The sequence below is a fragment of the Bacillus sp. BML-BC051 genome (genome assembly GCF_019656175.1).
In the GTDB taxonomy this organism is placed as follows: Bacteria; Bacillota; Bacilli; order Bacillales; family Bacillaceae_G; genus Bacillus_A; species Bacillus_A mobilis.
Genome location: NZ_BPLI01000047.1, coordinates 1 through 43,844, shown reverse-complemented (window position 1 = coordinate 43,844; position 43,844 = coordinate 1). Strand labels below are relative to the sequence as shown.

Here is a 43,844-nt window from a genome sequence, read left to right as displayed (position 1 = left end):
CTATATCCTGTATAGTACAAATAATGATTTATATAAATAGAATTAACGGAGGTTTCATATGGTTAATATCGTAAAAATTAGAGGGAGTGTATTTGCACCGTATGCGTTGCTGAAGCCTATTAAGGACGCTGCAACAGGAAGAGTTTTTGAATACGCCGGAGATGCACGTGAATTTACACCGTACGCTGTAAATACAAAGCGTTCAAGATTAGAACAAGAAGTAATTGTTGATTTTTATAAAAGAGAAATTTTCTCATATGTAGATGCTTGTATCGTTACTGTGAAAATTACAAATTCAGATGGATCAATTGAGTATCAAAAAGGAGAAACAAGTACAGAAAACATTGTATGTACTAATATCGTATGGGCGGAGGATGAGGTTTCATTTGAAATGAGAGCAAGTGCAAGTAATCCGTTAAATGCGGCGGCACCCGCAGCAGATTATTTTTTGGTTATAAGAGTTAATACAAGTGGTATTGTGCATGTTGAAGGTTTACATGATGGTTTCCCTTGCTATGAATTTTATAAACAAATAGATTTTGGTTCATTTGAAAAAATATATACACATGATTTCAGAGAAACGAATGATACCCCAGCAGCACTAGCTGGAGAAATGGAATATAGCTTTAAAACGAAAATCTAGCTATAAATATAGCATCATTTGTAAGAAGGAAGTAGCCAACGTAAAAGAGAAAGATTTTAATTATGTGACTGAAATGGTGTTTTTTATTAAATAATGCAGTATATAAAATTAGAATTATAGAGGTATTTCTTATGACTAATATCGTAAAAATTAGAGCTAACGTATTTATTCCAATGTTTTGGACAGAACCACAGAAGGATGTACAAACAGGGAAAGTAATACAATTCGAAGGTGATTCACGTGAATTTACACCGCATGCGGTAAATACTATGCGCTCTAGAGTTGAGCAAGAGGTAGTAGTGGATTTTTATAAAGAAGAAGTGTTTTCATATGCGAACACAGGTATTACGACAGAGAAGGTTATGAATCCAGATGGTTCTGTGAATAAAAGAACAGGAAAAGCGAGTACTGAAAATATTGTGTGTACGAATATCGTATGGAATTCTGATAGTGTGCAATTTAAAATGAGTGCGAGCGCAAGTAATCCATTAAATATATATGCACCTCCTGTAGATTATGTATTACATGTATGTGTGAAAAAGGATGGTAGTATAGATGTTCAAGGAGAGCATGATGGATTCCCTTGTTTTGAATTTTATAAGCAAGTAGATTTCGGTTTATTTGAAAAAATATATACACATGATTTTAGAGAAACTGGTGATACAGCTGCAGCACTAGGCGGGGAAATGGATTATAGTTTTACAAAGAGATTATAGGAAGTATGACAATGGAACGATGTGTTGCTTCGTTTGTAAAGAACTTGGAGAAGTCTAAGTTCTTTTTTATTTGTTTCAAATTTGTGAAAGAAAGACATATATATTGAAAATGCTTTTTTTATATTTTATTATATACCCATACGGGTATGAGTTTTATTTTTGATACATTGAGAAAATAAATCATATGGAGGTTTGAAATATGTCTAAAAAAATTGTAGTAGTAGGTGGAGTTGCGGGCGGGGCATCAGTAGCTGCAAGGCTTCGTCGTTTAAGTGAAGAAGATGAAATTATTATGGTGGAGCGCGGTGAATATATTTCATTTGCAAATTGTGGCTTACCATACTACATTGGCGGTGTTATTACAGAAAGACAAAAGTTATTAGTACAAACTGTTGAAAGAATGTCAAAGCGTTTTAATCTAGATATACGTGTATTGAGTGAAGTAGTAAAGATTAATAAAGAAGAGAAAACAATTACTATAAAGAATGTAACTACAAATGAAACATATAACGAGGAATATGATGTTTTAATTCTTTCACCAGGGGCAAAACCAATTGTTCCACCTATTCCCGGTATTGAAGAAGCGAAGGCGTTGTTTACGTTACGAAATGTACCTGATACAGATCGTATTAAAGCGTATATTGATGAAAAGAAACCACGTCATGCGACGGTTATTGGTGGTGGATTTATTGGAGTTGAAATGGTTGAAAACTTAAGAGAACGAGGAATTGATGTTACTCTTGTAGAGATGGCAAATCAAGTAATGCCACCAATCGATTATGAAATGGCAGCATATGTACATGAGCATTTGAAAAAGCACAATGTTGAGCTTGTTTTTGAAGATGGTGTAGATGCATTAGAAGAGAACGGGACTGTTGTACGTTTAAAAAGTGGCTCAATCATAAAGACAGATTTGATTATTTTAGCAATTGGTGTGCAACCAGAGAGCAGTTTAGCGAAGGATGCAGGGTTAGCACTAGGAGTTAGAGGAACGATAAAGGTAAATGAGAGTTTTCAAACATCAGACCCACATATATATGCAATTGGTGATGCAATTGAAGTAAAGGATTTTGTTACAGAAACAGAAACGATGATTCCTTTAGCGTGGCCAGCTAATCGTCAAGGTCGCATGTTAGCAGATATTATTCATGGTCATACAGATTCTTTATATAAAGGTACGATGGGAACCTCTATAGCTAAAGTTTTTGATTTAACAGTTGCTGTGACGGGAGTAAATGAGAAGATATTAAAACGATTAAATATACCCTATGAGGTAGTACATGTACAGGCGAATTCTCATGCTGGATACTATCCGAATGCTACGCCAGTGCTAATAAAATTAATTTTTAATAAAGATAGCGGGAAAATGTATGGAGCACAGGCGTTAGGGCGTGATGGTGTAGATAAGCGTATTGATGTTATTGCAACGGCAATGAAGGCAAATTTAACTGTAATCGATTTGCCAGATTTAGAATTATCATATGCTCCGCCGTATTCTTCTGCAAAAGACCCAGTAAACATGGTAGGGTATGCAGCAAGTAATATAGTAGATGGTTTTGTGGAAACAGTACAATGGCATGAAATAGATCGTATTGTTGAAAATGGTGGATATCTTATTGATGTTCGAGAGCCTAATGAACTCAAACAAGGAATGATGACAGGCTCTATTAATATTCCGTTAGATGAATTACGTGATCGTTTGGATGAAGTGCCGGTAGATAAAGAAATATATATTACTTGCCAACTTGGTATGAGAGGGTATGTTGCATCACGCATGTTAATGGAAAAAGGATATAAGGTAAAGAATGTAGATGGTGGCTTTAAATTGTATGGGACAGTATTACCAGAACGTATTGTATATTAATATTTTTTCATCTTCCACTTCAAAATTTGGTGGAAGATGAAAGCCTATATAGTAAGGTTTCACTTCTTGTTTTACGCACATATAAGATAAACATTAAAAATAGGGGTTTACAAAATACCCCGCAGGGTATAATATGTTGTCATAAGCTATAAATAGTGACATAATGGTAATGAGGTGACTATAGAATGGAATATAATCAAGATATGAAAAATAGATTGAAACGTATTGAAGGTCAAGTTCGTGGTGTACTTCGTATGATGGAAGAAGGAAAAGATTGCCGAGAGGTTATTACACAGTTAACGGCATCTCGTTCTGCACTTGATCGTACAATTGGACTTGTTGTTGGGACAAATTTAGAGCAATGTTTGCGTGAGCAGTTTGAAAGCGGTAATGGTTCAAATGAAGAGTTAATTAAAGAAGCTGTTCAATTACTTGTAAAAAGCCGATAATCTGTCAAACATAAGTGTTGACAGATTTTCAAAAACATTTTAATATACCCCTACAGGTATATGTATATAAGTTATGGAGGAATCGAATATGAGTATAAAAGTGGATATGAATCTAGATTGTAAAGGTTTGGCTTGTCCGATGCCGATTGTAAAGACGAAGAAGGCGATGGAAGGGTTGACGTCAGGGCAAGTGATTGAAGTTCAGGCAACAGATAAAGGGTCTACTGTAGATATACAAAGTTGGGCGAGTAAAGTAGGTCATCAATATATAGGGAAGAAACAAGTAGGTGATGTATTGATGCATTACGTTAGAAAAGCAAATGAGCATGAAATGAATGAAATAGTGAAATATCCTCATACAATTACGAATTCGGAATTGGAAGAGATATTATTAAGTGGTGAAGAGTGTATTGTAGTAGATGTTCGTGAAGCGGCGGAATTCGCTTTTGGTCATATTCCATCGGCTGTTTCCATGCCTTTAGGAGAATTAGACAGTGCAGCGTTAGATCAGACGAAGCAAATTTATGTTGTTTGTCGAACTGGTAACCGTAGTGATGTAGCTTGCCACATGTTGAAAGAGAAAGGCTATGCAAATGTGAAAAATATCATTCCAGGCATGTTAGAGTGGCAAGGGAATGTGGAAAAATAAAGTGAAACTTTAATCAGTGAAGCGGGTTTTAATTTTCCAAATGAAAATATACCTATGGGGGTAATTAGATGGATGTTAAAGCATTACAAGCAAAAGATGTTGCAGAGAAAGTTTTATTCGGGGAGTTATTTATTTTAGATGTTCGTAATGAGGCGGATTATGAAGATTGGAAAATTGAAGGAAAAGAAGTTACTTCAATGAATGTGCCGTACTTTGATTTATTAGAGGGTGTAGATCATATTGCCAGTGAACTACCTAAAGATAAAGATGTTTTAGTAGTATGTGCAAAAGAAGGGTCTTCTATATTTGTGGCAGAGCAATTAACAGAGGCTGGATTAGAAAATATTTATTATTTATCTGGTGGTATGAAGGCTTGGAGTGAATATGTAAAGCCTATAAAAGTGGGAGATTTAAAAGATGGCGGAAGTATGTATCAGTTTAACCGTCTTGGAAAAGGTTGCTTATCATATATGGTTATTTCAAACGGTGAAGCAGCAGTTATTGATGCAGTAAGAACAGTTGAAGCGTATGAAGAGTTTGCGAAAGAGCATGGTGTTACGATTACGAATGTAATGGATACACATTTACATGCAGACCATATTTCTGGCGGACGTAAGTTAGCGGAAAAAGTAGGTGGTACGTATTGGTTGCCGCCAAAAGATGCGGAGGAAGTTGTGTTCTCATATAAACCACTCGTTGAAGGATCTGTTATTACGGTGGGGGGTACTAAAATTGAAATTGACGCATTATACTCACCAGGGCATACGATTGGAAGTACGTCATTTATTGTAGATGATTCCCATTTATTATCAGGCGATATTTTATTTGTAGATTCCATCGGGCGTCCAGACCTTGCTGGGAAAGCTGAAGATTGGGTAAGTGATTTACGTACTACTTTGTATAGCCGATATAAAGAACTATCTCAAAACTTAGTTGTGTTACCAGCTCATTATTCAAAAATAAGTGAAATGGATGAGAATGGTGTTGTGAGCGCAAAGTTAAAAGATTTATTTACGTATAATGCAGGGCTAAATATTGAGGATGAGGGAGAGTTTCGTAAAGTGGTAACAGAGAATTTACCACCTCAGCCGAATGCATATCAAGAAATTCGCCAAACAAATATGGGGCGATTAAATCCAAGTCAAGACGAAGAGCGTGAAATGGAGATTGGTCCAAACCGTTGTGCAGTTCATGAATAATGAAATAAACAAATAAAAAATGGAGGAATAGATGATGAATGTAAAACAAGTATTAGATGCGAAAGGTTTAGCATGTCCGATGCCGATTGTAAGAACGAAGAAAGCGATGGATACTTTACAAACTGGAGAAGTGTTAGAAGTACATGTAACGGATAAAGGGTCAGTTAAGGATATTCCAGCGTGGGCAAATAAAGGTGGTCATGACATCGTAAAGCATGTAGAAGAAGCTGATGTGCTGAAGTTTTGGATTAAGAAGGCGTAGTAGTTTCATAAATGTAGAGAGGTTGGTTATATGAATACAATATTAAGTACGCTCTTTATTGTACTGGCTGCAGGATTTGTTATTTCACGTTTTTTACCGGTAAAAGGTGTTCAAAATATAAGTGGAAAAGAATTAAAGAGTATAGCGGGAAAAAAGGGAAAACAATTTATAGATGTGCGTACAGTAGGTGAGTATAGAGGGAATCATATGAAAGGGTTTCAAAATATCCCACTAAATGAGTTAGCGAGTAAAGCAAATCAGTTAGATAAAAATAAGGAAGTAATCGTTATTTGCCAGAGCGGGATGAGAAGTAAGCAAGCAGCAAAGGTATTAAAGAAATTAGGGTTTCAGCACGTTATCAATGTTTCAGGTGGTATGAACGGTTTGTGAGGAGGGAATTAAAAATGAAAGAAATGACAGTAAAAGAATTAGAAGAAAAATTGTTGCGTAAAGAAGCAGTAAATATCGTAGACGTACGTGAAGTAGAAGAAGTAGCCGAGGGGAAAATTCCAGAAGCAAGTAACATTCCACTAGGACTATTAGAGTTTCGAATGCATGAGTTGGATAAAAACAAAGAATATATTATCGTTTGTCGTTCTGGCGGAAGAAGTGCACGAGCAGTTCAGCTTTTAGAGAGCTACGGTTTTCAAGCAATCAATATGGCAGGTGGTATGTTAGCGTGGGAAGGTAAAATCATATAGTGAAGTAAGTGATTTGAGCCTTTTTATAAACAGATAAATACCCCTACAGGTAATCGGAGGGAGAACAGCATGGAACAACAGAAGAAAACAACAATTGTTTTATTTAGCGGAGATTATGATAAAGCGATGGCTGCTTATATTATTGCAAATGGTGCAGCGGCGTATGATCAAGATGTGACTATTTTTCATACTTTTTGGGGCTTAAATGCTTTAAGGAAAGATGAACATGTGAAGGTAAAGAAAACGTTCATAGAAAAAGTATTTGGAAAAATGATGCCGCGTGGTGCGGATAAGATGGGATTATCAAAAATGAATTTTGCCGGTATGGGACCAAAGATGATTAAAGGTATTATGAAAAAACATAATGCGATGCCTTTACCAGATTTAATGGATTTGGCGAAAGAACAGGGGATTAAACTTGTCGCTTGTCAAATGACGGTAGATTTATTAGGGTTAAAAGAGGAAGAGATTATGGAAGGGGTAGAGTTTGCAGGAGTAGGAGCATATTTAGCAGATGCTTCGGATGGGAATGTGAACTTATTCATTTAAATCACCTTCTTTTTAGAAGGCGGGGGATATAAGGTGAGTTTAGTCGTATTACTTTTTATAATTGGGTTTATAGGATCGTTTATATCAGGAATGGTTGGAATTGGCGGTGCGATTATTAATTATCCGATGATCCTATACATTCCGGTATTGCTAGGATTTACTGGCTATACGTCACATGAAGTGAGTGGTATTACAGCAGTGCAAGTATTCTTTGCAACTTTTGCAGGGGCATGGGCCTATCGGAAAAGTAATGATATGGATAAAACGCTAGTTGTGTATATGGGAGCTAGTATATTAGCAGGAAGTTTCATAGGGAGTTTTGGTGCTAATGTATTAGAGGAACATACGGTCAATGTTGTTTATGCAGCGTTAGCAACAATTGCTGCTATTATGATGTTCGTACCGAAGCGAAATATTGGTGATAAAGTGAAATATAATAAATGGTTAGCAAGTTCGCTAGCGTTTATTGTAGGCGGAGCATCAGGCATTATAGGTGCTGGCGGTTCTTTCTTATTAGTACCGATTATGTTAGTGATTTTAAAATTGCCGATACGTACAACAATAGCGACATCTATTGCTATTACGTTTATTTCCTCAGTAGGGATTACGACTGGAAAAGTGATAACTGGGCAAGTAGTTGTAATTCCAGCTCTCATTATTGCGATTGCAAGTATCTTTGCTGCGCCGCTTGGAGCGCGAGTTGGGAAGAGGATCAATCAAAAAGCACTGCAATATATGTTATCGATTTTGATTGTAGGTACTGCTGTTAAGATGTGGATTGATATGATATCGAAATAAAAGGATGGGCTGCTTGCAGCCCATCCTTTTATTTATCTCGCTATTTGAAGGTAGTAAACGCCCGATTGGTGCAGGCTGATTTACGCCCAAATAACTTTCATTAAGTTTTTATATTCGTCATTTGCTAATTTATATAGCATTCTCGTATGTTCAAAGACAAGTGCTGGATTAAAGTTTGGTTCTGAGAATGCAAGTGATGCTGAAATATCAATTGCATTTTGCTTATTTAATGTGAATTTTGCAAATCGATAAGATGTGTTTAATTCATTGATAACGTGCAAAATATCATTTGTTGATGTTGCATCAGGTACGTGAGCAACATTGAAGCAGTATATATCTACAGTAGGATGTTCGTTTTGGAAAGCAGCGATTAGTTGAATTTTTGCGCCAGCTTCTGTCTCTAATCCTACTGAAAAATGAACAGAACCATCATTTTCATCTATATTTTCTTCCATGTATATATCGTTGGATTTTAAGTAGTCTTTAAAATCTGAGATGTTATGTTTTACTGCAGCTTTCATATGTATGAGCCCCCTGATAATTGGAATAGATTGCTACTATTTATTATAATTTAAAAATATTAAAAAAGATAGTTAGAAAGTTCTGATTTTTAGTTTCGGATAAATAAAAAAGAAGCAGTACTCTACCTCCATAGAGAACTGCTCCTTTTTTATTCATTGTCGTTAGACGATGTTTCTGTGTCTTCACTGCTATTTTTATTCTTATTTTTAGATTCGTTGTTACTTGATTCGCGTTCACTTGAATTTTCGGACTTAGATTCTTTTGTTTTCTCTGTGCTTGTTTTCTTCGAATCAGAGTCTGTTTTTGTATATGCAGGTAATCCAAGGTGAGCACGAAGATCGTTTGTAACTTTTGCTAATTCTTTTTTATCTGGATTGTAGTAATACGTTCGGCCGCCACCAGCAGATTTGCTACATGTATCGTCACCTTTTTCCATATAGCAGTCTTCACCTTGAATTTGTAATTTCTCAATTTCCGAGTCCGATCCGTACTTGTAGAATGAAAGCATATCATCGAATGTTAAGTTAGTAACGAATTGTCCGTTAATATCATCAATGATGTTACCAACTTTTGTTACAGATCCAACGCTTGTTAGTTTCTTTAAAATTGCTTCAATAACGAGTTGTTGACGTTGTCCACGCATTGCATCACTATCGATGTGGCGCGTTCTAGCAAGAGCAAGAGCTTCTTCACTATTTAGCTTTTGAACACCTTTTTTCAGATGAATTGCATCAGCATTATCATTGCTATCTTGTTCAGTAAATTCAACTGGTACATCGACTTCAATGCCGCCTAAATCATCGACAATTTTCATAAATGATTTGAAGTTAAACTTTACAAAGTAATCGACAGGAACATTCATTAATTTTTCAACTGCATCAATACTTGCTTGTGGTCCACCATCTTTTCCGTTTTTAGTAGAACCGTATGCATGAGCGTGTGTAATTTTATCTTTTTTCTTTTCCACTGGAATATAAGTATATGTATCTCGTGGAATGCTTAATAGTTTTACAGTTTTGCTATCTTTATTAAACGTTGCAAGTAATAGTGCATCCGTTCTTATAGCTTCACCATATTCTTTCCCGCGGACATCGCTTTCATCAACACCCATGACTAAGACAGAGACGTTATTTGCGATAGGTTTTACAGCTTTATCACGTAAATCAGATTTATCACCGCGTGCTAAATCGTGTGCGGCATTTCGAACAGCAGAAGATGCTTTATTTACTAAAAACCAAGTATAACCGCCACCTATTATTAAAAAGAATAGAATAACGCTTATAATAATTTTTGTTTTTTTCTTACCTTTTTTCGGTTTACTGCGTGTATTTTCTTGCAAAGATGGGTTTTGCTCCATTTCTTGTACTCCTTCATTTGGATTGAAATACGACACTCATATCCACTTATTATAATGAAATTTGACGAAAAAAAACATTACAAATCATTTACATTTCGTAAAAATTCAATATATTTATAAAAAGTCAGATTTTTTATATTTTATTTTTGAGATGTAGAATAAGTATAAGTTGTTTTAGTAGAAATGAAAATATGTATTGTGAGAAAGTAATAGAGAAGTAAGATTTGTTGAAATATAGCCAAGAAGAAATGAGTAGGTTTACTTATTTCTTCTATATAATAAAGAAGAAATTTACGGATAAAGGAGAGAGCATAATGAATCATACATCATTCCGAGCAATCGTTGTGAACGAAACAGAAAGTAAGCAGTTTGTAAGAAACGTTGTAGAGAGAGAAGTAAGTAGTTTATCTGAGGGAGACGTATTAATACAGGTTCATTATTCTTCATTAAATTATAAAGATGCTCTTTCAGCCACGGGTAATAAAGGTGTTACGAGAACATACCCTCATACGCCAGGGATTGATGCAGCAGGAGTGGTTGTGAGTAGTGCAGATGAAACCATTAAGGTAGGAGACCAAGTTATTGTAACGGGATATGATTTAGGGATGAATACTTCTGGTGGTTTCGGAGAGTATATTCGCGTGCCAGCATCTTGGATCATCTCTTTACCAGAGGGAATGTCATTAAAGGAAAGTATGATGTACGGGACAGCAGGTTTTACAGCTGCTTTATCAGTATATAAGCTTATTGGAGCAGGCATCACGCCTAATATGGGAGATGTGTTAGTAACGGGTGCCACAGGCGGCGTGGGGAGTGTAGCTGTTAGTATTTTAAGTAAGGTAGGATTTAACGTAGTAGGAGCGACAGGGAAAATGGAAGAGAAAGAGATGCTACTACGTCTAGGAGCGAAAAAAGTGATTCATCGTACGGAGTTGAATGATGAATCAGGAAGACCAATGTTAAAAGGGATATACGCCGGGGTTATCGATACTGTAGGTGGAAATATGCTAGAAACCGCTTTAAAAACAGTAAAGTATGGTGGTTGTGTAACGACATGCGGTAATGTGGCAGGTCAGGAATTACAAACAACGGTATATCCGTTTATTTTGCGAGGTATAAGCCTATTAGGGATAGATTCTGTGCAATGCCCAGTGGATGTGAGAAGAGATGTGTGGACGCTCTTAGCAAGTGAATGGAAAAATAATGAGTTACTATCTTATACAGAAGAATGTACATTAGAAGAGTTAGATGAGAAGTTTACACTTATATTGCAAGGAAAGTTAAAAGGAAGAACGGTTGTAAATATGAAATGAAAAAAGAGACGCTTAAGTTAGCGTCTCTTTTTTATTATAATGATTGTTTTAAATTGATTTTACCTTGTTCACCTAAAACACCATCGGCAATATTTACAGCGTGATCACCAATACGCTCTAAGTTGCTTACCATATCAACATAGATGATACTTGCATCACCTGAACAGCTACGTTCGTTTAGACGTAATACGTGACGTTTACGAAGAACACGTTCCATTTGGTCAATTTTACGTTCTTTTGCAATAACCGTTTGCGCTAGTTCAGTGTCGAAGTTAGTCAAAGCATTGATTGCATCTTGTAATGTTGAAATTGTTAACTCAAGCATTTCATTTAATTCAGCTAGTGCTTCGTCTGATAGTGAAACACGGTTTGAAATTTGGAAATCTACAAGTTCTACAAGGTTTTCTACATGATCACCGACACGTTCAATATCTCCAACGACACCTGCTAGAACTGAATGTTTTTCGGAGTCTGTTGGTGAAAGTGGTTTTTCTGATAGTAAGACTAAATACTCGATAATTTTTTTATCTAAATTGTTAATAGCGCCCTCTAATTGAGTAGCCATATCAGCGTGCTTTTTGTCTTGTGTATTTAAGAACTGGTTTGCTTCTTTTAATCCATTTAATGAAAACTCAGCCATACGGATGATTTCTTTTTGAGCTTCTGTTAAGGCAATAGCTGGAGATTGCTCAATAAAGATTGGGTTTAAATGTTGTGGTTTGAAATCGATAGCAGAATCTTCACCACGAATAATTTTCGTTACAATCCATGCTAATACAGCAATGAATGGGAATTGTATTAGTGTATTCGTTACGTTAAATGTTCCGTGTGCAAATGCAATTGTCATTTCTGGATTTAAGTTTAATGACGTTTGGAAATATTGAATTAAATTCGTAAAAGGTATTAATAAAATTGTAAAGACAACTGTCCCGACGATATTAAAGATAACGTGAACTAATGCTGCACGTCTTGCGGCAATTGAAGTACCGATTGCTGCTAATACAGCTGTAATTGTTGTACCTATGTTATCACCGAACAATACAGGAAGCGAAGCTTTTAAATCGATTGCGCCTTGACCGAATAGTTCTTGTAAAATACCGATTGTTGCGCTTGAACTTTGTACAATTAAAGTGAACACTGTACCAACAACGATACCTAAAATTGGATTATCACTCATGCTAATCATTAATTCTTGGAATGATTCTAAAGAGCGAAGAGGCTTCATACCTGTGCTCATTAATTCTAAACCGAAGAATAACATACCAAAACCGAATATAACTTGTCCGAAAGAATGTACTTTTTTATTTTTAAAGAAGAATAGTAAGATAGCTCCAACTGCCATAATTGGAAGTGCGTATTCTCCGATTTTAATTCCGATAATAAATGCAGTAACTGTCGTTCCGATGTTCGCACCCATAATAACACCGATTGCTTGTCTTAATGTCATAAATCCGGCACTTACAAGTCCGACTGTTAAAGCGGTTGTTCCTGAACTTGATTGGATTAATACTGTAACTAACATACCTGCTAGTACACCCATAAGTGGGTTTGTTGTAAAGCGATCTAGAATATCGCGAAGACGATCTCCAGCTGCTTGTTGCAGTCCATCGCCCATGTATTTAATACCGAATAAGAAAATACCTAATCCACCAATGAACTGGAAGATCATATCTTGAATATTGTATTCCACGCATTCCACTCCTTAAATTTCATGTACGATGTAATTATTAACTAAACCTTGAGGGACTGTAAACGGTTTACTAGTAAAATTTACACTAAATTTACAAAGGGATAAAAAGTTTACAAATCTTTAAAGAAACAGCTGGATTTAATTGGTTTAACCCCTATATAGACAGTGTTTTTTGTAAAGAAATCACACTTTTTAGAATAGTATTGTTTAGTTGAATATGAAGGAAAGCGTCTGCGAGTTCATCGTATATTTTTTGATGAAAGTTAAAAAAATATGTAGAAAAATGATTTTATTAATTTATTTCTCGTTACTCATCCCGTTTTTGCACATAAAAAAAGCTACTGAATTATCCAGCAGCTTTTTCTCTGTTTTTATCTCCATACTTTTGCTTTCTTATACTTGTGATGTAAATGAACAGGAATGCAATAAGGAGTAGAGAGGAATAGCGATATACAGTTGCGTAGTTTGTAAAATGTGCAATGAATCCAAAAATAATTGCGCCAGCGCCAATTCCAAGGTCAAATGCTGAGAAGAATGTAGCTGTTGCGACTCCTCGTCGGTGCGGTGCTACTCGGTCAATCATCCATGCTTGTAGTGCAGGTTGAATCGCTCCAAAACCACTTCCGTAACATGCCGCTGCGATGATTAGACTCGGAATGGTAGTTGTATACGACAATAAAATAATACCTACAAACGTAATAATAACTCCTGGAATGATAACGAATGTATGACCTTTCGCATCGTATAACTTCCCAGAAAACGGACGAGTGACAGCGATTGCCAGTGCATTAAATAAGAAGAAGAGGCTAATATCAGCAATTCCGACTTCCGTAGCGAATAATGTAATAAAGCTCCCGATTCCTCCGTACATTAATGTAATACATAATATTAATAATGAAGGAAGTAAAGCTTTGCGCTCGATAAATCCATCGAGGAAGGTACCAGATGTTTGCTGTGGTGGTTGCGGCGATTTTTTGATTTGAAGTAGTTTCGTTAATATTAATGAAACTACTGTACAGGAAAGTGCACATAAAAAAAGAATTGTGAAGTTATATGTTTGCATCAGCCAAAGTCCGATAAGTGGACCAAGCGCCATTGCAATCGTTCCAGAAAGGCCGAAATATCCCATACCTTCACCGCGGCGAGCTTGCGGAATTAAATCTGAAACGACAGTCCCATATGTAGTCGTTGTAATACCAAAACCAGCTCCGTGTAAAATTCGAACGGCAAGCAATAGGAAGACGGTTGAAGCGAAAAGATAACTGCCCATAGCGAGTAAACAAATAGCAGTACCGATCATTAAAATGATTTTTTTGTTGAACTTTTGCAAGGCATTTCCAGTTAGCGGTCTAACAAAAAGTGCCGCCACGGTAAACATACCGACAACAAATCCGATATTGGAACTTGTGCCGCCAATTTCTTTCACATAAACAGGTAACGTAGGAATTAACATTTGAAATCCTAAAAACATACATAAGTTTGCTAGAATTAAAGCAACAAACTCTTTTGTCCATAATGGTTCTCGTTTTACGAGTATTGCTTCTCCCATATATTCATCCCCTATATAAAATTTCTCTGTTCTTTCGAGTATATGTATTGGTCAATGTAACAGTCAAGGAAGGTGCCTTGAAAACGTATAACAATTTTTGCAGTGAAAAAACTGACAAATTTGTGTAAAAGCTACACAACTATGAAAAAAAGATGTAAAGTATAGATGTATAGACTTGTAGTTGTTATGAATGATAGAAATTGTTTTTTCTTTAAAGAAAGCGGATTCAAAAAGTAGTGAATGAGAAGGGGATATATACTTTTTCACTACATATATTTGAAAAGGTTTACAAAACAATGAAGAAAGAGGCGTGTACATATGAGACGATTAGGTATTTCTATTTATCCAGAACATTCAACAGTAGAGAAAGATAAGGAATATTTAACATTAGCAAGTAAATACGGATTTAATCGTGTATTCACATGCTTATTGTCTGTAGATGGAGAAAAAGAGAAAATTATAGAAGAGTTTAAAGAAACGATCTCTCATGCAAATGCATTAGGGTTCCAAGTATTAGTTGATATTAGTCCATCTGTCTTTACACAATTAGGTATTTCATATAATGATTTATCGTTCTTCCATGAGCTAGGAGCGTACGGTATTCGTTTAGATGTCGGTTTCTCTGGCTTAGAAGAATCAATAATGACTTACAATCCATACGGCTTAAAAATTGAAATTAATATGAGTAATGGTACGAAATATGTAGATAACATCATGAGCCATAGACCAAACCGTGAAAATTTAATTGGTTGCCATAATTTTTATCCACATCGTTATTCAGGATTATCATACGATCATTTCATTAAATGCTCGAAACAATTTAAAGATTACGGTATGAGAACGGCTGCGTTTATTTCATCATTTGATGCAACATACGGACCTTGGCCAGTAACAGAAGGCTTATGTACGTTAGAGCAGCATCGTGAATTACCGATGACAACACAAGCGAAGCATTTATTTGCGACAGAATTAATTGATGATGTTATTATTGCGAACGCGTATGCATCAGAAGAAGAATTACAAGCACTAGGTGCATTGAATAAAGAAAAACAAACTTTTGATATAGAGTTATACGATACAACAACAAAATTAGAAAAAATTATTGTATTAGAGGAACCGCATTTTTATCGCGGAGATGTATCTGAATATATGATTCGCTCGACACAAAGTCGTGTGAAGTATAAGAAAGAAGAGTTCAAACCACATAATACACGCGAAATTAAACGCGGTGATCTTTTAATTGATAATGAACAGTATGGTCAATATAAAGGTGAGTTACAAATTGCTTTAAAAGATATGGTGAACACAGGAAAAACAAATGTAGTTGGCCGAATTGTAAAAGAAGAAATTTTCTTATTAGATTATTTACAAGCATGGGATAAATTCGGGTTTACATTAAAGAAATAGATTAAATAAAAAAGGAAAAAACTACTGACCTCAGCAGCTTTTTCCTTTTTATATATAAATTGTGAGAGGAAGAGCTATGACAAAAGTGCATCAGCGATTAGTTTCTATTTTAGAGGAGTTTTTAGAAGAGAAATCGATGTTAAATCGAGCTTTTTTAGCGAGCCGTTTACATGTATCAACGAAGACGATTCAAAAAGATATAAAGTTATTGAATGATATATTGGAAGAAAACGGAGCGAAAATTGAATCGCAAAGAGGGACTGGATACGAACTAGAAATTATACAAACGAAGAAGTTTGAAGAATTTTGCGTGAATCTATTTCAAAAACAGACGGAAAAGATCCCAACTTCTTATGAAGAAAGGATAGCGTACATTCTGCAACGTATTTTAACGACAGATGGGTATGTGAAGCTTTCACAGTTAGCAGAGGAGATTTATGTAAGTAAATCGACTGTAAATTTAATTATGAAAGATGTGACAGATATATGTGGTCGCTATAAATTACAAATTGAAAAGAGACCGTATTATGGTATACGTATTGTGGGAGAGGAGTTCAATATTCGTTCTTGTTTATCACAATATGGTTTACCGCGTTATGACCATACTCCGTTTCATGAGCAATTTGAGCAAAGTAATACATATGTATCGTTACCTCATATACCGCTTATCCGTTCGGTTATATTAAAGTATATTGAAGGAGGAACGATATATTTATCAGATATAGAAGTTGATAATTTAGTCATTCATATTGCGATCGCGTTAAAGCGTTGTGACGATCAACATTATATGAAAGGGCTAAATGCGGAGCAAGCTGAACTTATCATAAAGAAAGAATATAAAATTGCGAAAGAGATTTTAGGGGATTTAGAGAAAGCGTTACATCTTTCATTTCCAGAAGAAGAAGTTTTATATGTGACAATGCACTTATTAAGTACTGCTGTTACAGCAAAAGATCGTTATGAAAATGTGGAAGAATTATTAGGGAAAGATCTATATGCATTCATGCAACATATTCTTTTTAAAGTAGCGGAAGAACGGAATCTTATTTTTTATTATGATGAAGAATTATTATTTGGATTTGGTGTTCATTTAAAAACGTTATTAAACCGTTTGAAGTATAAGTTAAATACGAGAAATCCTCTATTGGCAGAAGTGAAAAAGAATTATCCGTATGCTTTTGAAATTGCGGTTCTCGTTGGAGATATAATTGGTGAATATACGGGAGAGTCGATTCCGGAAAGTGAAATTGGTTATATTGCGATTCACTTCGGCGGAGCGATGAGCCGTTTACAGGAAGAGAATCAAAAGAAAAGATGTTTATTAGTTTGTGCGACTGGTCAAGGCAGCGCCCAGCTATTAAAATATAAAATTTTATCACAGTTCCGAGATAAATTAGAGATTGTGGGAATTACAGGTTATTATCAATTGAAAGTGGAGGACCTTTATAAAGATAAAATAGATTGTATTATTAGTACGATTCATATACCGAGTGGCTTGCCTATTCCAGTTATAAAAGTGAACTCAATATTTGATGATAAAGAGATTAAGTTAATCGGTCAGCAATTGTTTACGCATGTGAATACTAGTGTGCAGCAATATATAAAGGAAGATTTAATCTTTTTAAATCATAGCGCTTCTACGAAAGAAGAAGTTATCCAATTTTTATGTGAGAAAGCCGCTGAGAAAAACTATGTACCAGAACACTTTTATGATTCTGTTATAGAAAGAGAGAATACATCTCCTACAGCGGTTGGGAATTTAGTTGCGATTCCTCATCCGATGCAGTTATTAAGTGAGAAAACATTTTTGATGTTTTGTACACTTGATAAAGCGGTTGACTGGGGAGATAAGAAAGTACAAGTTATCATTCTATTTAGTGTAAAGCGTAATAATAATGAGGATTTACAAAAGCTGTATGATTTTTTATATGATATTATGTCTAGTCAAAATACGATGGAGAAATTAGCTCAGGCTAAAGCGATTGAAGATTTTCAAGAGATATTATTATCGTTATAAGAAAAGTATGTAAAAACTTCCGTTACACAACGGAAGTTTTTTATGTTTAATTGTATGCGTTTTCATAATAAGATAACAATATAGAAAAAAGATAGCTTGGGGGAATTTAAAATGACTGATATGCAAACTCCATTTGCGTTAATTTTACATGGTGGCAACGCGAGAAGCGCGTCACTGGAAGCAATTGCTTTTGCAAGACAAGGAGATTTTGAGAATGCGAGTGAAAAGATGACACTTGCTAGTGAGGAAATTTCAGCAGCTCATCGCATTCAAACAGACTTAATTCAAGAAGAAGCAAGAGGAAATCATGCAGAAATCAGTTTACTGTTAGTGCATGCACAAGATCATTTAATGAATGCAATTACAGTGAAAGAACTTGCTGAAGAATTTATTACTCTTCATAAACGAGTAGAAGAGAAAGTGACAGTATAAGATGTACATTTTATTATGTTGTGCAGCAGGCATGTCAACGAGTATGGTTGTAAGAAAAATGCAAGAAGAGGCAATGAAACAGGGGAAGAATTATAAAATTAAAGCAGTTGATTCAGAACTTGTGAAACTGGAGATAAAAAATGCTGATGTTGTTTTAATCGGACCACAGGTGAAGTATTTGTTTCCAGCTGTAGAGTTTCTTGCGAACTCATACGATATACCGGTTGCAATTATAGAGCAACGAGATTATGGCATGTGTGACGGTTTAAAAGTATTGAAACAAGCAGAACAATTAGTTTTAGCATAATTATATTTTTTAAAATATAAACATTATAATGTTATAACTTTATTTCGTTCTTTCGTAGTAAAGAGAAAGAGGAGGGGTATTGATGAATGGTTTTATGAGTTTTATGGAACGAAAAATTATGCCAACAACGCAAAAGATTGCAGGACAACGACATTTATTAGCAATTCGAAACGGAGTTATTTCTACATTGCCGTTAACGATTGTCGGATCATTTTTCGTTATCTTTTTAAATTTACCAATTGATGCATATATGGAGTGGATTGCACCGTTTCGCCATATTTTAGATATTCCATTCCGATTTACAGTAGGTTTAATGGCGTTATACGCAGCATTTGGGGTAGGAGCTTCACTCGCGAATTTTTATCAGCTCAATCAGTTAAGTGCAGGATTGTTATCTGTACTTGCCTTTTTACTAGCATCAGTTGAACCAATTCAAATTACGAAAGCTGTACCAGGTGTTATTGATGCAGGTAGATACATTTCAGTAGGAACATTAAGTGCAACATCTTTATTCGGAGCAATTGTTACAGCTTTAATTGCAGTAGAAATTTATCACTTTATGATTAAGCATAATATCTCGATTAAATTACCAGATAGTGTACCACCAGCAGTTTCAAATTCGTTTGCAGCATTAATTCCAACTTTAGTCGTTATTCTTTTATTCTGGGGTATTCGTTACGGTTTAAAATTTGATGTAAATACAACAATCACATATTTAATCGCACCACTAAAATCCGTATTAGTAGGAAATAACTTATTCGGCGGTTTATTAACAGTATTCTTAATCGTGTTCTTCTGGTCATTCGGTATACATGGCCCTGCGATTTTAGGACCAATCATTCGTCCGATGTGGGATTCAGCAATTCTTGAAAATATGGAAGTATTCACAGCTACAGGAAATGCACATCAATTACCAAACTTATTTACAGAGCAATTTATTCAATGGTTCGTATGGATCGGTGGATCAGGCTCAACGTTAGCTTTAGTTATTATGTTTATGTTCTCTAAATCTAAGTTCCTAAAAGAGTTAGGTAGATTATCATTCGTGCCAGGCTTATTCAATATTAACGAACCGATTATTTTCGGGGCACCAATTGTAATGAACCCAATCTTAATTATTCCATTCGTTATTACACCGTTAGTGACAACGACAGTATCATATTTCGCAGTTGTTTCAGGGATGATTCCGCTAATGATGGCGAAATTGCCATTTACGATGTTAGCACCAATTGCAGCGGTTATTAGTACGGACTGGACAATTATGGCTGGTGTACTTGTACTTGTTAACTTTGTTATCTCATTCGTTATTTACTATCCGTTCTTCAAAATGTATGAGAAACAACAAGTAGCAGGAGAGGAGAAAGAAAAATGCTCGGAGCAATTATCATCTTAATTACATTCGTAGCGGGGCAGTGTATTGCACATTATTCAAAATGGGTACAAAGTAAATCTTTATTAGTTTTACTACTCGTATCAATTTTATTTATCGGTTGTTCAATGGGTGCCTATGTAATGTTAGGATTACAATCACCATACGTAATTATTGTACCAACGATTTTATGTGCAACATGTTTATCTGCAAAATATAGATTTACGAGCATGGCATTAATACAACGTGTGAAGGAGATGCAAAAGCATGGAGCGTAAATTAGGAATTTCACTTTATCCAGAGCATTCAACGAAAGAACAAGATATGGCATATATTTCGGCAGCGGCACGCCACGGTTTTTCAAGAATATTCACATGTCTATTATCTGTGAATCGTCCGAAAGAAGAGATTGTAGCTGAATTTAAAGAAATTATTAATCATGCAAAAGATCATAATATGGAAGTTATTTTAGATGTAGCTCCAGCGGTATTTGATCAACTTGGTATTAGCTATAGCGATCTATCATTCTTTGCGGAGTTAGGGGCAGATGGTATCCGTTTAGATTTAGGTTTCGACGGTTTAACGGAAGCGAAAATGACGAATAATCCGTACGGCTTAAAAATTGAACTGAACGTAAGTAACGATATTGCATACTTAGAAAATATCCTTTCGCATCAGGCGAATAAACCAGCTTTAATTGGTTGCCATAACTTTTATCCGCAAAAATTCACTGGTCTTCCGTATGATTATTTCATTCGCTGTAGTGAACGTTTTAAAAAACACGGTATTCGCACGGCAGCATTTATTACGTCACATGCAGCTAACATCGGTCCATGGGATATTAACGACGGATTATGTACGTTAGAAGAGCATCGTAACTTACCGATTGAAGTACAAGCGAAACATTTATGGGCGACAGGGCTTATTGATGATGTGATTATAGGAAATGCTTATGCGAGTGAAGAAGAGTTAGAGAAACTAGGAAACTTAAATCGTTACATGTTACAGCTAAAGGTACACTTTGTAGACGAAGCGACTGAAGTAGAGAAGAAAGCAACACTGCAAGAATTACACGTAAGACGTGGCGACATAACCGAATATATGGTGCGTTCTACAGAAGTGCGTAAAAAGTACAAAGACTATGACTTCCCAGTGCGCGAAAGTGTATTACAGGAAAGAGGGCAAGTTGTAATAGGTAACAACTCATTCGGAAAGTATAAAGGTGAACTGCAAATCATTCTAAAAGAAATGCCGATAGATGAACGGAAAAATATTGTCGGTACAATTGCAGAAGAAGAGTTATTCTTACTAGATTATGTAGGAGCTTGGACACAGTTTACTTGTGTGGAATAGAGAAGTGCAAGAAGAGGATGCTGTGGCATCCTCTTTTTTCTTTTGAAATGGTAGTCTATCGTATATAGAATTGGACGGGAGTGAAGGAGAAAGAATGTAAGAATCATAAAAAAAGAGTCAGCCTCAATAATGAGACTGACTCTTTTTTATACGAACTAGTTTAATACTTTAACTGTAACTGTTTTACGTCCCCAGTTACTAGATGTGCCTTTATCTGGCATTAAAACGTCGATTTTATTTCCTTTAATAGCTCCACCAGTATCACCAGCGATTGCTACTCCGTAACCTTCAACCCATACTTTTGAACCTAATGGAATGACACTTGGGTCAACTGCAATAAGTTTCATATTTGGATTAGCTGTTAAGTTGTGACCTAAAGCTGATTTTACTTGGTCGCCTGCTTTATAACCATTTTCAAGTGGATCTGCTGTGTAAGCTGTTGCTACAACGCGTAGTTCACGAGAAGATGAAGGTGCACTTGTTTCAGTTTCTTTTGCAACAGGTTGTTGTGTAGCAGGTTTTTGAGCTTCAGCTGCTTCTTGAGCTTTAGCTGCTTCACGAGCTTCAGCCGCTGCTTGAGCTTTAGCTGCTTCACGAGCTTTAGCTGCGTCCTCGGCTTTAGCCGCTGCTTGAGCTTCAGCTGCTGCTTGAGCTTTAGCTGCTTCACGAGCTTTAGCTGCCTCCTCGGTTTTAGCCGCTGCTTGAGCTTCAGCTGCTGCCTGAGCCTTAGCTTCTGCTTGAGCTTTAGCTGCTTCACGAGCTTTAGCTGCCTCCACGGCCTTAGCTTCTGCTTGAGCTTCAGCTGCTTCACGAGCTTTAGTTGCTTCTTGAGCTTTAGCTTTTGCTTGAGTTTCAGCTGCTTCACGAACTTTAGCTGTATCTTGAACTTTAGTTGTTTTTTCAGCTTTAACTACTGGTTGTACTTTAATTGGAGCTTTACCTGTTAAGTAAGGAACATGAACATAAGCTGTTTTTCCGTTATATTCAAATTGGATCCAATCATTTTCAACTTGGTGTGTTGTTTCAATTACATCATCTTGTTTCAATTTACCAAGAATTTCTGAGTCTGTGTTTGCACCAGCACGTACGTTTAATACGTTAGCTGTTACGTAGTAAGTGTCTTTTGTATAGTCAGCGCTAATGAAAGCTTCTTTACCGCTATTCAATTTCACTTTTGACCATCCGTTTTCTGTATGTAAAACATTTACTTTATATCCATCTAATAATTTTCCTACAACTTTTGATTCAGTAGTTGGGTTTTCTCGTACATTTAGTACATCAGTCGTTACGATTGTTTCTGCTTTAGCAGATGTTGTGAAAATCCCAAGACCAAAAACCGCTGCTGTTGCTATACCCATAAATTTTTTCATAATAGCCTCCATTGCATTTGTTTTCGTTGACCTCATTATAGCAACCATTATTTTCTTATTTGCGGAAAACATAAAATTACAAAGGTTTCGTAACGGGTCATTAATATTCTGTAATAATTCCAGTAATATCCTAAAAGCGCTTTCTTATAGTTTATAGGGGAGGTTAGAGCATACAATGCATAAAAAGAGGAGTATTTCAATTTCTAATCTGTTAATTATGTTTCGGTATTATTACGTAATTGTTTCGTAACCGTTACAAAAATGGCGTATTTTGCTGCTGGGACAGAAAAGTAGTTATGTAAAAATAACTATTTTGGTAGTGTAGAAATATAAATGAGGTAAAAATCAATGAAATATCGCTATAATTGTTACAAAATAAGTCGAGGTATGGAAAAAATTACGCCTTGATTTTAGTTTGTCACATATTATTTTTGCAATAATAGGATTCTATAATAGCTTTAGTACTTTACAATAGCTAAAGGTATGTATAACGTAAAACATATATAATAGAAGAAACACGATTTAATAGATAAATAAAAAAACGTAGGAGTGTAAATTCCTACGTTTTTGTTTATTCATATCGTAAACATTCAATTGGATCCAGTTTTGCAGCTTTGTTAGCTGGTAGTAGACCGAATATAATACCGATTAACATGGAGATACCTACTGCAAGAAGTCCAAGTTCTTTTGAGACAACGAGTGGCCATCCGGCAAAGATGGAAACGATCCAAGCGAAGAAGATACCGAGCATGAATCCGATGAATCCACCGAGTCCTGTTAAAATACAAGATTCAATTAAGAATTGTGTTAATACTTTACCGCGTGTTGCACCAAGTGCTTTACGAATACCAATCTCACGTGTACGTTCTGTTACAGATACAAGCATAATGTTCATTACGCCGATACCACCAACAAGTAATGAGATAGCAGCAATACCACCGAATACCATTTTCATCATACCGATTGATTCATCTAATTGCTTCGTAAATTCACCTAAGTCTTGTGCTTTGAATTTATTTTCAAATTTAGGAGCTTTCATTTCGTTTAAAACGGAAACGGCTTGTTTTTCTACACTTTTACGTTCTGTTGGTGAGGTCATTGTTAATTTTACAGAGTCATACTCAGTTACTCCTGAAATGACAGGGACATTTTCAAGTGACGTATACCCTTCAGGCATAGGCATTCCGAATTCATTTTTCGTTTCGTAAACACCGACTACCTTATACGGCTTTCCTTTTATATCAGTGTATAAGTTTGATTCCCAACCATTAAATAATTTATTGAAAGCTTCTTCATTTAATATAACAGCAGGGATTGCTTGTTTTAATTCGCTGTCGTTTAATTCGCGACCGTGAACTAATTTTATTTTCGAATCTGTCATGAAGTCGCCTGTTCCACCTATTAAATCAAGAGAGACATCTTTTGAACCAGAAGCTGCTTTTACTTTCATACGTACATCTGGATACACATCCTTAACGCCTGGAACAGTTTGAAGACGTTTTAGCATATCAGCTGTAATTTTGGCAATATCTGTTCCATAGTCAGAGTTGTCGTAGTAAATCGTTATTTCATTATCTTTTCCTTGGCCTAATTCTTTTTTAAACTTTGCGTTTGTACCATCACCCATTGAAATGATAGTAATAATGGCACTAATACCGATAATAATTCCTAGCATCGTTAAGATAGAACGCATTTTATGGGCAAAGATAGAGGAAAGGGCCATGCGTATATTTTCACTCGTGTTCAAAATTAACCTCTCCAATCTTGGACGATATTTCCGTCACGAATTACAATTTGACGTGCTGCAGCTTCCCCAATTTCACGATCGTGGGTAATCATAATGATTGTTGAGCCTTGTTTGTTTAATTCGTAAAAGAGGTCCATAATTTGTGTACTTGTTTTCGTATCAAGTGCCCCCGTAGGTTCATCGGCTAAAATGAACTTTGGATTATTTACAATTGCACGTGCAACTGCGACACGTTGTTTTTGTCCACCTGATAATTCGTTCGGTAAGTGAGTAGCGCGATCAGCTAAACCTACTTTTGTTAAAGCGGCTAATGAGCGCTCACGTCTTTCTTTTTTATCAACTCCAGCGTAAATAAGAGGTAGCTCTACATTTTGAAGTGCTGTAAGTCTCGGTAATAACATGAAGTTTTGGAATACGAATCCGATCTCCTTATTACGAACGCGTGCAAGTTCTGTTTCAGACATGTTTGAAATGTTTTGCCCAGCTAGTTCGTACGTACCTGTCGTTGGTTTATCTAAACAACCGATAATGTTCATTAATGTTGATTTACCAGAACCAGATGGTCCCATAATAGAAGTGAATTCTCCTTGGTTCAGTGTTACGTCAATTCCGTGTAATATTTGAACGGATTCTGCACCATTTTGGAAGGATTTCGTGATGCCTTTTAAGTTAATCATTCAACGACAACCTCCATACCATCTTTTAAGTCTTTTTCAGGTTTAGAGATAATTTGTTCTCCTTTTTTCACTCCAGCAACTTTTGCTTCGCTATCAGTCTCGAATTCAACAGTAACTGCTTGTTCTTTCGCTTTACCGTCTTTTACAACGAAGACAACATTTTTGTCACCTTTTTTTACGATGCTGCTTTTCGGAACAATTGTACCAGTTGCTTCGCCAGATTTACTTGTTACGTAAACGTGGAAGCCGTTTTGTAATTCTTCACTGTTGTCTAATGTAACAGTAAATTGATAGTTAGAAACAGTTTTGTTTTCGTCCATGCTCTTTAATGGTGTAGAACCGATTTCTGTTACTTTTCCTGTCCAAGTCTTACCAGCGACCGTTTTTGAGGAAACAGTTACTTCTTGCCCAACTTTCATACTAGCAAGCTCATATTCAGAAAGTTGACCTTTTACTTTAAATGGACCAGCATGACGAAGTGTAATGCCGCTCATACCTGTTTTTTCATCAGCAGTTTTTACGATATCATCAATTACGCCATCAGTAGGGCTCGTTACAGAAAGTGTGTTTACTTTCTCTTTTGCTGCTTTAATCATTTCATCAGATTTTTCAACTTCAAACTTTTTCATTTCAAGTTGTGATTCTAATTGTTGTACTTCGATTTCTGATGCTTTTAATGCTTCAGCAGGAAGGCCCGCATTTTTCTCTTTTTGTAATTTTTGTTTCGCTGCATCAATTTGTTTTTGGAACAATGTTACTTCTTTTTGTGCGATTTTCTTTTGCATTTCTGCTTCTGTTACACCTTGTTTCGCAGTAGGGTCATTATATTTAAAAAGGAGTTGCCCTTTTTTTACTTCATCACCTTTTTTTATAGCTAATTCATACGTACCTTTTGTTGGATCAAATGAAATTGTTTCGATGCCGTTTGGAATGACTTCACCGCCAAATTTTTGCGCGTTTTCAATTTGTTTTTCTGTTACTTTATATCCGCTATATGCCATTGCTACTTCTGAACCACCGCCACCAGCAAATGCAAAATATGATCCAGCTGCAATACCGATTGCTACTACACTAGTAATTAACACTTTATTTTTCTTCTTCATCTATTTATCACCTTTTCGTTCGTTTTAGTATCTACATTCAGTATAAAAGAGGTGAAGAATCTGACAAATCGTTTTAGCTTACAATAACCTTACAGTTTTGTAAGGTATGAATATGTAAATGTAAGGTAGAGTTTGTCCAAGTGTGAGCAAATGAATTGACTCGTTGTTTCTTTCTTACAATAATATTGTATGAAGGAGAGGAGGAGGCAAGATGGAAGCTTATTTTAGTGCGCATCCATTAAAACCATTTATTCCCTACTCAAGGCAACATGCCATTATATTATTTATTATGTTGGTGGGAATCGTTTTTTTATATCAATACCAAGATGTATTACGTCAAAATGAGTGGAATATAACGGTTCGATATGCGATTGCATTTTTATTTATAGGGAGTGAAATTGGACTGCATATGTGGGAGTGGAAAGCAGGGATTTTTGAGCTAGCCACTTCATTACCGTTTGAGTTATGTACGATTAGTTTATTATTAGCGTCGATTATGATTATAACGAAAAGTTATCGCATATATGAGATTGTATTTTTCACAGGAATTATTGGTGCATCACAAGCCATTTTAACACCGAACTTGCAGTATGCTTTTCCGCATTTTCGATTTATGGAATATTTTATCGCGCATATATTGCTCATTTGGGCACCGCTCTTTATGACTTGGGTAGAAGGGTATCGTCCTACATTACAATCTATTAAACGTACGATGATCTTTTTAAACATATTGATTCCGATTGTTTCGTTTGTAAATTACAAAACAGGTGGTAATTATATGTTTTTAGCTCATAAGCCAGAAACAGCTTCCTTACTTGATATGTTAGGACCGCATCCTTACTATATTATTTCATTAGAAATAGCTGCGCTTATTGGATGTTTTATTTTATATATGCCATTTGCGAAAAGAGAAAAACAGTTACACAAAGAATCGTTAGGGTCATAACCTAGCGATTTTTCATGTATTAAATATTTACAATTCAGAAAATTAAGAATAAAATTAAGGGGTAAATTATAGAGAGAGAAGGGCGAAAATGGTCAAAAAAGTATTTTTGAATGGGATGGAAGTGACGTTTCAATTTCTTATTTCGATTTTGGGTATTATTTGTTTAGGCACATTGCCGAAACTATTTTATGGATTTGAGCTGCATGCATCACAGTACATAAAGAGTTTACAAGAAGTGTTTGTGAATTTAATGGACATCTCCAATTTTAAATATGTGGGAGATAAATTTTTATTTCCACAGTTGTTTGTCCATTATAAAGAAACAATTATTATATTTTTAGCTGCTTTTTTCATTTCATTATTTGTAGCATTTTGTATTGTTTATGTAATTATGAGTAGTTCACCACGTATACAACATCGAATTAAATCATTTCTTATCTTCCTAGAATCCATTCCAGATATCCTTCTTATTTTAGTATCACAAATTTTAGTTGTATGGTTTTTTAAACAAACAGGTTTTTTACCTTTTCAAATTGCTTCAATTGGAGGCGAGTCGATTAGGGGGTTGCCAATATTGTGTTTGAGCATCCCGACTACGATTATGTTTGTAAAAATGGTCGTGCTTCGTTTTGAAAATGAACTAGAAAAAGATTATGTACTATTTGCTAAGGCGAAAGGGCTGGGGCGCTTTCATATTTTAAATCGTCATATTTTACGAAATGTGTTGCTTAGTACATTATTCTTTGCGAAAACGAATATCTTTTTTATGTTATCTAATTTATATATTATAGAATGGATTTTTAATACGGGTGGTATTTTTATGTTTTTGAAATCGTATTTCGGTATTAGAGTTGAGGTTTTCATCGTTAGTGTGCTTCTTATATATATTCCGATTTTTATTTTATTTAAATTGTTTCATTATCTCATTCCGGCTGCGATGAAGGAGAGATTATAATATGTGGACGTATATAAAACGCGATAAAAGATTTTGGATAAGCATTGGGTTTCTTCTCCTATTAGTTCTTTTGAGCATCGGAAATACGTTATGGAATGATGGACATATTAGACAAGTTACATTGCAATATGATGCGGATGAAAATCCACAAGTGCCACCGTTTCCACCTTCATTACAATTTTTACTCGGGACAGACCGGAAAGGGTATGACCTGTTACATTTAGTCATTGAGGGCGCGAAGTGGACGATTGGTATATCTATTTTAATTGCGGCACTTAGAATGGTAATAGGTGTGTTTTTCGGTGTCGTACTCGGAACGTATATAAAAAGAGGATTTTCAAAAATTGAGGCTTTCTTTGATAGTTTTACAGTTATTCCGACAGTTATGATTGCGTATTTTTTTCTTCAATCTGCAAATGCATTTGGAAGCGGAGAGGAGACAACAACCTTTTTTGAAAGGGCTTCGTTTCAAGTGGTATTACTTGTACTGCTTGTAATGCCAGTTATTGCACTGTATGTTGCGAAGGAAGTTCGTAAATTGCGAACGGAAGAATTTGTTGATGCCGCACGCATATTAGGTGGATCGAGAAGACATATTGTTATAAAACATCTTTTTCCGCACCTCTATATGACGTTTATACTCGTATTTCTTCAGCAGTTTACGCAGACTCTTACTATTTTACTGCACTTAGGATTACTTGAAGTGTTCTTTGGTGGGACTGTAATGTTTGGTGGACAAATAAAAGAGGTGGAATCTTATACGCATGAATGGTCAGGTTTAATTGGAGTATACTTTAGGTCATTAACAGTGAATCCGTGGATTCCGCTTGTTCCGATTACATTTTTTGGACTTACTATTTTTTCAGGAAATATGATTGTAAAAAGTATAGAAGAGGCGATGATGAAAGTAAGGTTAGGAGGAGAGATAAAGAAGACGGATGTAGAAGAGGATCAATCTGCTGTGCAGTCAAAAGAAGAGTTATTTACTTTTAAACATACGATGTGAAAAGAAGCAAGCATGTATTTCATGCTTGCTTCTTTTCTTTATTTTGTAGAAACTTCACCTTCAGCTTCTGTTTGCGGAATATAGTATCCGATTATACCACCGATGATTGCTGGAATAATCCAGCCGATTCCTAAGTTATAAAACGGAATAGTGTGTACGATATTAGTGATAAAACCTGGTATCAATTCCACATTATCAAGTGCATGAATACAGCTAATAATGAATGCTGCGATCATTGCTCCGATGTAGACAGAAGGTTTACGTTTCGTATATTTATCAATAAATGATACGAAAATTAAAATGATTGTAATTGGATACAAAATGATTAATACAGGTAATGTAATTTTAATTAATAAACTTAAACCTAAGTTTGAAATCACGAAGCTAAAGATACAAACGTATAGTACGAGTTTCTTATATGAAACATTTGTTAGTACTGTTGCGAAATAGTTGGCGAATGCACTTACAACACCAATTGCTGTCGTTAAACAAGCGAAGATAATGGCGATACTTAATAAAACATTACCGCTTGTCCCAAAGAATTGATACATAACAGTAGCTAATAGTTGACCACCGTTTTCGAATTGTCCTAGATTGCCGTTTGAAGCGCCGATATAACCGAGTAAGAAATAAACAATTGTTAAGAATAGGGCTGCAATGCTCCCGCAAATAATTGTATATTTTGCAATCGATTTCTTCTCTTGTATACCATTTTGGCGAATTGCATTTACAACAATTGTTGATAATACAAGTGCTCCAATTGCATCTAACGTTAAAAATCCTTCAAGAAATCCTTTGAAAAATGGAATTTCTTTATAGTCACCAATAGGTTCTGCAAACGTTCCTGGTGAAAGAATCGCTTTTGTTGCCATAATTGCAATAATTCCAAGTAAAATTGGCGTTAATATTTTTCCGATATGATCTACTAATTTTGATGGATTTAATGATAAGAAGTAGACGACTGTAAAGAAAATCGCACTAAAGATTAACATAGAGTACCATTGGTCCGGGAAAAGTGGTGCAATCCCAATTTCGTAAGATACAGATCCAGTTCGTGGAATAACAAATAGTGGGCCGATTGAAAGATAAATAATGATAGCGAATATTGCTGCAAATTTTGGATGAACACGGCTTGCTAAAGTGTTAAAACTACCACCGGCAAGGGCAACAGCGACGATAGCTAGTAAAGATAAACCGACGTCTGTAATAATAAATCCTGTAATGGAGACCCACATATTTTCTCCGGAAGAAAGACCGAGAAGGGGCGGGAAAATCATATTACCAGCACCGAAGAAAACTGCGAATAGTAATAAACTAATCGAAAGTATTTGCGCTGGTTTTAAAGTTGTACGCATATAAAGAAAATCCTCCTAATGAGTATTTTTGTCGAAAATTCAAACAATTTGTCGAGTAACTGTTACTATTTTAAAGGTCTGATGACTAGAAAGCAATAGGGAATTTTGAAAAAATTAAAAAATAATGCATTAAATCGAATAAATATACTATTTATATGTTTAATAGGAAGGATTTAACTTTAAACGTAAAAAAACACATACCGCTAGGATACGTGTTTTAAAAAAATATTTTTTTATCACGTTCTTCTTTTAAAATTTCTACCGCTTCTCGGAAACGTTGTGAATGGACAATTTCTCGTTCACGTAAGAAGCGTAGGCTGTCATTTATATCTGGATCATCTGATAAGTTAATAAGCCATTGATATGTTGCGCGTGCTTTTTCTTCAGCCGCAATATCCTCATATAGATCGGCAATTGGATCACCTTTAGCTTGTATATAGGTTGCAGTAAATGGAACACCAGCAGCGTTATGGTAGTGAAGTGCACTATCATGATCAGCGTAATGAGGGTCAAGACCAGCAGCTTTCATTTGTTCAGGAGTCGCATCTTTCGTCAGCTTATAAACCATCGTAGCAATCATTTCAAGATGTGCAAATTCTTCTGTACCAATATCAGTAAGGAGACCAATGACTTTATCAGGAATTGTATAACGTTGATTTAAGTAACGGAGTGCAGCAGCTAATTCTCCATCTGCACCGCCATATTGCTCAATTAATAATTTTGCAAGTGCTGGATTGCAAGTTCCCACTTTAACGGGGTATTGTAATTTCTTTTCATAAATCCACATAGTTTCTCTCCTTTATATTTGCCATGGCCAAGGACCTTTGCTCCATTCCCAAGGGGCATTCGAATAACTGTTTCCAAACTGTTGGAGTGGTCCGTATTTTTCTTCCATCTTTTGTTTTAATACTCTTCGTTTATAGGAAAAGTCATTAAATTGATTAATTGCAGCGGTGTCATCTGGATGTGTATCTAAATAAAGAGTGAGTTCAACTAGTACAAAGTCCAGTTCTTGAAGCTCCAGTAAAAGTTGATAGTATTCTTCTGGTAGCGATTGATTCACGTCAGTAGTCACCGCCCTTTTTTATAAGGATTTTCATAATAGTCATAAAAAACAGGCCATAAAGTCCCTTTTTGTAACGCTTCTTTTGGTGTGAATTGTGGTAAGTTTGGCGGTTGAAAGCCTAAAAATAAATTAGGAGGAGTAGAATAATATTTTTTTCCGATAGGAGGACAAGGATCAAGAGGGCTATGATAGGGCACGAATGATCTCATATATTTATTCACGAATAAACCTCCTTACATGTTCATTACTACGTATTGTATTCAGACATAATGAGCATTTATGACACATATAAAAAAGTAATAGGTACGGGGGGAATGAATGTGGAGACTGTGAAACAATTCATTGTATTGGAAGTAAAGAACTTAAAGGAAACTCTGTATTTTTATGAAGGGATTTTAGGGATAACACCTAGTTCAGAAAGGCCGCAATTAGATATTACAGGGGTTTGGTATGATACCGATTCAACGAGAATTAGTTTTGTGATGAATCGCAGTTTGGGCGGGCGTGAGAAGAGTGTTACGGACTCAGTTGATGTTCTAACGTTTTCAATTTCTAACATAGAGAATGTAAAGAAGAGGTTAGTATTTTATAAAATCGCATATACAGAAAAAGAAAGTGAGAAAAGTATTGTAGTACAAGACCCGGATGGATATAAACTTCAAGTGGTAGAGAAGGGTGAATAGACGGAGGGGATTTAGTGGAGAGAAATTATGAAGAAAGTGCGTTGTTTGAGCATCAATTTTGGCTAAAGGTACTTACTGATCATGCACAATTTTTACTGGATGCATTAGCTCCGAAGGAAAAAGAGGATATAAAGAAAGCTACTTACTTTGTTGAAACATTTACGAATTTGTTAAATAAAGTTCGGAATGTAAATCTGATGGCATTCTCAAAAGAGGCTGAACAAGCTGCTAAGGAAATTCGGATGTTTAAATTAAATATTATACAGAAGCAGTTGGAGGGGAAGATTACTATTCATTTTACGCCAACTTTTATTAATCATATGGTAAACGAAGTGGAAGAGTATATAACGGTTTTAGAGTTTTTGAAGAAGGGGGAAGTTCCGCCTGTTTTTCATGAATTGCATTATCATCTCGTTTGGTTAACGGATGCGGCTGGTCATGCGGGTTCTATTTCTGGTGGGCTAGATCTTGTTGAAAAAAGATTGAAAGAGAAAAGCGAAGAATTTACGAAGCATTTTGAACAATTTTACTTAAAGGCAGTTGAGATGACTGGGTATTTACGAACGGAGCTTCATCATTTTCCAGCATTAAAGAAATTTACAAAAGATGTTTCACTTGAATTGAAATTATTTTCGCATTTTTTACATGAAGTGGAAGAGCTCGAGTTATCGAATGAAGTATTAAGTGTATTATCAGCTAGAATGGCAGATCATATGGCAAGAGAGGAATGTTACTACTTATTAAAACTAGCTCAATCGTCTGGACTTGAAATGCCGAAATGTAATCCGCTTTAAAGAAAAAAGAGGCCAATTTTATTTGGCCTCTTTTTCTGTTTTATTGTCTCTTTTTATTTTTGCTTGTTCAATACTTGCCTGTAATGTCTCCATAATATTAATGATGTTCGGAGCTGGAGAGATTGTTTCAGTTTTTTCCTGTTGTTCAATTTTATTCTCGATTAATTCGGTAAGGGCCTCTTTATATTCATCTGTATACATTTCTTGTTCAAAAGGATTTGTAAGATGGTGGATTAAATTAATTGCTGCGGTGAGTTCTTGTTTTTGTATAGGATAATTTTCGTTACTTGGTAAGTTAGGTGTATTTGCTATATCGCGAATTTCATTAGGGTAGTGGATGGTTTGTAACATTAGTCCATCTTCAAAGTTACGGATAATGGCTAAATGTTGTTTTTTTCTAATAGAAATATGAATAAGCCCAAGTTTATTTGTACGTTCAAGAGCTTCTTTTAATAATAAATAGGATTTTTCATGTCCTGGGGTAGGGCCTATGAAATAAGAACGGTCATAAAGAACAGAATCGATTTCGTTATTTTGGATAAAAGATATAATACGAATAGATCGTGGTTCGTGAGCTTTTTGCAACGCAGCTAATTCTTTTTCATCCATAATAATGTATTTATGAGGTGCATATTCATAGGCTTTTACAATATCTGTATCATCAATTTCTTCATCCGTACAATCAGGAGCAAATTTTTTATATTTAATAGGTGTTAAACATTCTTTATGGAGGCTTAAAAATTTTATATCGCTTTCTTCTACGGCACTGTATAGTTTAATTCCTATATTTAATAGTCCAAGTGAAAGTGCACCTTTCCAGACGGTATGCAAATGAAACATCTCCTTTCGTTCAAAAATGATTATGTATATTATGAGATAGTAAGAAATTTCCTATACGTTTTTTGTTTTTTACGGAAGGGATTGGGATATAAAGTGAAACTTTAATCAGTGGGGGTGGTGTTCTTACTGCCCGTTAAAGCGGGATAAAATATATTGACAAGCCCTCTGAAATATTTTAATGTGAGTGTATAAAATTGTGTATAAAGGGGAGTAACTTATTACAATAAAGTCGTCATTACAGGGAGAAACCCTCGGCTTTATTGGCAACGTTTCGTTGTTAGTGAGACCTTTACCAGCAATGGTAAAGGCCCCTTTCTGTCTTTTTGAGGACCCTTACCATATTTGGTAGGGTCCTTTTTGTATACAAAGAGAGGAGAAATAAAAATGAAAAAACTTATTAGTAGATTAAGAGTTGTATTTCATGTCCGTCGTTTCGTTCCATTCCTATTTGACTTTTTTACTTCAAAAGAGGTTTCAATAAAGAAGAAAATTTTATCTATTGCTTTTTTAGTTGGGTATGTTGTAATGCCGCTCGATTTAATTCCAGACTTCCTGCCGTTTATCGGTATTTTAGATGATATTGGAATTGTGTTATTCATTTTGAACCGAATTGTAAAGATGGCGCCAGTGCAATTGCAAGAAAAGCATAATGTAAATATCGGATAGGAGTTAAAAATATGGAGCAAATTATTTTAGATATAATCGAGTTTTTAAAGCAGTTTTCTTATTTTGGAGTTGTATTAGCATTAACGTTTGAGTTTATTCCAGCAGAAGTAGTTTTGCCCATGGTTGGGTATTGGGTATACGAGGGGGATATGAATTTTTGGTTAGCTGTATTAGCTGGGACACTTGGCGGAACGACAGGACCGTTAACATTATACGCACTCGGTTATTACGGTGGCCGTCCTCTATTAATAAAGTACGGGAAATACTTCTTTATTAAAGAAGAGCAAATTCAAAAAGCCGATGATTTCTTTGAGAAATATGGACCAGTTGTAGCATTTGTTGGACGCTTTGTACCAGGAGTTCGAACGCTTATTTCTGTTCCATGTGGTATGGCGAAAATGAACATATGGAAATTTAGTATATATACATTTGTAGCGATGTTCCCGTTAACGACTTTATATGTCTATTTTGGAATGAAATTAGGTCCGCATTGGGAAAAAGCGGCGGATATTGTTGGACAATATATGCTACCGATATTACTAGTCGTAGTTATTGTTGTAGGTGGTATTTTAATCTATAAATTTATGAAAAAAAGAAATAGAACGGAATCTATCTAGTCATTAGTACACGAGTTGTCTTATTTTTTGAAAATAGATGAATAGTACAGGCAAAAGACTCTGAAGGACATACACATATAAGGAATAAGTACGAGAGAGGGGAAACTTCTATGTCTTGTGAATGCTCAGGGGCGGCATTAACGTGTTGTCCAGATAAAAATTATGTACAAGATAAAGTGTGTAGTCCGTGGTCTGCTACTGTAGTTGCAACAGCAATTGATAATGTTCTTTATACAAATAATATTAACCAAAATGTAGTTGGTACTGGTTTTGTTAAATATGATGTTGGTCCAGGTCCAATTACTGTAGAAGCGCTTGATTCTGCTGGGGCTACAATTGATACACAAACATTAAACCCAGGAACGAGTATTGCTTTCACGTATCGTCGCTTTGATAGTATACAAGTTGTGTTACCTGCAACACCTGCTGGAACGTATCAGGGAGAATTTTGTATTACAACACGTTATTCACTTTCATAGCAGAATAGGAGAGAATCAAAATGGGAATGAGAAGTTCCGGTTTGTCTTGTTGTTCTAATAAAACACTTGTGCAAGATCAAGTATGTACAGACTGGTCTATTACAGGTGCTGGTACTCAAATTGTATATACGAATAATATTACACAAGAAGTATATGGTTCAGGTTACGTGAAATATGATGTAGGGGCTGCTCCGATTACAGTTGACTTTTTAGTAGGTGCAACAGTAGTTGATACAATTACTGTACAACCACAAAGTAGTGGTACTTTCACTGTACGATATTTTACGACTGTCCGAATTACTACGACAGGAACAACTGTTAATCAAGGAGAGTTTTGTATTACTGTACGTTATCCAATTTCATAAAAAAGCATACCGTAAATGGTATGCTTTTTTTATTAAGGAAGTAATGAAATTGGTATTCTATAAGCAACATGTAAATTGGCAACAGTACTTACCTTCTAAATATAGTGAAGGATTACTTTGTATATTGATAATCCTGACTGACTCTAAGTCTTTTCCTGTGTACGATATTGTATTACCAGGAAACACAGTGAAAACATTAGTTACTGCTCCAACAATTTGAATTGTAATTGCTTCTGTGCTGCTAGTACTATTGTAAACTGAGACATTACCTGATATAAGTAGTATCCCATCACTTTGCCACAGTATCATTGATTGTGATGCATCTTTGACAGAGGGGATGGTGTTATTCGTTATGAGGAAATTCCCTGCAAATTCATTAGTTACTCGCTCACAACTTGGATTTGGAGGAGGGGGCGGTGGACAAGGGTCTGGACAAATGATAGATAAAGGAGCGAAACAGCCAATATTTTTTTTGTTCTTCAATACAACCCCTCCTTTTAAGTTGTCTTTTACTATTATTAAATGTAGAAGCATGGCCGATGTGTTAAAAAAAGAAGGAAATGTTAAAAATTAAGATTGTCTAATAGGCTTAAACCTTAACTTATCATTAGTGTTATAGAAAAGATTATATGTGAATAGTCATAGGAAAAGAATGATCAGACTCTTTTAGACAAAAGGTGGTTGTATACAATAGTACGAGGAATGTTGGACTTAATTTCTAATTAACTGTATATTTACAAAAATCTAATAAAATTCATTTGTTATTTAAACGACATTAACATGTTTTAGATAAAATAGCTCTTGTAATGAATCAATTATTATGAGGAGGATTCACGTGGACAGAACAGATTTACGAAAAGTAAAAGGTCTTATTGGATTATTAATGGTTTTTGTATTAGCATTCGTATCATTTCCGTGGAGTACGTCAGTCAAAGCGGAAGAGAAAAAGCAAGAAAAGGCACCAAGTGAGAAGAAGATAGTTTTTCCAGTTGTAAGTGATGTACATATTAAAAATAGTGGAACAGATGATACGTTTCGCTGGAAAAGAGCGATTGAACAGTTCAATACGCTTGCACCTAAACAAGATGCGTTCGTAATTGTGGGAGATTTTACTGATTCAGGATCGGTACAACAATACGATCGTTTCATGCAAGTATATAATGAAAATGCAAATAAAGATGCGGTACGAATGAACTCTCTTGGTAATCATGATTATTGGAATGGTTTATCTGTAGAAGGAGCACAGAAGCGTTTCTTAGAAAAAACAGGAATGAAATCAATTTATTATCATAATGTGGTAAAGGGTTATCATTTCCTTGTTATGTCTCCAGAGGATGGAACAACTCATGGATATTATTCGGACAAGCAAATTAATTGGTTAAAAGAAGAGATGGCAAAGGCGCAAAAAGATGATCCGGAAAAACCTATTTTCGTATTTTTACATCAGCATATTAAAGATACAGTATACGGTAGCCAAGAATGGGGAACAAAAGATAGTGCGAAAATTAATGAGGTATTAAAACAATACCCACAAGTTATTACGTTTTCTGGCCATTCACACTATCCGCTAGATGATCCAAGATCGATTCACCAAAAAGACTTTACATCAGTTGGCACATCTTCAGTAAGTTATATGGAGGTTGAAGGTGGTAAAGTACAAGGAAATATCCCGTCAGGAGCTAGTACATTAAGCCAAGGTTTATTAGTAGAAGTAGATGATAAAGAAGTAACGATTAATCGCCGTGATTTCCATACAAATTCTTGGACAGGCGAACCGTGGAAAATTCAGTTGCCATCAAAGAAAGAGACATTTACACATGTAGAAGATCGTGATAAAGAAAAGCCTTACTTTGCAAAAGGTGCGAAGTTATCGGTATCAAATGTAACAGAAAATGCAGCAACAGTAACATTCATGCAAGCGTTGGACAACCTTCTTGTTCATTCTTATCGTGTACAAGCTAGAGATAAGCAAACTGGAGAAATAAAAAATAAATTGTTAGCATTCTCAGAGTTTTATCGTGACCCAGTGCCGAAAGAACTAACATTTACACTGGCAGGATTAGATGGTGGGAAAACATATACACTTGAAGTCGTTGCGATTGATTCATTTGGCAATGAAAGTGTACAGCCGTTAACAGCAGAAATTACTACGAAAAAAGATAATATTGACCCGAATGTAAAAGTGCCAAAGGCAGATGTTTTTGATGTGAACTTTGCAGATGGTACATTTAAAGACAATTCATCATTTGGTACAAAAGGTGATGTTAAAGGCAATGTGGCTATTGAATATGATAAAGCATTGAAAAAGAATGTTATGAAGCTAAACGGAAAAGCAAATACATTTGGATATCTTCCGTTTTCAGCAGCACAAAAAGAGAAAGTAGCAAATACGTTTACGTTAGAAACTGTATTTTCAATGAATGAACTCCGCGGGCAAGGTATTTTACAAAATACAGAGAGCGGCGGAATTGGTTTTGAATCTACAGGAAGTGGATATGTTGAATTATGGGCTCATATTGGCGGTAGCTATAAGCGTGTTGGGGTTCAATTAGCGGCCAATAAAACGTATCATTTAGCAGGAACGTATAATGGAAGTGAAGTAGCTATTTACGTAGACGGTAAAAAAGTAAATAGCCAGCCAGCTACAGGGAAAGTATATCACCCGAACGTACCGTTTGCTCTTGGTGCAGATCCAGATAGCAATGGGAATGGTGGTATTCCGTTAAATGGACAAATTGCGCTTGCGAAATTATATAGTAAAGCGTTAAGTTCTTCAGAAGTATTAGCAGCGTATAATGAGTTTTCTAACCGTACAAAGTTAGAGGAAGTAAATGCGTTATATGAAGAGATTGGAAAAGTAAAAGAAGTGTTAGCTGGTACGTATGAGTTTGGTGATAAGCCAGGTCAATATTCAAAGGAAGCATTTCAAGAATTAGAGAAAAGCTATAATAATACAAAACAAGTGTTTGAAAATGTAGCGAGTACGGGAGAACAAATTGTTCAAGCGTATAATGAATTAAAAACTGCAAATCAAACATTTATACAATCTAAAGTAGTAGAACAACCGAAAACACTGAAAGAAAAATTACAAATGAATATTGAATCTGCAAAAGCAGTAGTGAAAAAAGCGCAAGCTGCAAATGTAACGGACGGTTCAGTGAAATCATTGAGTCAAAAAATTACAGTGGCAGAATCTGTGTTAAAAGATGCGAAAGTAAAAGATGCACAAGTAGAAACGATGAATCGTACGATGGAATACGCGATTTCACTCGTTGAAAAAAGCATAAACAAATAAGAGAGAAGAAAAGAAGCTTATCATGATAGGCTTCTTTTTTGTTATACTAAAAATAGTATAGAATGAAGGAGCGAATAATTTGGAAGAGAAAAAGCTAAAAAGAATTCTTGAATATGTATGGATCGCGGTTGTGCTCCTTGTAGGATATTATTTCTTAAAAGAGAAAAGTATATGGATTTTATTTTTAATGACGTTTTTATTAGCGGGTTTAGGCACGTTATTTATTAATTTCTTCTTTGATAGTTTAAATGCATGGAAGAAGAAAAAGAAGGGAACGAAGTAAAGGAGGAAACATATGCAAAAGTGGAAGCTCCTATATCAGGTGATCATTTTCATCGTGCTTGTAGGTATTGGAATTTTTAAATACTCAACACCAATAGGAAATTGGGCATCGTTTACAGCTTGCATCGGCATATTTTTCATTTTACAATCGTTAACGAAAAAATATAATAATACAGAAAGATAGCTCGCCGTTTTATCGGCGAGCTATTTTGTTATGCTTTTTTCTCTTCATCATTTGTTTTTTCAGTTGCTAAATGACTATGTTTTCTAGAGTAGAAGAAATAGAAGCATAAGCCGACTATAAGCCAAGCTATAAAGCTAATCCATGTCGTTTTAGACAAATTAATCATTAAATATAAACAGCAAAGAATCGCGACAACTGGTAATACAGGTACGAAAGGTGCGCGGAATCCGCGTTTTAAGTCAGGGTGTGTTTTTCGTAAAATAAGTACCGCGCAGCAAACGAATGTGAATGCTGTTAACGTACCGATGTTTACTAAATTCGCCAGTAAATGTAAGTCTAAAAGTCCTGCTAATAAAGCGGCAACAACACCAGTGATCCATGTGTTTAATAAAGGGACTTTTACTCTTTTATTTACACGTGCTAGTGCTTTTGGAAGTAGTCCGTCACGGCTCATCGCATAAGAAACGCGAACTTGTCCGTACATAACGACTAAGAGGACGGTTGTCATTCCAGTCATCGCTCCAACAGCGAGTAGTCCTGCAATTGTATCTTCACCAACGAAATGTAAGGCAAATGCAACTGGATCAGAAACATCTAATTGTGTATATGGAACCATACCTGTTAAAACGAAAGATACAATCATGTATAAAACAGTACAAATAAGAAGGGAACCGATAATGCCAATTGGTAAATCGCGCTGTGGTTTTTTCGTTTCTTCTGCAGCGGTTGCGATTGCATCAAAGCCTAAGAAGGCGAAGAATACAGTGGCAGCCCCAGTAATAATACCGTCGTACCCGAACGGAATGAACGGTGTCCAATTTTCAGGTTTTACATATTTTGCGCCTGCTACGATAAAGGCGATAATAACAGCTAGCTTGATAAGAACCATAATATTATTAATGCGTGCGCTTTCGCGTATACCAAAACTTAAAAGCCCTGTAATGAGTAGTAAAATACAAACAGCCGGTAAATCGATAATGCCACCTTTTCCTACGCCAGGTGCCGAGGCGATTATGGCGGGCAGATGGATGTTAAACCCTTGTAGTAAAGATTGTAAATAACCAGACCAACCGACAGCGACTGCTGCGACTGCAAGTAAATATTCGAGCATTAAACACCAGCCGACGATGAAAGCAACGACTTCTCCGACTGTCATGTATGCGTAAGTATACACACTTCCTGAGACAGGAATCGAAGAAGCAAATTCGGCATAACAAAAGGCTACACAAGCACAAGTAAATGCAGCAATAAGGAATGATAGCATAATACCAGGACCAGAATGTTTCGCTGCGACAATACCTGTTAATACAAAGATCCCTGTCCCAATTACGGCGCCAATTCCTAAAAATGTTAAATCGAGTGCGGTTAATGTTCTCTCTAACTGCCGTGGTGATTCAGTACTAAGCGGTTTTTTTCGTAATAATGACTTCACTTTGGACTCTCCCCCCGTTTTTTCATTTCCATAACTGCGGATATAGTAGGAGCCCACTAGAAAAGAGTATGTAAGTAAATGGAGGTACAGTTATGGTATTATAGTCTTTAAAATTGCTGGATTAATCTTAATATAATTCAGAATATTTTGTCAAATAAAATTTTGACAAATAAAATGCGAATGAATAGGGGAAACTACTTGCAGGAATGGGCGAGGGTTACCAATCTACTTTGGATAGAGAAAACCCACTCATTAAAGTTAAAGTAGGAGCAGATGCTATGTTATTTTATTTTGAACTTGTCGTCATTTTACTTTGTACGAAATTAGCTGGTGATATTAGCGTAAGACTCGGTCAGCCTTCTGTACTTGGTAAATTACTTGTCGGTATTATTATCGGTCCAGCTGTACTTGGTATTATTAATAGCTCTGAATTGATCGATGAACTGAGTGAGATTGGTGTTTTACTACTTATGTTTATGGCAGGGCTTGAAACAGATTTAGAAGAGTTAAATCGGAATTTGAAATCATCATTTGCAGTAGCGGCCGGTGGAATTATTTTTCCTTTTATCGGCGGTTATGTAACAGGATTGCTGTTTGGATTAATGCAATCTCATGCGATTTTTTTAGGGTTATTACTTTGCGCAACGTCAGTTAGTATTACGGTGCAAACGCTAAGAGATTTAGGGAAAATGAATACGAGAGAAAGTACAACGATTTTAGGTGCTGCTGTATTTGATGATGTCATCGTCGTTATTTTATTAGCTTTTGTTATGAGTTTTTTAGGAACGCAAGATGTGAATATAACACTTGTTATCGTAAAGAAAATTATTTTCTTTGTCAGCATTGTTTTTATTGCATGGAAAGTTGTTCCGTGGATTATGAAAATGCTTGTGCCACTTCGCGTAACAGAAGCGTTAATTAGTGCGGCTCTTATTATTTGTTTCTCATTTTCGTATTACAGTGAAATGATGGGGATTGCAGGTATTATTGGAGCATTTGCAGCTGGAATTGCCATTTCTCAAACAGAGTATAAGCACGAAGTAGAGCATAAAATTGAACCAATTGCTTATGCGATATTTGTACCGGTGTTCTTCGTAAGTATCGGAATGGAAATTACATTTCAAGGTATTGGAAGCCAGCTTTGGTTCATTATCATCATGACGCTTATCGCGATTTTCACAAAGTTAATCGGGTCAGGTTTAGGAGCAAGATTAACAGGATTCAATCTTCAATCTTCTATTAGTATTGGTGCAGGGATGGTTTCTCGCGGAGAAGTGGCGCTTATTATCGCAGCGAATGGACTTACAGCGAATTTATTAGCGAAAGAAAATTTCACAGCGATTGTTATTGTTGTTATATTAACGACGATTATTACGCCGCCGCTTTTGAAAAAATATTTTGTATAGAGAGGAAGAGCTTATCTCATGTAGGTAAGCTCTTTTTTATTGGAAAAAGCAATAGTCATTAGCTTGAATAGGTTGTAATTATGGTAAAATCTACGTATATGATAAGTCGAGGAGAGAAAAAGTGTGAGGATTACGAAGGGGAAGGTTATCGGTGTAATCATACTTATTGCACTATGTATACCATTTACTGCATGGAAAGAGTCAAAAGTGAAAGATTTTCCAGTTTCTATTTTTTCTTCTTATGTAGAAGACGAAAACCCGAAAGACTATAAGTACACTGCTTTTGTACCTGACTTTGCAATTTGGATACATGGATGGGAAAAACAGCGATCTGAAGGTGAAATAACGTCATATAAAAAAGGGGATCGAACTGTAATTGTTCACCATCCACCTGGTAATGATGCTTTTTATCTATATGGTGTAAATGATAGTAGAGAATATACGCAACCGTAAGAAGTGGAGGGTAAATAGTGAAAGCTTCAACATTGCTATTTAAAATTGAAAGTAATATGGATCAATTTTCACCAGCTGAAAAGAAGGTTGCCATGTACATAATGGAGAATGCAGAGATTGTTCCGAACTTAACGACGAAAGAAGTTTCAACAAATGCAGGCGCAAGTGAGGCGAGTGTTGTTCGCTTTTGTAAGTCGATTGGAATCGGAAGCTTTAAAGCATTTAAAATCGCGCTCGTTCGTGAATTAACGATTGCTGATTATAATATTAATGATTTTTCAGTGATGAATACGGAAGATGGCCCGTACGACTTGTTTAATAAAGTTACATATGTGAATAAAGCTGCAATTGAGGCGAGCGTTACGGCGATAGATAAAAAAGAACTTGAAAAAGCTGCAGATCGCATTGTAAATGCGGATAAAATTATATTTTACGGAGTAGGCGGATCAGCTACTCCAGCGATGGACGGGGCTTATAAATTTACAAGGCTCGGATTTACAGCGATGATGCTATCCGATTTTCATATGATGTTGCCGCTTGTGACGAATTTAAAAGAAGGCGATATATTTGTGGCGATTTCAACATCTGGTCGTACGAAAGATGTGCTTGAAATGGCGCAATATGCGAAGAGACAAGGTGCAACAGTTATTGCGATTACAAAGCTCGATCAATCATCACCGTTATATAAAGAGGCGGATATTCGTCTTTGTATGCCAGATGTAGAACAAGATCATCGTATTGCGAGTATTGCTTCGAGAATGACGCAACTGAATATGATTGATGCTTTATATGTCATTACGTTTAATCGTATCGGTAATAAAGTGTTGGATCAATTTATGGAGACAAGAGAAGAAGCTTTGCGCTTACGGAAGCTAAAATGAGAAGATGGGGAAACCCATCTTTTTTTGCATACTGACATAAAGTGAAACTTTAATAAGTGGGGGGCATCCCCCACTTATTATTAGTTGAACCAATCG

The 43,844-nt window shown here is 35.7% G+C and carries 50 protein-coding genes; 35 read left to right on the top strand and 15 right to left on the bottom strand.

Features of this window, described 5'->3' with window-relative positions; translation table 11 throughout:
• The first annotated feature begins 58 nt into the window (after nt 1-58).
• The 11 genes from K5S59_RS19250 to K5S59_RS19200 all read left to right on the top strand — a co-directional run bounded on the left by K5S59_RS19250 (nt 59) and on the right by K5S59_RS19200 (nt 7,830).
• Complete coding sequence (locus K5S59_RS19250) at nt 59-643, top strand: DUF3238 domain-containing protein (protein ID WP_000247256.1); 585 nt, start codon at nt 59-61, stop codon at nt 641-643.
• A gap of 131 nt (nt 644-774) precedes the next feature.
• Complete coding sequence (locus K5S59_RS19245; protein ID WP_098258416.1) at nt 775-1,359, top strand: DUF3238 domain-containing protein; 585 nt, start codon at nt 775-777, stop codon at nt 1,357-1,359.
• A gap of 199 nt (nt 1,360-1,558) precedes the next feature.
• Nucleotides 1,559-3,223 (top strand): CoA-disulfide reductase, encoded by a 1,665-nt coding sequence (gene cdr, locus K5S59_RS19240; RefSeq protein ID WP_098258417.1) that lies wholly within the window; start codon nt 1,559-1,561, stop codon nt 3,221-3,223.
• Between the two features lie 185 nt (nt 3,224-3,408).
• The gene (locus K5S59_RS19235; protein ID WP_000456206.1) at nt 3,409-3,672 is read left to right on the top strand and encodes a metal-sensitive transcriptional regulator; all 264 of its coding nucleotides are present in this window, start codon (nt 3,409-3,411) and stop codon (nt 3,670-3,672) included.
• An 88-nt stretch (nt 3,673-3,760) separates the two neighbouring features.
• Complete coding sequence (locus K5S59_RS19230; RefSeq protein WP_220784078.1) at nt 3,761-4,321, top strand: sulfurtransferase TusA family protein; 561 nt, start codon at nt 3,761-3,763, stop codon at nt 4,319-4,321.
• 68 nt (nt 4,322-4,389) lie between these two features.
• Complete coding sequence (locus tag K5S59_RS19225; RefSeq protein WP_098258419.1) at nt 4,390-5,520, top strand: MBL fold metallo-hydrolase; 1,131 nt, start codon at nt 4,390-4,392, stop codon at nt 5,518-5,520.
• Between the two features lie 31 nt (nt 5,521-5,551).
• A complete protein-coding gene (locus K5S59_RS19220) occupies nt 5,552-5,782 on the top strand; it encodes a sulfurtransferase TusA family protein (RefSeq protein WP_002070570.1) in 231 nt (76 codons plus the stop codon).
• A 30-nt stretch (nt 5,783-5,812) separates the two neighbouring features.
• On the top strand, nt 5,813-6,172 hold the full coding sequence (locus K5S59_RS19215) for a rhodanese-like domain-containing protein (protein ID WP_001092310.1): 360 nt from the start codon (nt 5,813-5,815) through the stop codon (nt 6,170-6,172).
• Between the two features lie 14 nt (nt 6,173-6,186).
• Nucleotides 6,187-6,483 (top strand): rhodanese-like domain-containing protein, encoded by a 297-nt coding sequence (locus K5S59_RS19210; protein ID WP_120449514.1) that lies wholly within the window; start codon nt 6,187-6,189, stop codon nt 6,481-6,483.
• A gap of 69 nt (nt 6,484-6,552) precedes the next feature.
• Nucleotides 6,553-7,032 carry a DsrE/DsrF/DrsH-like family protein gene (locus K5S59_RS19205; RefSeq protein WP_120449516.1) on the top strand — a complete coding sequence of 160 codons (480 nt, stop codon included), beginning with the start codon at nt 6,553-6,555 and terminating at the stop codon, nt 7,030-7,032.
• A 33-nt stretch (nt 7,033-7,065) separates the two neighbouring features.
• Nucleotides 7,066-7,830 carry a sulfite exporter TauE/SafE family protein gene (locus K5S59_RS19200; protein ID WP_000060738.1) on the top strand — a complete coding sequence of 255 codons (765 nt, stop codon included), beginning with the start codon at nt 7,066-7,068 and terminating at the stop codon, nt 7,828-7,830.
• Nucleotides 7,831-7,910: 80 nt separating this feature from the next.
• Here the strand turns inward: K5S59_RS19200 and K5S59_RS19195 are convergent, their stop codons facing one another.
• Nucleotides 7,911-8,351, bottom strand: coding sequence for a hypothetical protein (locus K5S59_RS19195; RefSeq protein ID WP_000642361.1), 441 nt, complete (start codon nt 8,349-8,351; stop codon nt 7,911-7,913).
• A 149-nt stretch (nt 8,352-8,500) separates the two neighbouring features.
• Nucleotides 8,501-9,709 carry an LCP family protein gene (locus K5S59_RS19190; RefSeq protein ID WP_000437405.1) on the bottom strand — a complete coding sequence of 403 codons (1,209 nt, stop codon included), beginning with the start codon at nt 9,707-9,709 and terminating at the stop codon, nt 8,501-8,503.
• A gap of 314 nt (nt 9,710-10,023) precedes the next feature.
• Between K5S59_RS19190 and K5S59_RS19185 the strand changes: the two genes are divergently transcribed.
• Entirely contained in the window at nt 10,024-11,022 is a 999-nt protein-coding gene (locus K5S59_RS19185) for a YhdH/YhfP family quinone oxidoreductase (RefSeq protein ID WP_098872166.1), read from the top strand.
• Nucleotides 11,023-11,056: 34 nt separating this feature from the next.
• Here the strand turns inward: K5S59_RS19185 and K5S59_RS19180 are convergent, their stop codons facing one another.
• Together K5S59_RS19180 and K5S59_RS19175 are read right to left on the bottom strand one after the other, a co-directional pair.
• Nucleotides 11,057-12,712: a Na/Pi cotransporter family protein gene (locus K5S59_RS19180; protein ID WP_000456186.1), complete on the bottom strand. Its 1,656-nt coding sequence runs from the start codon at nt 12,710-12,712 to the stop codon at nt 11,057-11,059.
• Nucleotides 12,713-13,058: 346 nt separating this feature from the next.
• Nucleotides 13,059-14,261, bottom strand: a complete 1,203-nt coding sequence (locus K5S59_RS19175) for an MFS transporter (protein ID WP_000503259.1) — start codon at nt 14,259-14,261, stop codon at nt 13,059-13,061.
• A 318-nt stretch (nt 14,262-14,579) separates the two neighbouring features.
• Here K5S59_RS19175 and K5S59_RS19170 point away from each other — a divergent pair, with 318 nt between their 5' ends.
• From K5S59_RS19170 to K5S59_RS19140, 7 genes are all read left to right on the top strand, one after another.
• Nucleotides 14,580-15,668 (top strand): DUF871 domain-containing protein, encoded by a 1,089-nt coding sequence (locus K5S59_RS19170; RefSeq protein WP_001253332.1) that lies wholly within the window; start codon nt 14,580-14,582, stop codon nt 15,666-15,668.
• Between the two features lie 76 nt (nt 15,669-15,744).
• Nucleotides 15,745-17,685, top strand: a complete 1,941-nt coding sequence (locus K5S59_RS19165; RefSeq protein WP_120449518.1) for a BglG family transcription antiterminator — start codon at nt 15,745-15,747, stop codon at nt 17,683-17,685.
• Between the two features lie 111 nt (nt 17,686-17,796).
• Nucleotides 17,797-18,117: a PTS lactose/cellobiose transporter subunit IIA gene (locus K5S59_RS19160; RefSeq protein WP_000131338.1), complete on the top strand. Its 321-nt coding sequence runs from the start codon at nt 17,797-17,799 to the stop codon at nt 18,115-18,117.
• A 1-nt stretch (nt 18,118) separates the two neighbouring features.
• Nucleotides 18,119-18,424, top strand: a complete 306-nt coding sequence (locus tag K5S59_RS19155; protein WP_120449520.1) for a PTS sugar transporter subunit IIB — start codon at nt 18,119-18,121, stop codon at nt 18,422-18,424.
• An 82-nt stretch (nt 18,425-18,506) separates the two neighbouring features.
• A complete protein-coding gene (locus K5S59_RS19150) occupies nt 18,507-19,817 on the top strand; it encodes a PTS sugar transporter subunit IIC (RefSeq protein ID WP_120449523.1) in 1,311 nt (436 codons plus the stop codon).
• Entirely contained in the window at nt 19,793-20,071 is a 279-nt protein-coding gene (locus K5S59_RS19145) for a hypothetical protein (RefSeq protein WP_000900031.1), read from the top strand. The genes K5S59_RS19150 and K5S59_RS19145 overlap by 25 nt, the downstream gene beginning before the upstream one ends.
• Nucleotides 20,061-21,146 carry a DUF871 domain-containing protein gene (locus K5S59_RS19140; RefSeq protein ID WP_000440086.1) on the top strand — a complete coding sequence of 362 codons (1,086 nt, stop codon included), beginning with the start codon at nt 20,061-20,063 and terminating at the stop codon, nt 21,144-21,146. Before K5S59_RS19145 ends, K5S59_RS19140 begins: the two co-directional genes overlap by 11 nt.
• A gap of 155 nt (nt 21,147-21,301) precedes the next feature.
• Here the strand turns inward: K5S59_RS19140 and entC are convergent, their stop codons facing one another.
• From entC to K5S59_RS19120, 4 genes are all read right to left on the bottom strand, one after another.
• Complete coding sequence (gene entC / locus K5S59_RS19135; protein ID WP_220784079.1) at nt 21,302-22,639, bottom strand: cell wall-binding protein EntC; 1,338 nt, start codon at nt 22,637-22,639, stop codon at nt 21,302-21,304.
• A gap of 448 nt (nt 22,640-23,087) precedes the next feature.
• On the bottom strand, nt 23,088-24,239 hold the full coding sequence (locus K5S59_RS19130; protein ID WP_407707397.1) for an ABC transporter permease: 1,152 nt from the start codon (nt 24,237-24,239) through the stop codon (nt 23,088-23,090).
• Between the two features lie 26 nt (nt 24,240-24,265).
• Nucleotides 24,266-24,940 (bottom strand): ABC transporter ATP-binding protein, encoded by a 675-nt coding sequence (locus tag K5S59_RS19125; protein WP_000609103.1) that lies wholly within the window; start codon nt 24,938-24,940, stop codon nt 24,266-24,268.
• Nucleotides 24,937-26,043, bottom strand: coding sequence for an efflux RND transporter periplasmic adaptor subunit (locus tag K5S59_RS19120; RefSeq protein WP_098872163.1), 1,107 nt, complete (start codon nt 26,041-26,043; stop codon nt 24,937-24,939). The genes K5S59_RS19125 and K5S59_RS19120 overlap by 4 nt, the downstream gene beginning before the upstream one ends.
• Nucleotides 26,044-26,254: 211 nt before the next feature.
• Here K5S59_RS19120 and K5S59_RS19115 point away from each other — a divergent pair, with 211 nt between their 5' ends.
• The 3 genes from K5S59_RS19115 (at nt 26,255) to K5S59_RS19105 (ending at nt 28,950) form a co-directional block, all read left to right on the top strand.
• A complete protein-coding gene (locus K5S59_RS19115; RefSeq protein WP_000388687.1) occupies nt 26,255-26,989 on the top strand; it encodes a YwaF family protein in 735 nt (244 codons plus the stop codon).
• Nucleotides 26,990-27,077: 88 nt separating this feature from the next.
• Nucleotides 27,078-27,944: an ABC transporter permease subunit gene (locus tag K5S59_RS19110; protein ID WP_000239662.1), complete on the top strand. Its 867-nt coding sequence runs from the start codon at nt 27,078-27,080 to the stop codon at nt 27,942-27,944.
• A gap of 1 nt (nt 27,945) precedes the next feature.
• Nucleotides 27,946-28,950 (top strand): ABC transporter permease, encoded by a 1,005-nt coding sequence (locus K5S59_RS19105; protein ID WP_098872162.1) that lies wholly within the window; start codon nt 27,946-27,948, stop codon nt 28,948-28,950.
• 38 nt (nt 28,951-28,988) lie between these two features.
• On the opposite strand, the gene brnQ2 is transcribed toward K5S59_RS19105, so the two are convergent.
• From brnQ2 to K5S59_RS19085, 4 genes are all read right to left on the bottom strand, one after another.
• A complete protein-coding gene (brnQ2, locus tag K5S59_RS19100; RefSeq protein WP_098872161.1) occupies nt 28,989-30,305 on the bottom strand; it encodes a branched-chain amino acid transport system II carrier protein BrnQ2 in 1,317 nt (438 codons plus the stop codon).
• A gap of 217 nt (nt 30,306-30,522) precedes the next feature.
• A complete protein-coding gene (cotJC, locus tag K5S59_RS19095; protein ID WP_000265273.1) occupies nt 30,523-31,092 on the bottom strand; it encodes a spore coat protein CotJC in 570 nt (189 codons plus the stop codon).
• 12 nt (nt 31,093-31,104) lie between these two features.
• Nucleotides 31,105-31,368, bottom strand: coding sequence for a spore coat protein CotJB (locus K5S59_RS19090; RefSeq protein WP_001076510.1), 264 nt, complete (start codon nt 31,366-31,368; stop codon nt 31,105-31,107).
• Between the two features lie 8 nt (nt 31,369-31,376).
• A complete protein-coding gene (locus K5S59_RS19085) occupies nt 31,377-31,592 on the bottom strand; it encodes a spore coat associated protein CotJA (RefSeq protein WP_001046257.1) in 216 nt (71 codons plus the stop codon).
• Between the two features lie 48 nt (nt 31,593-31,640).
• Between K5S59_RS19085 and K5S59_RS19080 the strand changes: the two genes are divergently transcribed.
• Both K5S59_RS19080 and K5S59_RS19075 read left to right on the top strand, forming a co-directional pair.
• Nucleotides 31,641-32,054 carry a VOC family protein gene (locus K5S59_RS19080; RefSeq protein ID WP_098258427.1) on the top strand — a complete coding sequence of 138 codons (414 nt, stop codon included), beginning with the start codon at nt 31,641-31,643 and terminating at the stop codon, nt 32,052-32,054.
• A gap of 14 nt (nt 32,055-32,068) precedes the next feature.
• The gene (locus K5S59_RS19075; RefSeq protein WP_000440976.1) at nt 32,069-32,848 is read left to right on the top strand and encodes a DUF2935 domain-containing protein; all 780 of its coding nucleotides are present in this window, start codon (nt 32,069-32,071) and stop codon (nt 32,846-32,848) included.
• Nucleotides 32,849-32,866: 18 nt separating this feature from the next.
• Here the strand turns inward: K5S59_RS19075 and ku are convergent, their stop codons facing one another.
• Complete coding sequence (ku, locus tag K5S59_RS19070) at nt 32,867-33,679, bottom strand: non-homologous end joining protein Ku (RefSeq protein WP_000557762.1); 813 nt, start codon at nt 33,677-33,679, stop codon at nt 32,867-32,869.
• Between the two features lie 393 nt (nt 33,680-34,072).
• On the opposite strand from ku, the gene K5S59_RS19065 reads away from it, so the two are divergent.
• The 4 genes from K5S59_RS19065 to K5S59_RS19050 all read left to right on the top strand — a co-directional run bounded on the left by K5S59_RS19065 (nt 34,073) and on the right by K5S59_RS19050 (nt 35,815).
• Nucleotides 34,073-34,354, top strand: coding sequence for a YkvA family protein (locus K5S59_RS19065; protein WP_000733847.1), 282 nt, complete (start codon nt 34,073-34,075; stop codon nt 34,352-34,354).
• 11 nt (nt 34,355-34,365) lie between these two features.
• Complete coding sequence (locus tag K5S59_RS19060) at nt 34,366-34,971, top strand: DedA family protein (RefSeq protein WP_098872160.1); 606 nt, start codon at nt 34,366-34,368, stop codon at nt 34,969-34,971.
• Nucleotides 34,972-35,081: 110 nt separating this feature from the next.
• Nucleotides 35,082-35,450 carry a DUF3992 domain-containing protein gene (locus tag K5S59_RS19055; RefSeq protein ID WP_001277528.1) on the top strand — a complete coding sequence of 123 codons (369 nt, stop codon included), beginning with the start codon at nt 35,082-35,084 and terminating at the stop codon, nt 35,448-35,450.
• Between the two features lie 20 nt (nt 35,451-35,470).
• Nucleotides 35,471-35,815 carry a DUF3992 domain-containing protein gene (locus K5S59_RS19050; protein WP_000525802.1) on the top strand — a complete coding sequence of 115 codons (345 nt, stop codon included), beginning with the start codon at nt 35,471-35,473 and terminating at the stop codon, nt 35,813-35,815.
• Nucleotides 35,816-35,872: 57 nt separating this feature from the next.
• Here the strand turns inward: K5S59_RS19050 and K5S59_RS19045 are convergent, their stop codons facing one another.
• On the bottom strand, nt 35,873-36,253 hold the full coding sequence (locus tag K5S59_RS19045) for an S-Ena type endospore appendage (protein WP_308444009.1): 381 nt from the start codon (nt 36,251-36,253) through the stop codon (nt 35,873-35,875).
• Here K5S59_RS19045 and K5S59_RS30475 point away from each other — a divergent pair.
• The 4 genes from K5S59_RS30475 to K5S59_RS19030 all read left to right on the top strand — a co-directional run bounded on the left by K5S59_RS30475 (nt 36,141) and on the right by K5S59_RS19030 (nt 39,576).
• Nucleotides 36,141-36,389, top strand: coding sequence for a hypothetical protein (locus tag K5S59_RS30475; RefSeq protein WP_308443125.1), 249 nt, complete (start codon nt 36,141-36,143; stop codon nt 36,387-36,389). The genes K5S59_RS19045 and K5S59_RS30475 overlap by 113 nt on opposite strands.
• A gap of 261 nt (nt 36,390-36,650) precedes the next feature.
• Nucleotides 36,651-39,110 (top strand): LamG-like jellyroll fold domain-containing protein, encoded by a 2,460-nt coding sequence (locus tag K5S59_RS19040; protein ID WP_120449527.1) that lies wholly within the window; start codon nt 36,651-36,653, stop codon nt 39,108-39,110.
• A gap of 79 nt (nt 39,111-39,189) precedes the next feature.
• Complete coding sequence (locus tag K5S59_RS19035; protein ID WP_000391503.1) at nt 39,190-39,393, top strand: hypothetical protein; 204 nt, start codon at nt 39,190-39,192, stop codon at nt 39,391-39,393.
• 12 nt (nt 39,394-39,405) lie between these two features.
• Nucleotides 39,406-39,576 (top strand): hypothetical protein, encoded by a 171-nt coding sequence (locus tag K5S59_RS19030; protein WP_001174858.1) that lies wholly within the window; start codon nt 39,406-39,408, stop codon nt 39,574-39,576.
• 28 nt (nt 39,577-39,604) lie between these two features.
• Here K5S59_RS19030 and bcaP read toward each other — a convergent pair whose 3' ends face one another.
• Complete coding sequence (bcaP, locus tag K5S59_RS19025; protein ID WP_000838744.1) at nt 39,605-41,008, bottom strand: branched-chain amino acid transporter BcaP; 1,404 nt, start codon at nt 41,006-41,008, stop codon at nt 39,605-39,607.
• 278 nt (nt 41,009-41,286) lie between these two features.
• On the opposite strand from bcaP, the gene K5S59_RS19020 reads away from it, so the two are divergent.
• The 3 genes from K5S59_RS19020 to K5S59_RS19010 all read left to right on the top strand — a co-directional run bounded on the left by K5S59_RS19020 (nt 41,287) and on the right by K5S59_RS19010 (nt 43,748).
• Nucleotides 41,287-42,414 (top strand): cation:proton antiporter, encoded by a 1,128-nt coding sequence (locus K5S59_RS19020; protein ID WP_033656291.1) that lies wholly within the window; start codon nt 41,287-41,289, stop codon nt 42,412-42,414.
• A gap of 123 nt (nt 42,415-42,537) precedes the next feature.
• Complete coding sequence (locus tag K5S59_RS19015) at nt 42,538-42,867, top strand: hypothetical protein (protein ID WP_001223247.1); 330 nt, start codon at nt 42,538-42,540, stop codon at nt 42,865-42,867.
• A gap of 17 nt (nt 42,868-42,884) precedes the next feature.
• Entirely contained in the window at nt 42,885-43,748 is an 864-nt protein-coding gene (locus K5S59_RS19010; protein ID WP_000648163.1) for a MurR/RpiR family transcriptional regulator, read from the top strand.
• Nucleotides 43,749-43,844 lie beyond the last annotated feature (96 nt).

What these genes read in the sequence shown, in the direction of transcription:
- K5S59_RS19155 (WP_120449520.1), top strand. Translation starts at nt 18,119, where the DNA reads ATGTACATTTTATTATGTTGTGCAGCAGGCATGTCAACGAGTATGGTT.
- K5S59_RS19150 (WP_120449523.1), top strand. Translation starts at nt 18,507, where the DNA reads ATGAATGGTTTTATGAGTTTTATGGAACGAAAAATTATGCCAACAACG.
- K5S59_RS19190 (WP_000437405.1), bottom strand. Translation starts at nt 9,709, where the DNA reads ATGGAGCAAAACCCATCTTTGCAAGAAAATACACGCAGTAAACCGAAA.
- K5S59_RS19245 (WP_098258416.1), top strand. Translation starts at nt 775, where the DNA reads ATGACTAATATCGTAAAAATTAGAGCTAACGTATTTATTCCAATGTTT.
- cdr (WP_098258417.1), top strand. Translation starts at nt 1,559, where the DNA reads ATGTCTAAAAAAATTGTAGTAGTAGGTGGAGTTGCGGGCGGGGCATCA.
- K5S59_RS19105 (WP_098872162.1), top strand. Translation starts at nt 27,946, where the DNA reads ATGTGGACGTATATAAAACGCGATAAAAGATTTTGGATAAGCATTGGG.
- K5S59_RS19050 (WP_000525802.1), top strand. Translation starts at nt 35,471, where the DNA reads ATGGGAATGAGAAGTTCCGGTTTGTCTTGTTGTTCTAATAAAACACTT.
- K5S59_RS19065 (WP_000733847.1), top strand. Translation starts at nt 34,073, where the DNA reads ATGAAAAAACTTATTAGTAGATTAAGAGTTGTATTTCATGTCCGTCGT.
- K5S59_RS19060 (WP_098872160.1), top strand. Translation starts at nt 34,366, where the DNA reads ATGGAGCAAATTATTTTAGATATAATCGAGTTTTTAAAGCAGTTTTCT.
- K5S59_RS19140 (WP_000440086.1), top strand. Translation starts at nt 20,061, where the DNA reads ATGGAGCGTAAATTAGGAATTTCACTTTATCCAGAGCATTCAACGAAA.
- K5S59_RS19235 (WP_000456206.1), top strand. Translation starts at nt 3,409, where the DNA reads ATGGAATATAATCAAGATATGAAAAATAGATTGAAACGTATTGAAGGT.
- K5S59_RS19165 (WP_120449518.1), top strand. Translation starts at nt 15,745, where the DNA reads ATGACAAAAGTGCATCAGCGATTAGTTTCTATTTTAGAGGAGTTTTTA.
- cotJC (WP_000265273.1), bottom strand. Translation starts at nt 31,092, where the DNA reads ATGTGGATTTATGAAAAGAAATTACAATACCCCGTTAAAGTGGGAACT.
- K5S59_RS19020 (WP_033656291.1), top strand. Translation starts at nt 41,287, where the DNA reads ATGTTATTTTATTTTGAACTTGTCGTCATTTTACTTTGTACGAAATTA.
- K5S59_RS19225 (WP_098258419.1), top strand. Translation starts at nt 4,390, where the DNA reads ATGGATGTTAAAGCATTACAAGCAAAAGATGTTGCAGAGAAAGTTTTA.
- K5S59_RS19115 (WP_000388687.1), top strand. Translation starts at nt 26,255, where the DNA reads ATGGAAGCTTATTTTAGTGCGCATCCATTAAAACCATTTATTCCCTAC.
- K5S59_RS19110 (WP_000239662.1), top strand. Translation starts at nt 27,078, where the DNA reads ATGGTCAAAAAAGTATTTTTGAATGGGATGGAAGTGACGTTTCAATTT.
- K5S59_RS19195 (WP_000642361.1), bottom strand. Translation starts at nt 8,351, where the DNA reads ATGAAAGCTGCAGTAAAACATAACATCTCAGATTTTAAAGACTACTTA.
- K5S59_RS19030 (WP_001174858.1), top strand. Translation starts at nt 39,406, where the DNA reads ATGCAAAAGTGGAAGCTCCTATATCAGGTGATCATTTTCATCGTGCTT.
- K5S59_RS19080 (WP_098258427.1), top strand. Translation starts at nt 31,641, where the DNA reads ATGAGCATTTATGACACATATAAAAAAGTAATAGGTACGGGGGGAATG.
- K5S59_RS19125 (WP_000609103.1), bottom strand. Translation starts at nt 24,940, where the DNA reads ATGATTAACTTAAAAGGCATCACGAAATCCTTCCAAAATGGTGCAGAA.
- K5S59_RS19205 (WP_120449516.1), top strand. Translation starts at nt 6,553, where the DNA reads ATGGAACAACAGAAGAAAACAACAATTGTTTTATTTAGCGGAGATTAT.
- K5S59_RS19120 (WP_098872163.1), bottom strand. Translation starts at nt 26,043, where the DNA reads ATGAAGAAGAAAAATAAAGTGTTAATTACTAGTGTAGTAGCAATCGGT.
- K5S59_RS19145 (WP_000900031.1), top strand. Translation starts at nt 19,793, where the DNA reads ATGCTCGGAGCAATTATCATCTTAATTACATTCGTAGCGGGGCAGTGT.
- K5S59_RS19250 (WP_000247256.1), top strand. Translation starts at nt 59, where the DNA reads ATGGTTAATATCGTAAAAATTAGAGGGAGTGTATTTGCACCGTATGCG.
- K5S59_RS19215 (WP_001092310.1), top strand. Translation starts at nt 5,813, where the DNA reads ATGAATACAATATTAAGTACGCTCTTTATTGTACTGGCTGCAGGATTT.
- K5S59_RS19055 (WP_001277528.1), top strand. Translation starts at nt 35,082, where the DNA reads ATGTCTTGTGAATGCTCAGGGGCGGCATTAACGTGTTGTCCAGATAAA.
- K5S59_RS19220 (WP_002070570.1), top strand. Translation starts at nt 5,552, where the DNA reads ATGATGAATGTAAAACAAGTATTAGATGCGAAAGGTTTAGCATGTCCG.
- K5S59_RS19185 (WP_098872166.1), top strand. Translation starts at nt 10,024, where the DNA reads ATGAATCATACATCATTCCGAGCAATCGTTGTGAACGAAACAGAAAGT.
- K5S59_RS19130 (WP_407707397.1), bottom strand. Translation starts at nt 24,239, where the DNA reads ATGGCCCTTTCCTCTATCTTTGCCCATAAAATGCGTTCTATCTTAACG.
- K5S59_RS19230 (WP_220784078.1), top strand. Translation starts at nt 3,761, where the DNA reads ATGAGTATAAAAGTGGATATGAATCTAGATTGTAAAGGTTTGGCTTGT.
- K5S59_RS19210 (WP_120449514.1), top strand. Translation starts at nt 6,187, where the DNA reads ATGAAAGAAATGACAGTAAAAGAATTAGAAGAAAAATTGTTGCGTAAA.
- K5S59_RS19160 (WP_000131338.1), top strand. Translation starts at nt 17,797, where the DNA reads ATGACTGATATGCAAACTCCATTTGCGTTAATTTTACATGGTGGCAAC.
- K5S59_RS19170 (WP_001253332.1), top strand. Translation starts at nt 14,580, where the DNA reads ATGAGACGATTAGGTATTTCTATTTATCCAGAACATTCAACAGTAGAG.
- K5S59_RS19175 (WP_000503259.1), bottom strand. Translation starts at nt 14,261, where the DNA reads ATGGGAGAAGCAATACTCGTAAAACGAGAACCATTATGGACAAAAGAG.
- brnQ2 (WP_098872161.1), bottom strand. Translation starts at nt 30,305, where the DNA reads ATGCGTACAACTTTAAAACCAGCGCAAATACTTTCGATTAGTTTATTA.